The sequence below is a fragment of the Pseudoalteromonas sp. Z1A2 genome (genome assembly GCF_011378755.1).
Classification (GTDB): domain Bacteria; phylum Pseudomonadota; class Gammaproteobacteria; order Enterobacterales; family Alteromonadaceae; genus Pseudoalteromonas; species Pseudoalteromonas distincta.
Genome location: NZ_WTKX01000032.1, coordinates 1 through 44,678, shown reverse-complemented (window position 1 = coordinate 44,678; position 44,678 = coordinate 1). Strand labels below are relative to the sequence as shown.

Sequence of the window (44,678 nt, the reverse complement as noted above, 5' to 3'; positions counted from 1 at the left end):
GTGTAATAAAAAACCAAGAAGCGTTTAAGCTCCAAGAAAGTTAAATACGACCTTGAAGCTTAAAATGAGAGATGGTATCTACAGGTGTTGCGCTTGGCCTTATTTAAAAGCCAAAGCACGATATGAAATCGCACCTATGCTTTTGTTAAGAGCGGTGTTTGCAATGATGTAGGTGAGGTTTTATACCTCGCTTAAAAATACATTTTTTACCACAGGAAAGTGAATTACTGTTCAATGTAGCGCTTAAAAGTAATGAGGCAATTAACCCTGTTATTCGCCTCATTGCATGATGCAAATAAATAACATAGACTGAAGCTAATTACCTTTAGGACTAAAGACTATGTGGATATGGCAACAGCAAAACTGGCCAAACTTTACGTGGGATGCTGCAGCGCTTGCTCCTTTACTAAGGGATCTTTCATATAATCAAGGTTTATTAGTAGGGCGTATGGGCGTGCAAAGTGCTCAACAAAAGCAGCAAGCCCTTGATACTTTACTTGCAAATATTATTCACTCCAGTGCGATTGAGGGTGAAAAGCTTAATGCATTTTCGGTTCGCTCTTCTCTTGCTAAAAAGCTCAATATTAATGAGCAGCCTTACCCAACAACAGTGCAAAGCGATAATCTTGCAGAGATTATGCTTGATGCAATAAATAACACACACTCACCGCTTAATTTAGAACGAGTGCTTAATTGGCATCGCTTATTATTTGCAGGTGAGCAAAGCTTATTTACTAAAATTGAGGGCGGGCAATTGCGTGGTGGCGAGCCAATGCAAGTGGTATCGGGGCGCTTAGATAAACCGGTATTACATTTTACGGCGCCTCCTAAAGAGCGAGTAAATAAAGAGCTTTCGCTATTTTTTAATTGGTTTAACAAAACGCAAAACGAACCTCAAATAGACCCTTTTATTCGGGCAGCTATAGCACACTTATGGTTTGTAACAATACATCCACTTGAGGATGGTAATGGGCGTATTACACGCCTTATAACCGACCTGGCATTAGCGCAAGAACATGCTGAGTCAATTCGGTTTTACGCTATGTCGGTGGCTATTTTAGAAGACAGAAAAAGCTACTACGAGGTGCTTGAAGCCACTCAACGTGGAGAGCTTTGTATTACCCAATGGGTTAAATGGTTTTTATGTATGCTTAATAATGCGATACACCATACGCTTAATAATATTGAGCAAACAATTTTTAAAACCAATTACTGGGCAAGTAAAGATCAAACAAAGCTAGGTGAGCAGCAAGTAAAAGTGCTTAATAAGTTACTTGATGGCCAATTTGAACAGGGTATTAGTGCGAGTCAGTATCAAAAGGTAGCTAAGGTTAGCCGTGCAACCGCAACACGCCATTTATCGGACTTGCAAACGCTTGGATTTTTAACAAAAACCGCCGCAGGTGGGCGTAGTACACGTTACAAAATTGCCTAATGAGGTAATTACACATATTATTCGCCTCATTGTGTGAGGCGAATAGGTGTTTGAATTGTTGTAGGTGAGGTTTTATACCTCGCTCAATGTTTTTATAAGAACAAAGCGCGATGTAAAATCGCACCTACGGTTTTGTTCAGTGCAGTGGTTTAATTATTGTAGGTGAGGTTTTATCTATGAATCTTTGTTTAGCTCTGTAATCGCTTTAATACTAAATGCGTGCATAGTTGTGTAGTGTTGCTTTTTAATGATTGTTTTAACGATACTTTGGTCAATATTTAAGTAATCGTGAACAAGAGCATTTCGTAAGCCTATAATTTTACGCCATGACAGTAGTTCTGCCTCGCTCAAAAAGCCCAAATTAGTAAGTTCGCTAAATGTTTGATAGGCGTTGCTACTGGTACTACTTTTGTGCTGCTTTAGCCAATGCTTTGATAAACCAATACACACCTCGGTCATTAACTGTAGTAATCGCTCTGCAGCTCGGTAGTCTCTACTATTAAGTGAATCGATTTGACTGAGTTCGTCGAGTTCTTGCATATATTCGTCAATATGGCGTGTTACTTCACTTAAATAAAGTGTAATTCCGGTATCAGTCATGTTTACTCGCTATGGTTTCAAATTCGAACTGGCTATATATACGCTGCTGCTCTTTCATCGCTCTAACACTATTATTGCTTATAATTATTTTTCCATATTCAATAACGTTGAAAGCTAAATAACTTGGAATAATATTTATATCAACAATCGAAATAAGTTGTTCGTTAAGATTAAGTGCATTACTTATTTCAAGCTCAAGCTCTTTTGGCCTAAGGCGCTTATCGAACGATTCCAGATCAAAGTTTTTAAATGCTATGGCTAAGTCAATGTCACTATGAGGCTGAGCTGTCCCTTTTGCATGGGAGCCATATAGCCAAACTACATCAATGTCGGTGTTTTGATGTAAATACTCAATTATTTTTTGTATAACTTCATTTGCCACGAAAAAGTAACCATTGATAAAAACAGTAATAATAACCTATCAGTTTTATAGTGAACATTAAAACTGATATTTGTTTTATTTAATTTAAAAGCTTCGCTTTTCGCGCGAGCAAGCAGTGCGCCTACAGGTGTTTAGGCGGGCTTTGTAGCGTTGATTGGGAGTTATGATCCGTTACTAAAGAGCTAAGCGCGATGTAAAATCGCATCTACGGGTTTGTTGAGTGTGGTGTTTGAGTTGTTGTAGGTGAGGTTTTATACCTCGCTTAATGTTTTTATAAAGCCAAAGCGCGATGTAAATTCCAGCCTACAATTTAAAAGCCTCGGTTTCCTCTTATTCCAACCGCGTTACTTTCACTTTTATTTTACCGGCATTAGCGCCATAAAAGCGGCTTAAGTCGTTGGCAAATGGGCAAAACTCGCCTGATTTATCTATTTTAATGTCGGCGCCGTTGGCTATTTCAAAAAGGTGGTCGTCGTTTTTATTAATAGCACCAATGAGTGAAAACCATTGTGCGCGAGGGAATCGTCTAAATGGTTCAAGTACGGCCATCGGGATTTCTTTTACGCCAAGTTGTACGTTATCGCGGTTCCAGCCTAATGGCGTGCACTTTATGCCATCGTCAAACCAGTATTGATTTGGGTATGGGGTAAAACGGTACGTAGCGCCTTGCTCTAGCATGAGGCCGGTTGCGTTGTATTGCTCTGAGGCAAATACCATTACATCTTGGCTTTGGTTAATGCTCAGCACATTCATGTTTTGATTAGCCAGTTCTATATGTTGGCTTAAACCAATAAAGCTAAGTGTGGTGTTGTCGTTGTAGCTAATTTTGTAATGCAGTTTTTTTAGCGATTCTGGGCGGTAACTGGTTAGCTTATTAATGCGTTCGGCTACGCTGTAGTGCACTAAAGGCTCAAGGTTGCTGGCTTCGTCATCAATTAATACATAGCACTGCCTATCTACTAATTTAAAAAATGGGTTAAACCAAAAGTAATTTTGTTGGTGACTTAATGCGAGCGGATCGGGCGTTACGGTTACGTCATCTTGTGCTACTAAGTTGCTATCGGGGAGCAGGGTTTCGTAATCTATATCGTGGCTAGTGAGTAACGATATATTAAGCGGTTGTTCTATTAACCACTCAAGTGCGTAGCGCAAGCAAATATCGGCTAGGCCATCGCGGTAGTAACCGCCGCCAATGTCTGAATGCGCACCTGCAAACCATAGCTCGGTAATATTGCTTTGATGGTTCATGAGTGTGGGTTCAAAGGCGCGGCGTTTTTCATCAAGGGCTACGCAGTGCAGCGCGTGAGTAATGTTGTTGGCAATGGTGTGGTTTTCAAAAATAACGTGCTCTGCGCCGCGTGTAGCTTTACTTACTTTTGATAAGCCAATAGAGGCGACGGTATCAAACACACATACGTAAACATTATCAGCAATTAAAGGCTCTAGAATTTTGGCAAAACGCCTAGCAAGTGCACCGCCTCGGCTAAAACCCGTTAGCAGTATGGCATCGCCTATTAGGTAGTGAGCTTTAAAGTCGCTTAATGCTTGATTTAAGATACTGGCTACGTCGTCACCACGAGGTGCAAGGGTTTGGTTTAAAATGCGTTTAAGGCGGCTGCCTTTAGTGCCAATACCTTGATAATAAAAACTGAGTTGGTTAGCAAAAGGAGTAATGGGGGAGTCTTCTAATTTACCGCCAAGCAGTAAATGCAATTTTAGAATGTTGGTAATATTAGAGTCTTCTTTAAAATGCTCTGAGCTAAATTGCTCTGCATCACGGGGCTCGTTTCCTGTGCCGTCAAAGTTAAAAATTAGCGTTTTACCCGTCATAACCCAATTTCCTTAGTTGTTTTAAATACTCTACACAGACAATGTTAAATATTAAAGACAATATTTGGGTTAGTAACAAATACGCCAACTAATTTGTTGGCGTATTAAAAGTGCGGGTTATAGGTTATTAAAAGTATAGTGATTTAGCTGCGTGCCCTCTGCGGGTTTTAATGCGGGGTTTAACTTAATTAATTGCTCGTAAACCTCAGGATAAAACGTTTTTAAACGTGCTGCGCGAGAAAGGTGATTCGGTTCAATTTTTTCAACAAGCTGCAGGGCTAAAGGAATCATTGGGCTTAACTCCCCTTTGGTGTAGCTTTGCTCAAGCGCTAGGTCGAGTATATCTACGCCTAATTTTTCTGAATCAGCGGGTATTTTATTATCAATTAGAAATTGTACTACCTCGACAGAAGACGATGCAGCTTGTACATAAACGTCGCGCCCATACGTATCGGTAATCGAAAAATCAAAACCAGCTTGTTTAAGCTTTTGCCATTGACTAAGAGGAAAACGACTTAATCTTGCTAAATCACTCGGTGGCTTAGGTTCAACTCGGCTTTGCCAGATCGCTATAAAGTCATGAGGCTCTAATAGTAGGAATGAAAAAAGTGTATCGGTTTCTGTTTGAGTTAATGGTGTACTAAGGCTGTACTCATAAGCTTTTTGGTAATCTTTTTTAGACAAATATTCGCTGAACGCGTTATGACTTCTATCGTTTGAAAGCTGATTGTTTAGTATACTCCACCAGTAATTAACTAATACGGGGTCTTGTTCTTGTAAAACATATTCGAAGTTATTACCGTGCTCTTTTTTTACCTCTAGCACCGTATTATATGCTCGCATAGTAGAGTGTAATTGTTCAGTAGCGCTTAACTGCTGCTGTAATAGTTCACAGTTTTGTCTTTTATTATCTAGCTCTTTCTTTTGTTGCTTCAAATCTACTAAAAAACGTGCAACATCAGAATTATCGGGCTCACTCACTTGGGGCAATGTGGCGTTGTCTATTTTACCAATAGGGCTAAAGTAAGCATATTGCTCAGGGTTTTCCTGCCCATTAATATAGGCGCCTTGCTGGTAAATAAAATCACTTACAAAAGAAACGCCTTTGCCATTTAGGCCGTCATTAGCATTGCCGCTATGAGCTTTATAGCCCTGCTCTGTGAGGTAGTCCAACATTTGAGTATGCTTTGCATCTAAAGGGGCTGGCGTTAAGTTACCACTTCTAGGCAGGTTTACTATTGCAACATCTAAACCAGTAAATAAGCCAGGCCGATTGGTTGGTGTTACGCCTAGTTGTTGTAGTGCTTTTACAAGCGGTAAATTAAACTGGCTTACGGCAATATCAGCCATGTTATATAAAACAGAATTTTCTTCGTACAGCGGCATAGCATCCAGTGCCGGCACCTGCTTCATAAGCGCAAAAATATACTCATTAGGAATGTTGTTTTTAATTGCAGTAGCTAACTCATTAACTGTAAATTGGTTAGTTGAAATTGCCTGCTCAAACTCTTTTGGCGTAAATTTATTTGCATTAAGCACAAACAATGTCGCCGGGGAAATAACTTCACTGCCCTCAAGTTTAATAAACGTTTTAGAGTAAGTGGTAAATGTATCAGTGTTGTTTAATAAAGCATAAAGGGTTTCTTTTTGTACATTTTCATCAAGGGGTACACTCAGAGTCAGTCCTGAAGGGCTATGTTTATTATCTCCAAGCTGTTGAATCATTTCTTTTACTTTATCATTGGTGAAGCCTTTAATTGCCTCAATGCCTTGCCAATTAGCTAATTCGTCTAAAGAGCTAGTAATACTAAGCTGCTGCTTTTGCTCAGCAACTATGGCATCTCTTAAAAAGGCAATATATTGACGCTTATAGATTCCTGATAGGGTTGCATACTTTAAAAGCGTGGGGACCGACGTCCCTTTTTTAAGCTCACTCACAAAAAATGAAACAAGCGATTGGTTTAAATTATTTATTTTTATATGTTGTTGCTGTGATTGATCTCTACAAAGGCGAATATCTTTTTTTAGATCTGTGACTATTCTTAGCGGTGTGCCTTCTACGGGCTGCTTTTTATTAACTAAATTAGGCTCAGTGGCATTTGGTGCAGCCACGTTGGTCTGCTCTACAGCGGCTGTGTTAGGCTGGGTTTTAAATAGATATACTGCCAAAGCCGCTATAATTATAAGTCCGAGAAGTCGCTTTTTCATAACCGCCAATCCTTTGATGTTATTAAAATATTCTCACATCGTACTACTCTAGGTACGCAAAGTGCAAAAAAGCTTTAAGAGATAATACTTATTAACTCTTAAAGCTTTTTTGTGGTTTTGTGAGCGTACTTAATTTTTTAGTGCAACTTCATTTTAGGGCGCACTACACGCAGCACTTTTTCGCTTATCCATAATGCAAAGGTTTTTGCGCTACCGTGTATGGCGCGTTGGTGCATACGGTATAAAGATATATACATAAAGCGGGCAATTTTACCTTCAATAAAAAAGGTATTGCTGGTTAGGTTGCCCATTAAGTTACCCACAGTGCTGTAGCTTGATAAATTAACAAGTGAGCCATGGTCGCTGTATTTAAAGCCGCGTAGTGGTTGCTGCTTTAGCGTTGCGATTAGATTTTTTTCGACGCACTGCGCCATTTGATGCGCCGATTGTGCGCGTGGTGGTACTTGCTTACCGTCGGCTTGGGTAAATGCGCAGCAATCGCCTAATACAAAAATGCTTTCGTCTACGGTGCTTTGTAAAAACTCGTTTACTTGAATTTGGTTGCTGCGCGTCAGCTCAAAAATACCTAAGTCTTTAATAAAATCAGGTGCTTTTACGCCTGCTGCCCACACCATAATATCGGCATCAATGTGTTCTTCGTCTTTGGTGATAAAGCCTTGTGCGGTGCCTTCTTTTACTTGTGTTTGCTCGCGCACGTTTACGCCAAGTTTTAATAGCTCACGTTTTGCACTTACGGCAATACGCTCAGGTAATGCTGGTAAAATACGTGGTCCGGCTTCTATTAAATGAATATGCAAACGCTTAGACGACATATTTGTTAAGCCATAAAGTTTTAATAGTTCAGACACATGATAAAGCTCAGCTGAGAGTTCAACACCGGTAGCACCGCCGCCTACAATGGCAATATTAAGTGATTGCTGTTGGTTATCGTCTTGGTGAAGGCGTGTAAAGCTGTCGAGTAATGAATGCTGAAAGCGCTCTGCTTGTTGGTTTGAGTCTAAAAAGTAGCAGTGATCTTTTATACCTGGGGTATTAAAGTCGTTACTTACGCTGCCAATGGCAATCACTAGGTGGTCGTAGCGCACGGTGCGCTCGGGTAAAATTGTGTGGCCTAGCTCATCTAAAAGTGGTGCAAGGGTAACTGTTTTATTGCTTTGATCTATATTGCAAAAAGTACCAAGTTGAAAGTTATAGTGGTGTTTTGCAGCATGGGCTGAATACACAACGCCATCTAAATCGGGGTCAATAGAGCCTGTCGCTACTTCGTGCAGTAACGGCTTCCATATGTGGGTACGGTTTTTGTCTATTAGTAGAATTTCAGCTTGTTTTTTCTTTCCTAATTTATGACCTAATTGCGTTGCGAGTTCTAATCCGCCAGCACCACCGCCAATAACGACGATTTTAGGTGTAGTAATATTCATAACGTTGCCCTCAAAAATAATATACCCAAGTGATCTGTATTTTTATTAGTTTTTTAAGATAACTTGGGTATCAATAAATTATTTTGGCAACAAGCAGTTACTACTCATTTTATAGTGCTCTAGTTTGCGCTTAAATAAAGGTGATGTCAGCAATAAATAATGTTATTTGTTGTATACTGAGTTGCAAATATTTCATCTACACCGCATTTTTATAAGCATGACTATTGTTTAGCCATCAAAAGGACATTTATGACCACGCCACTAATTCAATCACTTGAGCAGCACTTTGGTTTTAGCCAATTTAGAACAGGGCAACAACAAACTATAGAGCAGCTTTTAAATGGTCAATCGTCGTTGGCTATATTTCCGACCGGTTCGGGTAAATCGTTGTGCTATCAATTAACTGCGTTGCATTTACCAAATTTAACGTTAGTGGTTTCGCCTTTACTAGCATTGATGAAAGATCAAATTAGCTTTTTAAATAGCAAAGGTATTTACGCGGCAAGCCTTGATTCGAGCCAAGATCAAATGCAAAGCAGCACCGTAATGAATGATGTGCGAAATGGTAAAATTAAAGTACTAATGGTGTCGGTTGAGCGCTTTAAAAACGAGCGTTTTAGAGAGTTTATAAGCCAGGTGGCGCTTTCGATGTTAGTGGTAGACGAAGCGCACTGTATATCTGAATGGGGCCATAACTTTAGACCCGACTACCTTAAACTACCGCGTTACCGCGAAGAGCTTAATATTCCTTTAGTATTGCTGCTTACGGCAACGGCGACTAAAAAAGTTAAACGCGATATGGCAGAGCGATTTGCTATATCGCCTGAGTGTATTGTGCAAACGGGCTTTTATCGCGCCAATTTAGATTTAAGTGTGTTGAGCGTTAAAACCGCCGATAAAAATACCGAGCTTACCAACATTGTGCGCGCGCAAAATGGCCCTGGTATTGTGTATGTAACGCTACAGCAAAGCGCCGAGCAAGTTGCTAATGTGCTAAGTGCACAAGGTGTGCACGCGGTGGCGTATCATGCGGGGCTTGAAGATACGCTACGCTGGCAAATTCAAGATGATTTTATGGCGGGTAAAATTAACATAGTGGTGGCAACCATAGCCTTTGGTATGGGCGTTGATAAGTCGGATATTCGCTTTGTTATACATTACGATTTACCAAAATCGATAGAAAACTACAGCCAAGAAATTGGCAGAGCAGGGCGCGATGGCAATCCATCAAACTGCTACACCCTTGCCAATTTAGATGGGCTAAATACGGTTGAAAACTTTGTATATGGCGACACCCCAGAGCTTAGCGGTATTGAATACGTAATTAACGATATTCGCCAAAGCCACCAGCAATGGGAAATGCAAGAATACAGCTTATCGAGTGAAAGTAATATTAGGCAACTGGCACTTAAAACCTTACTTGTACAGCTTGAAATGCAAGGCGCTATAACGCCGCAATATGCTTACTACGCCGATTTTAAATATAAATTTTTGGTTGATAAAAATGAGCTACTAAGCCAATTTGACGAGCAACGCCAAGCGTTTTTAACGCAAATATTTAGCCATACCGATTTTAAAAAAATATGGGGCACGCTAAATTTTGACTCCCTTACGCAAGCTGCGCAGGTTGATCGAAAACGCGTAGTGGCAGCCCTTGATTACCTAGCCGAAAAAAAACTAATAACGCTCGAAACCAAACGTATTACCCAAGTATACAAAGTGCATAGCGAGGTTATAAATAACCCAGAACTTGCCCAGCAACTACACGACTACTTTAGTGATAAAGAACAAGCCGAAATTAAACGTATTGCTGCACTGGTACGCTTTTTTGAGCTACAAAGTTGCTTAAGCTATAACTTAGCGCGCTATTTTGACGATCAAAATGCACCACAGCAATGTGGGCATTGTAGTGTGTGTAGAGGCCATGCGGTTAAGCTTGAATACTCTATAGAGCCTGCCTATATTGAGGAGCAGCTTATTTATCAAAAGGTAGATGAGTTTTTAGCGCATATGGCAGACAAAGGTAATCATAATGTGGGTATTGAAACCCAATGCCGCTTTTTAGCGGGGATGAGTGTGCCATTATTTGCGCGTAATAAAGTGCGCCAATTGAGTGGTTTTGCACTGTGCGAGCAAATGCGTTACAGCGATATTAAAGCAAAACTACTAGCGCGTTAAATTAGTTACTGTATCCTAGTGGCTTATTCAAAAAAGTAAGCCACTATGCCTCATATTGTTATTCCCGTTGAAAATATTTCTACTACCCCAGAGCCTGTTACGTGTGCTAACTGCCAAGCCTGTTGTTGCCAATTAGAAGTGCGCATAGTAACCGACACCGGCGTGCCATTTAACTACATTGAATACGATAAATGGGGCAGCGAAGTAATGAAACGCGCTGACGACGGTTGGTGCCAAGCACTCGACCGCAATACACTTATGTGCTCTATTTACGAAAACCGCCCATTAGTTTGCCGCGAGTTTGAAATGGCCTCAGACGAGTGTATTACCGAGCGCGATTTAGCGGGTATATAGTCCGCTATTATTAAAGTACATAAACAACAAAGGGGCTTAAAAGCCCCTTTGTTTATTACTTACTATAAAAATTAAACTTTAAAGTAGCTAATATACTTTTTAAGCGTGTTTGAAAGGTCAGCTAATGCAACAGCTTCTTGTGCGTTACGGTTAAGCGACATGCTGGTTTCTTTAGACATACTGGCAATTTCTTCAACGCCGGTACTAATTTGCGCCACGGTGGCTACTTGGTTTGATGTTGATTCAACAATTTCAAGCACGTTACTTAATGAGTCGTTAGCTTGTTGCTGTATTTGATGCAGTAACTCGTTTGCCTCATGGGTAAGCGTTAGGCCATTTTCTACTTGCGGTACTGTGGTTTCCATAGCTGTTACCGACGCTTGTGTGTTTTCTTGTACTTGCAAAATCATCTTTTCAATGTCGCCTGTTGCATCACCAGTACGCTGGGCAAGTTGCCTTACCTCGTCAGCAACAACAGCAAACCCTCGGCCTGTTTCGCCAGCTCTTGCAGCTTCTATTGCCGCATTTAGTGCAAGCAAGTTTGTTTGATCAGAAATACTGCGGATCACACTTAAAATATCGCCAATGTGTTTTACATGTTCTTGCAAAACATTTACTTGGGTAACGGTGGCTTTTACGGTTACTGAAATTTGCTCAATTTCCGCCGCTACTTTTTGCACTGCAATACTACCTTGCTGCGATAATTGTGCGGTTATTTTTGAGTTATCTTCTGTTTGTTTAACAGAGCCTGCAACAGCATGAATACTTTGGCTCATTTCTTCTAGGCTACTTACTGCCGAGTTTGTATAAGTTACTTGTGCGTCAGCGGCACTAAGTGCTTGCTGCGAACCAGACGCTACGCTTGCAGAGTGAGTAGAAAGCTCTTCAGATGAGTTAATAATGCTATCTACAATGGTTTTTAATTTAGATTGCATAACCCCTACAGAAGCCATCATGCTATTTGGGCAACACGACTGCACATCACCTCTTAAATCGCCTTGGGCAATAAGGGCAATTACTTCGGCGGCTTCTTGTGGTTCGCCACCTACTGACTTTCTGATCAGTTGGCTAATAACATACGCAACGCTTGCACCTATTAAAATTGCAAGCGCGGTGAGCGAAATGATCCAAATTTCAAATGAACTGGCAATATCGAGAGTATCAATAGTGGTGGTTTGATTTGCTTGCTCTTGCAGATTTATAAATTGGTTTATAACATTTAGCCACTGGGTAAACGCAGGGCGCGCATCGGTTAATAAAATGCGTTTAGCTTCGTTTAGGTTTCCTGCATTTTTAGCGTTTATTACACCTTGAATAAAAGGCTGAGTACGCTGCTCTATTTGATTTATTTTATTAATTAAAGCGCGCTCTTCACTATTCATATTACCCATTAGCTTAGCCATAGCGCGGCTTGACGTTTGGTAAAATGCGTTTAGCTCTTGTATGTTATTTAACACGGTACTTAAACTGCTTTGCTCGGTAATTAGTACTACGTCGCGCACGGCTATTGCTCTGTCGTGTACGCTGCCTCTGAAGTTAATTGCGTAACGTTGCTTTACCGAATTTACGTCGGTCATGTGGGTAATATTACTATTAATAAGGCTAACGCGCGAAATTCCAATAATGGTTAAAATAATCATCATTGATAAAATTACGCCAAAGCCGGTCGTTAAACGCATGTTTATGGTCATGGTTGATCCCAAGTGTGAGTCAATACGCGCAAGAGCAGCTTGTATTATTAGTGAAAATACTTAAACAATAGCAGCATTATGCCTTATTAATTAAAGTTTTATTAGCAATAAGGTAGGTGATTGTTAATTTAGTTTACAAGTGTAACTTTGGCGGGGCATATTTTACAGGCATTAAAAAAGGGGCTAAATGCCCCTAGTGTTATATAAAATATTATATAAAGGTTTAGTCGTACTTTGCTTCTAGCTCATTAGCTGTATGAAACTTCTCATGGCTTTGTAATTGCTCGTCGTATTTAACGAGGTTTTTAAAGTGCGCTAATTGACCTGAGTTTTTAACTATTTCAACAATAAACGACATCATAAAGTCAGCGCCCGTTAGGGTATCGCCCACTAAATAACGTTTACCTTCTAGGCGGTCGTTAAAGTAGCTAATTACTTTGGCTGTTTCAGCGTCGGCATAGCCTTCTAAAAACTGCGTTTTAGCGCCGTCTTTTAGTACAAACATTTTAAGTAAAAGCGGTAAAATTGCTGAGCTTTCTGCAAAGTGCAGCCATTGCTGGTAGTCAACATATTCAGCGGTATCTACTTTTGGAGCAAATTTACCGTTGCCGTATTTAGAAATAAGGTAGTCGGTAATAGCGCCTGATTCAGCAATAATTAAACCGCCATCTTCAATTACCGGTGACTTGCCAAGTTGATGAATATGCTTTAGTTCGTCAGGTGCTAGGAATGTGTCTTTATTACGCTGATAAGCCACAATTTCGTAGTCAACATCTAGCTCTTCTAAAAGCCAAATTATACGTTTAGAGCGGGATTTATTTAAATGGTGTAGTTTAATCATGTCAGTCCTTTTGTGGCTTGTAAGGGCTTTGCCTTACAAGCCGTATAAAATTAAAGTGGGTTATTAATTTTAACCACAGTTTTACCAAAGTTTTTACCGGATATCATATCGTTGAACGCGTCTACTGTATTTTCGATGCCTTCTACCATGTGCTCCCGGTATTGAATTTTTCCGTCTTGTAGCCATTTTTGCATGTCTTGTGCAAACTCGTCGTAACGGTCGCCGTAATCATCAAAAATGATAAAGCCTTGCATTTTAATACGCTTAGTAAGCAATTGACCCATTAGCATACCTAAACGGTCTGGGCCTTCTGGTAAGCTAGTTGCGTTATATTGCGATACTAAACCACACAATGGTACGCGCGCTGCTGTATTTAGTAATGGTAATACGGCGTCGAATACTTTACCGCCCACATTTTCGTAGTAAACATCAATGCCGTTATCACACGCTTTTTCTAGTTGGTCTGCAAAGTCATCAGCTTTGTGGTCAATACAGGCATCAAACCCTAGTTTTTCAACGGCGTGTGCACATTTTTCGCTACCACCAGCAACACCGACTACTTTACAGCCTTTAATTTTAGCTATTTGACCAACCGTTGCACCTACTGGCCCTGTTGCTGCTGCAACAACTACGGTTTCGCCTTCTTTAGGCAGGCCAATATCAAGTAAACCCATGTAAGCAGTAAAGCCAGGCATACCCATAATACCTAATGCGTATGAAGGGTTTGCAGGCTCTTTACCTAATTGCATTAAGCCTTCACCATCGGTAATGGCGTAGTCTTGCCAACCTGTGTAGGCAAGTACCCATTCGCCTTCGTTAAACTTATCGTTTTTAGACTCTTCTACTTGGCACACAGTTGCGCCAACCATTACATCGCCAATATTAACTGGATCTGCGTACGACTTAGCATCACTCATACGACCACGCATATACGGGTCTAATGATAGGTAAATAGTGCGTAGTAAAACTTCGCCATCTTTTAATGCAGGAAGTTCTACCGTTTTAAGTTCAAAGTTTTTTTCGTTCGGGGCGCCATTAGGGCGTGATGCTAAAGTAAGTTGACGACTAGTTGCAGACATAAAAATCTCCTCTTAAAGTGAATGTACTTAGCGAATGTTTATGCGTTAAATTAATATCTAACCTAAACAATAATGCGCGCTAAGCAGTGTAAATATATATTTTTACCTCAATACATTAGCTTTGGGCGAGGTACTGGTAATTCAAGCTTTGCAGAGTATTTATTCTAAATGGTTTATTTTAGCTTGCTAAAAATATGGCTATTGTAAAACACCCCGTTTTTATAAATGGCCTGTTTAAGCACAGCCTCTTGCTCAAAACCACTTTTAATAAGTGCTTTCATTGAGCCGGTATTACCAGCAAACACGGCAACAAAAAATTCTGTTTAAGTGTGAGCTTGCAAACGCTTCATTGCATATAAGTTCAATAGCGCGAGTAATAATACCTTGCCCCCAATAGGCTTTATTAAGCCAATAACCAATTTCGCCACTGTGGTTGTATTCAAATTCGCCGGGAGTTACACCAATACAGCCCGCAAATTGCCCATTTACCTCAATGGCTTTAACTGTTGCATCAATTACGCCGTTTTTTGAGCCTTGGTTTATCCACCAATCAGCATCGGCTTGCGTATACGGAAACGGAATTTTTGACGATAAATAACGCGTTACCTGTTCATCATTTAAGGTATTAATAATAAAAGGCGCGTCTTGGGCTTTAAACTCTCTGAGGGTGATCATATTTTTTCATAAATTTTTAGTATGCACACTAACTTAACAATCATTTAAGAGTTAAACAATCAGAACCTAAATTAAACGGTTTACGGCTATTACTTTGTTTTAAAGTCCTCTAATATAAGCAAAATATTACACCTATTTTAGATGCCATTATGCACCCTCACATTAAAGCGCTTTATAACAGCGCCCAAAAACCAAGCCGTTTAATTATTGGTTTAATGAGCGGTACCTCGTTGGACGGGCTTGATGTTGCACTGTGTAAAGTAACGGGCGCGGGCTTAAATACTCACATTGAGGTTTTAAATTTTACCACCGTTGACTACAACGACGATTATAAAACTAAAATAAAGCAGGTATTTGCCAAACGAGAGTGCGATTTAGAGCTTGTTACTTTATTGCACCCGTGGGTAGGTAAACTCCATGGCGATATGGTTAATCAGTGCTTACATACTTGGCAAATAAACCCGGCAAGTATTGATGTAATAGCAAGTCACGGGCAAACCATTTACCACTGCCCGCATTCGCAGCATAACCACAAAAGCTTTACTAATGGCACCTTACAAATTGGCGATAGTGACCAGATAGCCGTTACTACGGGTATTACTACCATTGGTGATTTTAGGCAAAAACACATAGCCGCAGGAGGCGAGGGCGCACCGCTTGCTGTGTATGGCGATTATTTGTATTTTTCGAGCGCTGCTGAGAGTCGGGTTTTGCTAAATATGGGCGGCATAGCTAACTTAACGTTTTTACCCAAAAATGGTGATGCAAACGGTGTGTTTAGCTCCGACATTGGCCCCGGTAATACCATTATGGATGCCTACGTACAGCAACATTTTAAAGATATGCATTATGACGATGGCGCAAAAATAGCAAAAGCAGGCAAGGTAAATACACCATTATTAAATGCATTATGTAATAACGCATTTTTTAAACTCCCAATGCCTAAAACTACAGGGCCAGAGGTATTTAACTTAGCGTATTTAAACGCCGCACAGCAGCTTACAAATACACACCATTTAAGTCATGAAGATGTAATGGCCACCTTAAATACCTTTACTGCAACAGCTATAGCAAATGCATTAAACGAGTGTGCAGAGCGCGAACAAAATTGTGTGGTGTATGCAAGTGGTGGGGGTATTCATAATCCATTAGTAATGGCGCAACTTACAGCGCTTTGCCCACGTATTAAGGCTTTTAAAAATACCGACGATTTAGGTATAAATCCCGATGCAAAAGAGGCTGTGTTATTTGCTATTTTAGCAAACGAATGCCTAGCAGGAGAGCAGCAACACCTAAGTAACACCGCACAAGGTATTGCGGGAGTTACTATGGGTAAAGTAAGTTTTGCAGACTAATAACTTGTCGCATCGCGTAATTTAAGTGCAGTCAGCACTAAAACAGCGATAAAAACGTAGAACCCATACTCGCAAAGTAGCTACGAACGCCCTGTGACTTGGTATGTTCAGTTTTTATTTGCTCAGGAATATAGCCTTGCTCAAACGCTTTAATGTACACATCGAGTTGCTGGCTTTCTTTTAAGGTCGTATTTTTTCCGTGCAGCATCATTTGCACTACAAAACACTGGCTTTGTGTAATGTTACTTAAAGTTAGGTTTACAGTACCAGATTCAAGGTCTGCATTGCTCAGCGTTTTTTCAGTAAAATACTGCGCCCCACGCGCACTGGGCTGCGTTGCACTTAGTGAAATAACATCGCTCTCATTTGCGCCATCAGGCAACACACATTGCAGCGTGATGTTATGCGCAGCATTGGCTTTTAGCGATAGCTTTTCATATTCCATAGCGTGGCTCATCGCCGCAGACATAGAATCATCAAATGATTGCAGTGCAAATGTTAGTTGCACTAAGGGTGTACTCATCTTACTTAATCTTCTTGAGTCTATTCATTTATCGGATAGAGATTATCGCGGATCAAAGTTACAGATTTATGACTAATTGCATTATTTAGTACAATTATTGAGTAGTTTGATCAAAGAGGATTTTTGTTGAAATTTTATAATGCTAGAAGGTGATTCCAGGTGATATTTCTAAAGGTACGTTCTTAAATGCGTTAAGTAATTTAGATATTCATTTACACCAAAATTTCATTGATGGCTTGAATGTATTAAAAATTATAAATTCAATAACAATTAGTGAGCCTATTGCGCATTCATTATATTTTTAAGTTTTTATTATGACAAAAAAGCAGTTACCTAATTAGCATCTGTTTTTATATTTAAAAACCACAGTGCTAAGCGCTGTGGTCTTTAATTTTTAACGAGGAATATTTAATTAAGCTTGAGGTTTAATTAAGTACTTTTCGCCTGTTGCTTGTTTAGAATAAGCGGCAATTGACTGTAAGTGTAATACCTCAGCTAATGACACTTCGTGCGTGTAGTTGCTCGCAAATGTAGTGGTGATTTCATCAGCAACGCGTTTGCGCATTTTCATTACTGTATCTGTGCCTAATTTACCTAAAGCATTAAATAACAAGAACCCGCTTACAGCCCAAGCAAAGCCAAAGTTACGGTTAAGTGTAATAGGGCCGCGGTCTAGTGCGCCATAAATGTACACTTGTTTAAATGTATCAGAGCCATAAATTGTGTGCTCTTTTATATCGCGCGCAGCTGCAACTTCCATACAGTTAAGAATATCACTTGTTAGTTGGCCGCCACCAATAGGGTCAAACGCTATAGTTGCACCGGTTTCGATTATTGCAGCTGTTAGGTCAGCAAGAAAAGTGTCGCTGCTTGAGTTAACAATATATTTTGCACCCATATCGCGCAGTAATTTTTCTTGTTCTGGTTTACGAACAATATTTATTAAATCAACGCCATCAGCAATACAAATACGGTTTAGCATTTGGCCAAGGTTAGAAGCTGCAGCCGCGTGAATAATAGCTTTATGACCTTCAGCGCGCATGGTTTCTACCATTGCTAGTGCGGTAAGTGGGTTAACAAAAGATGATGCACCTTCTTTGGCGGTAGTCCCTTCTTTTAGCTCTAGGCAACTTTGTACGTTGGCACATATAAATTGACGATACGTACCGCCGCCAATTACTGCAACAGTTTTTCCCATTAATGCTTGTGCGGCTGGTGATGAGCCTGCTGCTACTACGGTGCCTGCGCCTTCATTACCTACTTGTGTTGCTTTACCAACACGTGTTTTAAGTGATGGCATAAATTGAGCTGGAACATCAGCAGTAATTACTGGGTTTTCATCAGTACCCGATTGTTTTGCAGTAGACATATCAGCTGCGCTGAATAAAACGCCTAAGTCTGATGGGTTTAATGGTGCAGCTTCAATACGAATAACTACTTCATCGGCATTTGGCTTTGGCATCTCGATGTTTTTTAAGGCAAGTGTGAGTTTATTGTCTTCGCTGATAGTTGAAGTAAGTTGGATATTTTTATCTGTCATAATACTGTTCCTATAAATTGAGAATGGGTAGCGTATAGCGTAATTATTTGCTTTGAGCTGCCTGTATTTGTGCTGTTACCTTTTGCATAAACTCAGGCATATTTGCTTGGCGATCTGCCTCTATTTGCTGTGCAATAGTCGATTGACTCATTTTTACTTGCCATTCTTTCATACCTGGGATTTCGGCCAGTACATCCCAATTAAGCTCTTTTGGCGTGAATGCGTTAACCACTGTATTTACGTAGTAAACGTAAATATCTGCCATGCTAAATTGTTCGCCTGCTATCCACGGCGAAAAATGCGTTAATTCACAAAGGGCGTTTACACCGCGCGTTAATAGCTTGCGAATGTCGTCTTTTACGTGTTCAGGTGCGGGGGAGCCTGTAAATACATACGGAATTAAGCGTCTGCTTGGCAATTCAAAGTAAAGCTCACTTATTTTCATAATTTGGCGAACAAAAGCACGCTCGGCTGAATCTTCAGGGTATAGCATGTTGCTTGGGTAGGTTTCTTCAAGGTAGTCGCAAATAACGCTCGATTCTGCAATATTTAGCCCATCAGCGGTGGTAATAGCCGGTACTTTTCCCATAGGGTTTATAGCTAAAAACTGCTCGTCGTTGTTGTATATAAGGTGCTCATTAAATGGCAGCTCTTTGTGTAAAAGTACATGCTTAACCAAGTTGTAATAGTTACTAGCTGCGAAGCCGTGCAAAGTAATCATAATGTAGCCTTTGGTTTTAAGCTTTAACTATTGGCGTTAAATAAATTAAAGCGTGTAGATAAGTTAAGATTATTATTACTTGTTTTAATTTGCTTATATATAGGGGAAAATGCGAATCACTTTTGTCTTTAAGACAATAAAGCATTTTATTTAATGGAGAGGCAACTTGGATCAACTAAAAGCCATACGGTATTTTATCAAAGTGGTTGAAACGGGCAGTTTTACCAAAGCCGCAAAAGCTTTTGATGTGCCGCCTTCGTCGTTGTCACGGCGAGTTGCTGATTTAGAAAAAAGCCTAGGTGCGACGCTTTTAAAGCGCTCGACCCGCATAGTTAAATTGACCGAAGTTGGGCAAATTTACTATAACGATGTTCAGCAAATATTAAATCAGCTAGAGCAAAGCCACGAAACTGTACGCAGTTATCAAACAACACCAATGGGGCGATTATGTATAAGCTCAATGGTAAGTTTTGGTGACAAAATATTACTGCCACTGCTAGATGAATTTAGCGCGCTATACCCCGAAATTATATTAGATGTTAGCTTAAGTGATGAGCTGTCGACACTCGGGCGTGACGACGTTGATATTGCTATTCGCGGTGGCTATGCGCCAAATGAACGCGTGCTAGCAATAAAACTAATGGATAACGGCTTTATTCCTGTTGCGTCACCCTGCTATTTACAAAAATACGGTATGCCCACTAATGTTATGGAATTAAAGGGCCACAGTGGCCTTTATTTTAAAACGCCAGCGGGGCCAACGCCTTGGTTATGTAAAGTAGATGATCAATGGCACGACGTTTCTGGGCCTGCGGTCGCTATTTCAAATAACGGATCGTGGCTAGCTAAAAAAGCATGTAATGGCGAGGGCATTTTAATGTCAACTCGATGGGCGCTCGACTCATACCTTGAATCTGGCCAGTTGCAAGAGCTTAAGTTTGAGCATGAATTAGCGATAAGTCAAAATGCGACTATGGCGGTTTATTTGTTGTATCAAAAGCAGCGTTATTTAGTACCAAAAGTAAAAGCGGCGGTCGACTTTTTAGTACAAAGAATAAAAGAAACAGGTGAAGGTAATAAGCAAACAAAATAGCCCTTAAGAGTAAGGTGGGTAGATTAATTGAGTGTCGGATGGCGCTGCGCTTATCCGACCTACGCTTATCCGATTTATTTTTACCAGATATATATTTATGTTTGTTTAACTTATTAATAAATTATTTGTATAAATAATAGGTAAAAAATGCGCCTTTAGGCTAAAGCTTTTAACTAAGTGCCCGATAAATTACTTAATAGGGTTTAGCGATTAAGGATAATCATGGTTAATAATGCACTTGGCAGCCACGCTAATTTAAGCACTTTACTTGCCCAATCAGTTAATAACGCTAACCAAACCTCTGTGAGTCCTTCACTACTAACCGGTAGCGACCTTCAAGCTATTAATGATTTACAAACTAACGCCCCCAAAATATCCGATGAATTATTAAGCCAGCTAAATAACGAAACTATTGACGAAGCACTAGCCAGTAATCAAAAAGTAGAGGACGTTTTAAAGCAGCAACTTACCTCGTTATTTACAATTTCAAGCACGCCGAGCACGCTTAACTATAAACTCTCCGATGAAGAACTCGCCCTGCGCACCGTAATAAGCTCTCAGCATGAGGGGTTATTAAAAAACGAAAATAGCACCCAATTAATTGAGCGATTAAATACGTCGGTTAAAAATATTCAGGGTGCTTATGCTAATACCAGCGATATTTTATCGAGTTTAGGTCAGCTTGGGCATGAGCAAAAAACGTTTTTAGCCTCAAGCCAGCAACGTGTTGAGCGTTCACTTAATCCATACATGGAAAGCCTTAATCGCACAAAATACGAGGATGACGATAACTACCTGTTTGAGCTCTCGGTAAAAACTAAAGAGGGTGATGTTATAAACATTACCTTTAACTCATCGCAAGGTTATGACGAAAAAACAGGTGAAGCGATAGATGGCTTTGGCATAAGTTACGAAGTTAATGGTAATTTATCTGAGGCTGAACATGGCGCTTTAACGCAGGTTATGGCGGGTGTTGGCGAAATGGCCGATGAATTTTTTAAAGTGAGTGAAAATTCATTCAACCCTCTTATAGTGCCAAACCAAACAGACATGAGCTTAGATTTTTTAGCGGGCTTTAATAGTGAGCAGTTAGCCGGTTTTAATGTGTCGTTTTCAACAACGCAAAATGATGCGCTTGATACTGCCCAGAATACGCTTGATTTAAGTTATTCCATTGATGAAGCATCAAATCAGCAAGCACTTGTGTTTAAAGCAGTAGGTGGGAAAAACGACATTGATTTTGCACTCGATATGTCAACCATTGGCGCTAAAGACACGCAGCAAATGCAGCAGTATTTAGCGTCGCTAGATCAAAGCCTAGAAGATAGTCGGGTTAATAGTAGTGAGGACGATAAAAAATCGGCATTTGGCCGCAAAGGCGACGAGGCAATGCAGCAAGGCTTTGCATTGTTTAAAGGCGCTTTTGCGAGTATGTCGTCGGCGGCTGAGCGTTATAGCAATTTGGAGTCACTTGCAGAACAGCACTTTAATGACGGGCGCACCATGGTTGCCGATTTAGTTGATAACATGATTACAAACGATGCCCGTTACCAAGGACTTGGTAATAAAGCCCCAAATACATTGGGTGCGAGTATTTCTAAGCTCGCTGATTTTGATGCCACTTTTTCATATGCGCTGGATAACGGCGACTATCAGCCTAAAAGTACTATTGAGCTAAGCCAAGTAACTGAACAAAGCCAATTAGGGGATCTTAGCGGTGTAACGCAAAGTAAAAATGTAAGCAGCCACTTTGATTATCAATACAGTCGCCCTGATTACTACAACAAAGAAGAGAGTTATAACGTAAACACCGCCGTTAAAAATAAAGAACTTGTGGGGCTCGATCAGTCTCACGAGGTTGATGTTGATACAAAAATGTTTGAGTTTAATCCGCAAACCAATCAATACGAGCTGCAAATGGCGATGCAAGAACAAACCGTTAGTAAAAGCAACATTCGCTTAATTGACGATATTTGGCTTGAAGAAAACGAAAACAGCTACAACATGAATAAAAAAGAGCGTGTTGAGAGTGACGAAAAGCAAGACGAGTTTAAAAAAACAAGCAGCCATTCTCATAATAAACTAGTTACCCTAATTGGTGATTTAGACAAGCTAGCTGAGAATAAAGACGTAAGGCGAGAATATTTAACTAACTTATCGCAAGTTAACTTTTTTATGGATAAAAAGTAACGGTTTTGAGTTGTTCACTCCACACTCAATATTGGGTATAGTCGTTTAATACCTAAATTAATACCTAAATTAAGAGCAACCTTATGTTTAAACAATTAATTTTACTGTGCGCTTTAAGCATGCCGCTTGTAAGCTATGCTACAGCGCCATTTTCGGGCGAGATAAGTACGCAAGCACTGCTAAGCGACTACGACAAGTTTAACGAGCAATACAAAGCGTATACACCAACAGCACAAGATATAGCCCTAATGCAAAAGCTAGAAGGCAAAGAGCTTATTGTATTATTTGGAACGTGGTGCCACGACAGTGAGCGCGAAGTGCCAAAACTCATTAAGTTAATTGATGCATCGAAAGTACAACTTGCAAGCATTGACTATGTGGCCGTAGGTTACAACAAGCAAGACGATGCAGGCATTGCACAGGCTCACGACTTACAATACACACCAACGTTTATTGTTAAACAAAATGGCAAAGAGTTGGTACGCGTAATTGAAAAGCCAACGGGTACGTTAGCGCAAGACTTAACTCAGGGTTTGTAAGTTCAGCTTGCTCGTATTTGGTTTACCGATTTAACTAATAGGTTTATGAGGTAGCTGCTGGACTCATATAACTAGTCTCCTGGTACTTTAATGTGTAAGGCCAAAATTTACCCCTACCCCTTTGGCTGAGCCAAAATAGGAATTCAGCTATGGTTTGTATATCAATTAAAACAAATAAAAAACGAATTAATCTACAAGCTCGTTGTGGTATGTCTTAATATGTCTAAGGATCTACGTAAAAATTTGATTGCTGCGATTCTTAGTCCTTTAATTGCATTACCAGTCCTTGGTTTTTGTTATTTTTATGCGGGTATCGAAAACTATACTTCTGTGAGTTCATTAATTTCAGGTGTTGGTTTTGGTGTATCAATAGGGGTGGGAAGTTTATTTTATTTTTATCCATTAATGTTCATTTACGGATTACCTATTAGCTTATTACTCCAAAAGTTAAATTTATTTAAATTACCGGTAGTTTTAATCTTAAGCATACTTCCAGTTTTTTTACTCAGTCTATTTAGTGAATTTAATCGTGAAACATTGGTTCTTCATTTATTAGTACTTTCAATGGGTTCAACTAGTTGGCTTATATATAATAAATTAAGGTAACACCACAATAAGCGATTAATGTTACACAACCGTTTTCTTACTCGACTTACAGCTCAGATCAAACATTATTCACTAAACAAGCTTTTTTCGAACGCTTGCGCAGCGTGTGAAGACGGTCTGTCTTTATAATGCAGTTGATAAAGTGGCCGAGAAAGTTGCTCGTTATTTTTTTGGCTCAGGCGTGTTAATTTACCTAGCTGCACTAAATCCTCAGTGACTACATTTGGCAATAAAGCGACTCCCATACCTTGAGCAACAGCCCTTGCTATGGCTTCGTTGCTGCCCAATTGCATACTGCGCTCTGCTATTACGCCATGTTGGGCTAATAACTTTACCGACATTTCTAAAGTACCCGAGCCCGGCTCGCGCAGTAGCCAAAACTGTTTGTTTAACCATGCTTTTAAGTTTTTAGCGGGCTTAAAGTTACTGGGTATAACAACACTCATTAAATCGTTTTGCCAGTGTTTGCTTATTATATGCGGCTCGGTAGGTGTGCCTTCAACCAGTGCTAAATCGATAGTGCATTCTAGTAAGGCAAGCTCAATTTGCGCGGTATTGGCAACTTGTACTTCTACTTTTATATCTGGGTACTGCGCGCAAAATTTAGCTAAATAGGGCGGTAGCCAATAGCTGGCAATGGTTGTACTAGTGCCTATAACGAGCGTGCCACGCTTAAGCCCTGTGCGTGATTTAATATCTTCAATGGCGGCTTTTTCAATGGCAAAAATGCTACGTGCATGATCATACAAGGCTTGGCCGCCCTCGCTTAAGGTAAGTTTTTTGCCTTTAGATGCACGCTCTATAAGTTGAATATTTAATTGGTGCTCAAGCTCTTTTAGCGCTTTAGATACAGCCGGTTGGCTTATAAAAAGCGCCTCGGCTGCGCCTGAAAAACTACCAAGCTTTGCTACCGTATAAAACACCCGTAGTGCGTGCAAGTTCATTGTGCCTCTCAAATCACATAACCTTAAGTTATCGAATCATGATTTTAATGTATTGGAGTTATATTTTGCGCTTTCTTAAAATGAAGTCAACAGTTTAAAGTTGTTCAATTGAGAGAATATTATGCTTAGCGCTATTAAAAATTTGGGTATTAATACTAAGCAATACGGCGATACGCGCTGGTGGTTAGGTATGCTGCTGGTGGTTGTTTTGGCGGGAGCATCTGTTGCATTAAGTAAGTTACCCATAATGCAAAGTGCGCAATTTAGCTCTTTAACTATTGGTATAGTGCTTGGCATTATTGTGGGTAACAGTGTGTTTTCGCGTATTGCTACGCAAACCGATATAGGTGTTGATTACGCTAAAAGTATATTGCTTAAAGCGGGGGTTGTGTTGTTTGGGTTTAGAATTACCTTTGCGCAAGTAGCGGGTGTAGGCTGGGAAGGCTTATTAATCGATGTTGTAATGCTGTTAGGCACATTTATTTTGGCAGTGCAGCTAGGTAAGCGCGTATTTAAGCTTGATGAACAAACAACCATATTAATTGGCGCGGGTAGTTCTATTTGTGGTGCCGCTGCGGTTATGGCAACTGAGCCTGTAATAAAAGCGCAGGCGCATAAAGTATCGGTAGCTGTAGCAACGGTGGTGGTGTTTGGCACGTTAAGCATGTTTGCCTACCCAATCATGTTTGATTACATGGGGCTGAGTGAACACGCTTACGGTATTTTTGTAGGCTCAACTATTCATGAAGTAGCGCAAGTGGTTGCAGCGGGCACAGCTGTAAGCGCCAATGCTGCAGATACCGCCGTTATAGAAAAAATGCTAAGGGTGATGATGCTTGCACCATTTTTAGTGGGCTTATCGTTTTGGCAAAGTAAAAAGCATGCAAATATAAACGCGCCTGGCGGCGAGCAAAAAGCGGGTATTACAATCCCTTGGTTTGCGGTGTTATTTATTGTGGCAAGTGGTGTACATTCGTTATCGGTTATACCTCAGGGGGCTTCAAACGCCATTGTATGGTTTGATAATATATTACTTACCATCGCGATGGTGGCTTTAGGTTTGCGCACACATGTTGGCGCTATTCGCCAAGCAGGTATAAAGCCGCTTTTATTAGCAGGCTGTTTATTTTTGTTTTTAACCTTGGGTGGTTACGCTATTAATATAGGCATTGCTGAGCTGTTTTAAACGTTACTTGGTAAAGGTTGATTGGCGGCTTAAATTGGCCAATCAACTTCATTTAAGTTATCGAGTTGTGTACTTGCATTTTTATTACCTTGCCATTTATTAGTGTAAACAGTGTGCGGGTCAAACTGTAACGTTTGTTTTTCAATATTAAAGTGCCTACCACCACGCGGATCTACGCCTACACCTGCTATATATTGCCAATTACCCCAATTAGCGGCTACATCGTAATCAATCAATTGTTGTTCAAAATATGCTGCGCCATAGCGCCAATCAAGGCCAAGCTCGTTCACTAAGCAGCTGGCTGCAATTTGCCTTGCTCTATTTGATATATAACCCGTAGCGTTAAGCTCATTCATAATGGCATTGACTAATGGGTAGGGTGTTGCGCCATTACACCACGTAGCAAAGCGGTTTGGCATAAATGTAGTAAGGGGTTTTGTTTGCTTTTGGCCTTTAAAGCTAAACAGGCTTTTACCTGCCTTAAGTGCATGCCATTTAAAATACTCTCGCCATAGCAATTCAAATTTAATCCAGTAAGTAGACTCGTTTGTTATTTGACTATGTTCGTACGCCTCAACTGCTTTATAAACTTGCCGCGCACTTACACAACCTAAAGCAAGCCAGATACTAAATTTTGTGGTGTTATTAAAGCCATCAAGCTCGTTTCGAGTTATTTTATAAGTACTTGGTAGTAAACCTGAAAAGTATTGCTTTAAATGTGTTTGCGCACTTTTAAACCCGCCATGCATTACGCCATTATTTGCTATACGCTCTAAAGGTTTTTTAGCGCACAAGGTTATTGGCTGAGGGAGCAAACCGTTTGGTAATGTTGAAAGTGAAATGGGGCTAGTGGCGGCCTCTACCTTTTTACGAAACGGGGTAAAGTGTTTAGGTAATTCGCTTAAATCAAACGGTAGGTCACTTTGTTTAAAGAGCGTGTCTTGCTGCGCTCCTGTAAATTTAGTATTAGGGCAATGTGCTTTGAGTAAGTTTATTTGGCGTTGCTCGTACAGGCCAAATTGCTCGCTGTATACAACTTCATCAATATTTTGCTCATTAATACGCGCTTTCAAAAGCGATACAGGTTCGCCTTCAAGTACATGCAGTGTTTGCCCGCGCTCAATAAGTGCTTGTTGGAGTTCATACAAGCTTTGCATTAAAAACTGCTGTTTATGCACGCCATACGGCTTTTGTTGATAGTTATTATTTTTAAACCAGTGCGGGTTTATAACAAATACAATATCGAGCGCGCATTGCTCAGTAGCAAGTTCGCTTAAAATAGGGTTGTCATCTATTCGTAAATCGTTTTGTAGCCAATATAAAATGCGTTTGCTCATAGGTTTACTCAGGTTTTTGTAATCATTAACTTTACGAAGCAAAAGCGGGTAGGGATTAGTTTTGAGGTGTTTAAGAGGGTTTTAAAAAGAGGCGGCAAATAATACCGCCTCCTTGAATGTTAAATAGCCGATTTTTGTTTTGCTATCCAATCGTCTATTACGTCTTCTAATACTTCCATAGGCAGCGAGCCTTGACCGATTACGGTGTCGTGAAAGCTGCGAATATCGAACTTAGCACCTAGTTCTTTTTCCGCTTTTGCACGCAGTTCGCGTATTTTTATCTCGCCCATTTTGTACGAAAGCGCTTGGCCTGGCCATGATATATAACGATCTATTTGATCCTCCACCGCACTTTGTGGCAAAGCAGTGTGATCTGCCAAGTAGTCAATAGCTTTTTGGCGGCTCCAACCAAAGGCATGAATACCGGTATCAACAACAAGTCTTACTGCACGCCACATTTCGTAGCCTAAACGACCAAAGTCGCTGTACGGGCTTTGATAAAAGCCGGCTTCTTTACCTAAGCGCTCTGTGTATAGTGCCCAACCTTCGCCAAATGCAGAGTGGCTAAGTGTGCGTCTAAATTCGGGTACATTTAACTCCATAGCAATAGCGTTTTGTAAATGATGCCCTGGTATTGCCTCATGTAAGCTAAGTGCTTCTAAATTATATAAAGGCTGTAGTTTAGGTGTTGAGGCTAAAAAATAAGTGCCAGGGGAGCGGTTATCAGCAGGTGGCATATAAAACGCGCCGCGACTCGCTGAGCCTTTAATAGTAAAGGTATTTCGCGGTAAATGATTAAAGTAGGTTGGTAATTTGCCATACATTTTTTGCGTTATAAAAGCGGTTTTTTCTAGCAGGTCTTGCGCGTCTGTTGCGTAAAATTGCTCATCGGTCGCTAAAAATTCTAAAAACTCAGCATAAGTGCCATCAAAACCTACTTTATCAATAATGCTTTGCATCTGCGCTTTAATACGCGCGACTTCTTTTAAGCCAAGCTCATGAATTTTCTTTGGTGTGGCATTGGTTGTGGTGTAGTAATTAACTGTGTATTTGTAATACTCAAGCCCGCCTTTAACGCTTGCAATACCCGGCTGTGCTCTACAGTTAGGCATGTAATCGTTTTCAAAAAAGTCGTAAAAGTGCTGATAAGCAGGGACTACTTTTGAGCTGATTAAGGCCTTTGCTTTATTTTGGTATGTGGCTTTTTGCTCTGCTGTAAACGTGTTTGGTATACGTGTAAAGGGCTCGTAAAGGGCACTGTTTTCAGGTTGCTTAACAATATGCGCGCTAATGCTTTGGCTGTAATTTTCAAAGGTTTTGCAGTAATGAGTAAAGCCTGTTTTTATACCTTCTTTCATTAAATCAATATTTTGCTGATTAAATCGAGGGTAGTCGGCAAGGCTGATTAAAAATGCGTTGTAATCGTCGGGTGTTAAAAATGCCATGTTAGCCGGTGCTTCGGCAAAATAAGTATGCCAGCCACTTAAAAAATTAACCGGAAAATACTTATCTTGATAAAGGTAGCTTTGCTGCTCGGTTTCTCGCTCATATTTAAATAAGCGGTAGTTCATTAGCTGCTCGTTGTTGAGCGTTTTTGGATCAATGCTGGCTAAGCTTTTTAGCACGCTGTTGTTATAAGCTTGGCGCTTTGCAATGGCTTGCTCGCTCCAATTTGGCAATGTACCGTTTGGCTTCCAGCCGTCTGGGTCGGTACGAAAAAATATTTTTTCAGCTTTGGCGTTTTGCCAATGGTTATCAATAATGGTTTTTAAATCAGTGTTAGTGTCGGCTAAGCTTGGTAGCGATGCAACCGCTAAGCATATAGCTAGAATACTTTTTTTAAACATAGTCATCCGTTATTGGCGAGTTAGTTATTATTTATCGCGCTTTTTTATTTTAATTTGTGCTCAATATAGTACCAAGTTAACTTAATCAATGCGCTTACTTTTATAACTTGTAACTCTTGGTTTTACTTTTTGATTGAACAAATTTCACTGCGTAACTGATTGGCGTACTAGTTTATTGTTTTATCAGCGTTTAGAATGATTAAAACTTATTATAAAAAATGATCGTCATGTTTAATAAAGTAATTACCTTAATTGATGAAGCAAACAACCAAGACCCTAATACTGAGCAGCACAATGGACAAAGCTTTCCTAAAGAAAGTTTATACGCCTTGCGCATGAGCGAAATGTTAACTCGTTTTAAACCAGATGCCGATGAACTCATGCAAATTGCAGTGCGTGCACAGCATATTCAGCGTTGGAAGTCGCCACGTAGTGATTTTGAAATGAACAAACAGGGCTATCATCAGTGGCGCAGTGCACTTTATATATTTCATGCTAGCAGCGTGGTTGCGCTCATGAAGCAAGCTGGTTACGGTGAAGCTGAGCAAAACCGAGTGTACGATGCGGTCGCTAAAAAAAATATTAAACGTAACCCAGACAGCCAATTAGTAGAAGATGTAGCAAGCCTTGTATTTATTGAGCATTATATGCTTGGATTTGCCAATGCAAAACCAGATTACAATGAAGAAAAATGGATTGGTATTATTCGCCGTACATGGCAAAAAATGTCAGATGAAGCGCATGAGTTTGTACTTGCAGGTAATATTACATTGCCCGGCCCGCTTGTTGGGCTTATTCATAAAGCACTTGAGTAAAAGAAAATAAATAAAAAGGAATTTTAAATGTATTGTCCTCGTAGTAATACGCCACTTGAACCTTTACTTGTTGGCGGGATTACTGTTTTTACGTCAGCGCAAGGCGGCGTATTTTTTGATAACAGCCAAATTTTTAAGTTTAGCTCGCCACAGTTAAAGCATGGTCAGGTTTTACTTAAGTATTTGAGTAATTATACCGAAGGTGAGGGCGAAGTCTCATCGCGAGTAAATTGCCCTAAATGCCCAAGTATTGTGATGATGCGCCGGTATTTTTCGCCACTCAAAGTGGTTGAAATAGACGAATGCCCAGGTTGTGCAGGCATATGGCTTGATAGCGGCGAGCTGGCAAAAATACACGAAAACCATTTAACCCCCCGAGAGCGAAAGCTGTTAGCCCACGAAATGGCAACCAATCATGGGTTTATAACTATTAAGCCGCCAAAATCAAAGTATTACCCCAAAGCGCCTAAAAATGTTCAAGACACGACAGTTGAACGGCTGGTGCAATTAGCATTACTTAATTTTCAGTAATAAAAAACGGCGTACTAAAAAGTACGCCGTTTTTTTGTAATAAATTAACGCTTATGCAGTTTATTTATTACGGTTTTCTTTAGCAAATGCACGTATTTTACGTTTTTGCGAAAGCGTTACTTTATTAGTACGCCCTGCAAATGGGTTATCACCTTCTCTAAATTCAATTTTGATTGGGGTGCCCATAATTTTCAGTGCTTTACGGTAGTAGTTCATCAGGTAGCGTTTGTAGCTATCTGGTAAATCGTGAACTTGGTTACCATGAATTACAATACGTGGCGGGTTATAACCACCGGCATGCGCATATTTAAGCTTAACACGACGACCACGAACAAGTGGCGGCTGGTGATCGGCTTGAGCCATGTCCATAATACGGCGAAGCATTGCGGTGCTAATACGCTTAGTTGCTGACTCGTACGCTTCATCAACCGATTCAAATAAATGACCAACACCTGTACCGTGAAGTGCAGATATAAAGTGTAAGCGTGCAAAGTCAATAAAGCCTAAACGGCGATCAAGCTCTGTTTTAATACGATCTTTAACGTAGTCGTCAAGGCCATCCCATTTATTAACGGCAATAACCAGCGAACGACCTGAGTTAAGCGCAAAACCTAATAAGCTTAAGTCTTGATCAGAAATACCATCGCGCGCATCCACAACAAGTAAAACCACGTTACAATCTTCGATTGCTTGTAGTGTTTTAATTACTGAGAACTTTTCAACTACGTCACTTACTTTTTTACGCTTACGAACACCGGCTGTGTCAATTAAGACATACTCTTTGTCGTTACGCGTCATTGGAATATAAATAGAATCGCGCGTTGTACCTGGCATATCATATACAATTACACGATCTTCACCCAATATACGGTTTGTAAGTGTTGACTTACCAACGTTAGGGCGACCAATAATAGCAAGCTTTACAGGTTTGTCTGCAAACGCTTGATGATCGGTATCATCACCTTCGCCTTCTTCGTAAAGGTCGATTAGTTCTTCGTCATCACCTGTTACTTCTTCATCTTGAGCAGCTAGTTCAGCAATAAGCGGCTGAAGTGTCTGTTCAAGTAATAGGGTAATACCACGGCCATGTGCAGCTGCAATATGATGTATTTCACCTAATGATAATTGGTAAAATTCAGCACAGTTTGAATCTGCATCAATGCCGTCGGTTTTATTGGCAACAACAAAGCACTTTTTCTCTTGTTTACGCAAGTGATTAGCAATGGCTTGGTCAGCTACGGTCATACCTACACGAGCATCTACTAAAAACAGAACAATGTCGGCTTCTTCAATGGCTAGCAGAGATTGATCTGCCATTTCGATTTCGATGCCTTCTTCTGAGCCATCAATACCGCCCGTGTCTACCACGATAAATTCATAGCCATCGTAACTAGCTTGGCCATATTTTCTATCTCGTGTTAAACCTGGAAAATCGGCTACGAGTGCATCACGAGTACGTGTTAAACGGTTAAATAATGTGGACTTGCCCACATTGGGTCGCCCAACTAGAGCGATCACGGGAAGCATAAACTACCTCTTTAAAAAACAACAAAAGGCTTCGCAGTGCGAAGCCTTAAAAAAACCATATGACTATTAGTAACTTAGTTTGGTATTTTTACCATACTAACTTCACCATCACGGGTGTATAAAATTAGCTTATCGTCGGCAACAACTGGCTCAACAAAAAAGCCTGAGCTGTCAAAGTCTTCTCGAGATACTAGCTCGCCAGTTTCTTTATTTAGCCAATGTAGGTTACCTTCTTGGTCGCCTAAAGCTAAGTGGCTACCTGCAACTGCAGGGCCTGTTAGGTACCAACCACGTAGAGCGGGTTGGCTCCAACGTTCAATACCTGAATTTTTATCTAATGCGTAAATAACACCATCGCTATCTACTAAATAAATTGTTTGTGCATCCATCGCAATTTCGCGGTAGCTGCTGTACTCACGTTTCCACACTACGTTGCCAGAGCGAATATCTACAGCAGCTAAGTTGCCGTTGTAAGCTATAGCGTAAGCGTATGGACCGCTAATAAGTGGTTGAGTGTCTACGTCAACTAGGCGTTCAAATTCTGATGCGCCTTTAGCAACCGCAATTTCTGCGTTCCATGCTGAGTAACCACTGTCTGAAATTAAAACGCTTAGCTTGCCTGTTTCAAGGCCTACTAATACACCACCGTTAGCAACAGTTGGCGAGCTTTGTCCGCGTAATGTTAGTGGTGGAACTTCTTGTTCAAAACTCCAACGCTCTTCGCCCGTATCTGGGTGAAGGGCTAACAATTTACCAGAGCCTAAATTTACAAATATTAAGCCATCGCCTGCTGTCGGTTTAGACAGTGATTCGCCTGGTACATTCTTACGCCAAACTTCTTCACCGGTTTCGCGATCTAGGGCAATAATAAAGCCGTGTTCAGAACCTATATAAATTTTACCATAGGCTTGCAAAATACCACCTGATAATTTTGCATTACCGTTGTCAGCCCATGGCCAAAACGATAAATCTTGGCGTACATCGGTTTCCCACTTGGTATCGCCGTTAGTAAGCGAAAGCGCTTCTACTTGGCCTTCGCGGCTAGCAACATATACAGTATCTTTGTAAACAGCTGGTGTTAAACGAGAAAAGTAATGCTCTACGCCATCACCTACAGATTCTTGCCAAACAACGTCAGTTTCAAATTGGTTTACAATTTCAGGAAGTACTAGTTCATCTTCATCATCACTTGATGAACAACCCATCAGTGTTGCCATACATAGGGCAAGGGCTGCTGTTGTAAATTTTTTCATGCCTAAAACCTTATGCCGCTGGGCTAGTTACTGCTAGGTCATCTAACTTAATTTGTAATAGTGGGTTACTTGTTAATCCACCCGCATCTATTGCTGCTTGGTATGCAGTACGTGCTTGATCTTTGTTACCTTGCTGTGTGTAAATGTCGCCTTTAAGCTCGGCAACGTTTGCATTGAATGCTTCAGGTAATGGTGCATTTAATGTAGTTAATGCATCGTCATAGTTAGTTTGTGCAATTTGAATTCGCGCTAAACGTGTAATCGCAATTGCTTTTAATTCTGTATTTTCAGTATTAGACACTATCCAGCTTAGCTTTTCGCTTGCTACATCTAATTTTTTTGCTTCTACAGCGTCTTTTGCAGCAACAAATGCAGCAAGTGTTGCGTAGTTTGTATCTTTATTTTCGCTAATAAACGCATCAGCTGAAGATAATACATCATCACTTTCAACAAGCGCTGTATATGAATCTGATGCTTTTTCAGCTGTAGTAATTTGGTTTTGGTTATATGCTTTCCAGCCATATAAGCCACCAAGGCCAACAAGTATGCCTAGTGTAAGTGAAATGCCGTTTTCACGGAAAAAGCGTTTAATGGCTTCTGCTTGTTGTTCTTCTGTTGAATAAATATCCATTCTTACCTCTAATGTTCGCTTAGCCGTTAATAAGCTCAGCTAATAGCGCTTTAGCTTGTTCTAATTCTAATGTGACTTGTTCTTTACGCTCGCGTAAATACTTGATGGTCACAACGCCTTTTTCTAATTCATCTTCACCAATAATCACTGCAACAAGTGCATCGCTTTTATCAGCACGTTTTAATTGTTTTTTAAAGTTGCCGCCGCCCGCATGCACCATAACGCGTAAACCCGGTACGTCTTTACGTAGTTGCGCTGCAATTGCAGGAGCTTGAATGCTTGCTTTGTCGCCCATTGCTGCTAAATATACATCAGCATTACGACGAATGTCACCTACACACTCAAGCGCTTGTAGTAATAACACTAAGCGCTCTAGACCCATTGCAAAACCAACTGCTGGCGTTGCTTTACCGCCAAGCTGTTCAACTAAGCCGTCGTAACGACCACCAGCACATACTGTGCCTTGTGCGCCTAAGCTGTCGGTTACCCATTCAAATACGGTACGGTTGTAGTAGTCTAAACCACGTACTAACTTTTCATTAACCGTATATGAGACGCCAGCAGCGTCTAAACGTTCACATAAATTTTCAAAATGTTCTTTTGATTCAGCGTCTAAGTTTTCAGATAGTTTAGGCGCATCAGTTAAAATTGCTTGTACGTCTGGGTTTTTGCTATCAAGTACGCGTAGTGGGTTTGAATACATACGTCGTTTTGAGTCTTCATCAAGCACATCAATGTGTTGCTCAAGGTAGGCTACTAACGCATCACGGTAATCTGCACGCGCTTCGTTAGAGCCTAAAGAATTTAGCTCTAAACGAACGTGGTCAGTAATACCAAAGGCTTCCCATAATTGCGCTGTTAATAAAATAACTTCTGCGTCTATGTCGGCTGTGGCAATACCAAATGTTTCTAAACCAAATTGGTGAAACTGACGGTAACGACCTTTTTGCGGACGCTCGTGACGAAACATTGGACCCATGTACCAAAGGCGTTGTTCTTGGTTATATAGTAAGCCATTTTGGTTGCCAGCACGTACGCATACTGCGGTGCCTTCTGGGCGAAGTGTTAATAAGTCGCCATTGCGATCGGCAAAGGTGTACATTTCTTTTTCTACTATATCGGTAACTTCACCAATAGAGCGTTTAAATAAGTCGGTTGATTCTACAATAGGAAAACGAATTTCTTGATAACCGAACGATGCTACTGTCTCGCGTAAAATGCTTTCTACTTTCTGCCAAACTTGTGTATCGCCCGGCAGACAATCGTTCATACCGCGAACTGCCTGAATTTGTTTTGCCACTGATAAATCCTAAATGCTGTTTATGTGTAATAAAAAATGCTTACACAACAAGAATGCTAAAAATTGACCTGTTATTATAGCGTTTTGGTCATAAAGGTAAACGCCAAACAGCGTGGTTTGGCGCTTTATACGGTATTTATTCGACTATTTTAATATCGATAGGTGTTTGCTGCTCTTTTTGAGCAATAAAGTCGCGCACGTAGCCTTCGAGCTGGTCAACAATGTTGTTGTTGTCAATACGCGCTTTTTGGCGTTCGCCATTAATGTATAAACCTGAGCGACGGTTTGCACCGGCAAGGCCAATATCACTAACAAGTGCTTCACCTGGGCCGTTTACAACACAACCAATTACCGAAACCGATACAGGCTCAATAATATCTTCAAGGCGCTCTTCTAGCTGGTTCATGGTGCTTACTACATCAAACTCTTGACGAGAACAGCTTGGGCAGGCAATAAAGTTAATACCGCGCGAACGTATGCGCAGCGATTTTAAAATATCAAAACCTACTTTAATTTCTTGAACAGGGTCAGCTGCAAGCGACACTCGCAGTGTATCGCCAATACCTTCGGCAAGTAGCATACCTAAACCTACGGCTGATTTAACCGAGCCTGAGCGCATGCCGCCCGCTTCGGTAATACCTAAATGCAGTGGTTGGTCTATTTCTTTAGCGAGCAAGCGATAGGCGCCTACCGCTAAAAATACGTCTGATGCTTTTACCGATATTTTAAATTGGTCAAAATCAAGGCGGCGTAATATATCTACATGGCGCATTGCTGATTCTAATAAGGCTTCAGGTGTAGGCTCGCCGTATTTTTCTTGTAAGTCGCGCTCAAGTGAGCCGCCATTTACACCAATACGAATAGGAATGTTATGCTCGCGAGCAGAATCGACCACAGCTCTGATACGCTCTTCACTACCTATATTACCTGGGTTTATGCGCAAACAATCTACGCCGTATTTTGCCACTTTTAAGGCTATACGGTAATCAAAGTGAATATCGGCTACTAGCGGAATAGTCACCTGCTCTTTTATACTTTTAAACGCTTCAGCTGCGTCCATAGTTGGTACTGATACACGCACTATGTCAGCACCTGCATCTTGTATTGCCTGAATTTGTGCAACGGTTGCATCAACATCCATGGTGTCGGTGTTGGTCATTGATTGCACAGCAATAGGGGCGCCGTCACCAATAGGGACGTTACCTACATTGATACGGGTGGATTTTCTGCGTTTAATTGGGGATTCTGAAAACATAGCGACTACTCTGCTAGTGGTAATGTAAATTTGGCTAAACGGTTTTTAGGAAATGCAGAAACATCTACAGGTTCGCCGTTTAAAGTAATGTCTACAGCGTCATGCTTACCAAGCACAACTGAAAAAGGAGGCGTTCCGCTTACGGTCATAATGTAGCCTGCTTTTTTAACGCCGAATGCTATTTTTTCGCCTTCGCCATCGTAAATTTCAACCCAACTTTCGCCGTTAAAGTTCATAACAATTGTACTGCTAGCATCTTCTTGGCTTTCGTTGTTAGATGTAATAGGAGCCGTTTCTGTAACGGCTTCTGAGCTTGTTGATGTTTCAAGCGTATCTTTTGATTCTAATAGTGATTCGTCGTTAATTTCGGCTTGTCGCTGTTGCTGTAAAATACTGGGTTGAGCTGCTTGTCGTTCACTCATTATTGAGTTGGCAACGTTTATTTTACTGGTTTGCTCTTCAATGGGGGTGGCGTTTTGCCAAAACCATAAAGCAGATGAGCCAATAACAATCGCTAAAATTAAATAACTAAAAAACATTAAACGGCTGTCGCTTGCTTCTTTTTCTGTTCGGCGCGAAAAGCTTTGCATATTAGCGGGCTTGGTCGGCTCTGGTGGGGCCGGCATCATTGCTAATATAGGTGCGCTATCGACTTTTAATTCACGGCAATAATTTTTTATATAACCTTTAACAAAAGTGATAGGGCCTAGTAACGCAAATTCATCATTTTCAAGGCGTTTAATTTGAAGTTCAGACAGCTTTAACGGTGCAGCGATAGTTGCGATACTAACGTTTGCTTGCTCTCTATGATTTTTTAGTATTTGGCCTACAGTTGGCTGTTCGCTCTGTGTTTGCGTATTTTCTTCATTCATAATGTGTATGAGTCTGGATCCACTAGTAAAAGTCTGTGCCCTGGTTTTAATGCTATATCAGGACTTAATTTATTCCATCGCATTAATTCATCAATTAATACATGCCGCTGGGTAGCTATATCGTAAAGGGAATCACCAGCTTTAATTTCGTAATAAATATTAGGATCGTTTAGGTATATTTTACTTCCATTCATTACCCGATCCGACTCTTTTAAACCATTCCATTGCAGGAGTTTTTGTAGTTTAACATTGTATCGCACCGAAATGCTAAATAGGTTTTCGCCAACAGCAATTACATGAAATGGCACGCGTAAAGGCGATACTTTAGGATTAAGCATTGGAAGCTCAGTTTTTTGCACTGCTTCGTAGCTTTTAAATTCAATATCAGCATTATTTTGATAGTTGCTGTTTTCAAAAACGGTTGTGTTTTTAGTCGCTTCGTAGAATACCACGTCGCTACTGTTTTTTTGATTTGTAACTGCAGGTGCAGAATTACTGTAGTTACTAGTTTGCTGCGAATTAAACTGGCCTGTTTTAGGTGCGCCAAACGAGATTATTGTTACCTCGTCATCGGCTTTAGCCGGTTGTTTTGTCGCTATAACTTCTTTTTTAGGTTCTAAAACGGGCTGTGCTTTTTCAGGCGCTGCTACTATAGAATCTGCAGAGTCGTGCTCAGTAGTAAGTGCAAACATAACAGCCGATGTATCGGTAGGATTGCTTGGCGCGACGACTTTAGGAGCTTCTTCTTTTTGGGTCGTTACTTGTTTTGCTATTACGGTTGCCTCGTCGGCTTGCGTACTGAGCGTATTTGGCAATGCTTGAGCTTGCTCTTCTCTTGCTATAACTGGATTTACATCTTGGTTATTTGCTGTTGCGAGCTTTTTATCTGTTTTTTGCTCGTTGTTTGTTACCAAGCTTGTTGAACCGTCCTCTGAGGAACGCTTCTTTCTTATAACTTTTATTTTTGGTTTTGAACTAACGTGCGCACCGCTTGCGTCATTTTTTAGTTCTTTTAACTGCGCTTTACGGTATTTTTCTCGCAGTATTTCAAACTCATTAAAACGTGTTCTTTTCTCTTTTAACGCGTAGGCTTCGTTGCTGGTAGAGTAAGTTTGCAAAATAGTGTTGGAAATTTTTTCAGCTTCTTCAATTCTGCCCATTCGGTTTTTTACAAGATAGCTAAGCATTAATGCGCGAGAAGATACTCGGCCCGAACTTTCATAGCGTTTTAAAAGTTCACTGGCTTTGTACAAGTCACTTTTAGCGTAATACAGTGCGGCTAAGCTAATTAATGTAGATGTTCGCTGAGAGCTGTGATTAAGTGCCTGTTGAAAGTAGCTTTCTGCATTTTCAAAATCATCAAATTCAATAGCACACAAGGCTAAATTTTCGTAGCTTTCGGCAACGCGAATATAACTTGGTACTTCAATAGCTTTTAAAAATTGATCAGTTGCACGATCGTATTCATCAATACCACATAAAAACACACCGTAGTTATTGAGGGTGTTAGGATCGTCTGGCTTGATTTCAAGTGCTTTTTGGTAGGCTTTATCTGCTAGCGGATTTTCGCCCACTTGTTGGTAGTAATAAGCAAGAGAGTAATGTACTTCAGGTAAGTCAGGAGCAAATGCTGCTGCACGTTCTAAATTGTATTTGGCTTGAGAATTATTACCCGTTTTTAAATACTGTAGGGCTAAAGCAATTCGTGTTCGTGCTGCGCCAGTATTATTAACTTTATTTTCGACGACGGGTTTATTACTGCCGTTATAACTACTTTCGCTCACACAGCCACTTAGGGCAAGTGTTGATAGTGTTATAGCAAGTATAGATCGCATTACCTTATCTCTTTATTTTTAGTCCATGTCGCCTATCTTACCTAAAAGCTTTACTCTTGCATCATTTATTTAAAAATAAACAACTTAACAGCCTTATATGGCTTATTCATATAAGGCTGTTACAGATTATGCTTGGTGGATATTAACGGCAATCGCGTTATCGTCACGGATTTTCTTTTTAGCTAAGCGTTTAGTACGGTCAACTACGTCACCGACTAATTGACCGCAAGCTGCGTCAATATCATCACCGCGAGTACGGCGCACAATACAGGTTACACCTGCAGCTTGTAGTACTTTTGAAAAACGGTCGATACGGCTATTACTTGAGCGTGTGTACTCGTTACCCGGGAACGGGTTAAACGGAATAAGGTTTACCTTAGACGGTGTGCCTTTTAACGTTTGTACTAATGCATGCGCTTGGTCAGTGCTGTCGTTAATGCCATTAAGCATAACGTATTCAACAGTTACGTCTTTATTAGCTTTTGAACCGTCGATATAACGACGACATGCCGCTAAAAACTCTTCAATAGGGTACTTTTTATTAACAGGCACTAAAATATCACGCAGTGCGTTATCGGGTGCGTGAAGAGATATAGCCAGTGCTACGTCAATTTTTTCTTTTAGTAAATCAAGAGCAGGTACAACGCCTGACGTACTTAATGTTACGCGGCGCTTAGATAAACCAAAGCCCCAATCGTCCATCATTAGTTCCATTGCTGGCACTACGTTTTTAAGATTAAGTAAAGGCTCGCCCATACCCATCATTACAACATTAGTCACTGGGCGCTTTTCGCTATGACCATCAAGGCCTATATCTTTAGCTACACGCCAAACTTGGCCAATAATTTCAGATACTTTTAAGTTACGGTTAAAGCCTTGTTGAGCAGTAGAACAAAAAGTACATTCAAGCGCACAACCCACTTGTGATGATACACATAACGTAGCGCGCTCTTTTTCAGGGATCCAAACGGCTTCTACTTCTTGGCCGCCTTCAAGAATAAGCGCGTACTTAATAGTGCCGTCGCTTGCTTGTTGGCGAACTGTTATTTCTGGCGCTACAATTTCGCACTCAGCTTTAAGCTTTTCTTTAAGCTTTTTATTTACGTTAGTCATTTCGTCGAAGTTATCTACGCCAAAATGATAAATCCATTTCATCACCTGGTCACTACGAAACGGCTTTTCACCGAACGATGCAAATAGCTCGCGCATTGCATCTCGGTTTAAATCTAATAAGTTAATCTTTTTTTGCTCGGTCATGAAACAACCTCAATCGGTGACGGTGGAGATAAAAATTTACGAGGACGAATTGTACACAATTCACTCACTTTAATCATTAAGTAAAATATCAAAAAATGCACTTATGGATACTTTGCGTAATGACTAAAAAAGGGCCCGAAAGCCCTTTTCATTTTGTTAACGAATTCGAATTAACGAGTACGTGAACAAAGCTCTTCGTCAGCGAAGAAGTACGCGATTTCGCGAGCAGCAGATTCAACAGCATCAGAACCGTGAACAGCGTTTTCGTCGATGCTATCAGCGTAGTCTGCACGTAAAGTGCCAGCTAATGCTTCAGCAGGGTTAGTAGCACCCATGATTTCACGGTTTTTAAGAACAGCGTTTTCGCCTTCAAGAACTGTAACCATTACTGGACCAGATGTCATGAAAGATACTAAAGCGCCAAAGAAAGGACGTTCGCTATGTTCTGCGTAGAAACCTTCAGCTTTCTCTTGTGAAAGGTGAACCATTTTAGCTGCAACGATTTTAAGGCCAGCAGTTTCGAAACGGTTGTAGATAGCGCCAATGTGGTTTTTAGCAACTGCATCAGGTTTTACGATTGAGAAAGTACGCTCTAAAGCCATCTTTATGCTCCAATAATTTTAAGTAAAAGTGTGAATATTAACGGGCGCGAATTATACGCGTTTTAAGTGAAAAATCCTAATTTTATTAAAAACCAGTTTGATTGCTGTTTTATGATCTCGATCAAATTTAAATTATTAGCCATATTTATACTGCTGCGCTTGTGTTTATGTATTTTTCAATAACACCAATTTCACTGGATTAATGCTTAATTTTTCAATCAAATTGGTAAAACTCATGCAACTGGTTTAAACCCAGTTCGATGTATGGAGCGCACATGTTACCCGTTATTTCTTCAATGCCTTTTATTCCTGAATTATTATGCCCCGCAGGCAGTTTAAAAAACATGCGCTACGCGTTTGCTTATGGCGCAGATGCGGTTTATGCGGGGCAGCCTCGTTATAGTTTGCGTGTGCGTAATAATGAGTTTGACCTAGAGACCCTGCAAATAGGCATTAGTGAGGCGCATGGGCAAAATAAAAAGTTTTATGTGGTGTCTAATATTGCGCCGCATAACGCTAAAGTTAAATCGTATTTACGTGATATAGAGCCAGTTATTGCGATGCAGCCCGATGCGCTGATTATGTCGGACCCTGGTTTAATTATGCTTGTTCGTGAAAAATGGCCTGCGATGCCAATTCACTTATCAGTACAGGCAAATGCGGTAAATTACGCGAGTGTACAATTTTGGGCAAAGCAGGGGATCGAACGGGTTATTTTATCAAGAGAGCTGTCGCTCGAAGAAATAACCGAAATACGCACACTCTGCCCAGACACCGAACTTGAAGTATTTGTTCATGGTGCACTGTGTATGGCGTATTCGGGGCGTTGTTTGCTCTCTGGTTACATAAATAAGCGCGATCCAAATCAAGGCACGTGTACTAATGCATGTCGCTGGGATTACGATGTAAAACCTGGTGTTGAGAACGAAACTGGCGAAACGGTACATAAAATTGACCCCAAACAAGTGATTCCTACACTGGGTGAAGGCGCGCCAAGCAACGATGTATTTATTCTAGAGGAACAAGGTCGCCCTGGTGAGTATATGCCTGCGTTTGAGGATGAACACGGCACGTATATTATGAATTCCAAAGATTTACGCGCTGTGCAATACGTAGAGCAGTTAACAAAAATGGGGGTACATAGTTTAAAAATAGAAGGGCGTACTAAGTCATTTTATTATGTAGCGCGCACCGCACAAGTTTATCGTAAAGCAATAGATGATGCGGCTTCTGGTAAACCATTTGATACTAGCTTATTTAAAACATTAGAAAACTTGGCGCATCGTGGTTATACCGAAGGCTTTTTAAAACGCCATGCCCACCAAGATTATCAAAACTATGAATACGGTCACTCTGTATCAACTAAGCAGCAATTTGTGGGTGAAGTACTTGGGCGCTGCGAAAATGGATTAGTTGAAATAGACGTTAAAAATAAATTTTGTACTGGTCACTCTTTAGAGCTTATGACACCACAAGGTAACTTTACTTTTACGCTTGAATATATGGAAAACAAAAGAGGCAAAAGTATTAGCGATGCTAAAGGTTCTGGTCACATTGTAAAAATCCAGCTAGATGAGGGCATTAACTTAGATCACGCTATTTTAATGCGTAATCTAGACGCGCACCAAGATACCCGTAATCCGTTCAAAAAGGTCAGTTAGGATCCACTCTAATAACTGCTCAAAGCTATTTTATTAAATAGAGTGACGCTGAGCAGTTATATCTTCATCTGCTATTTTTTAAATACCATTTATGGAATTTATCTTATCATTAATACTTATTTATAAAATTTTAAAAGCGAATATAATGGATATTCGTACTTAACACGTGTTGTTAAATCGCTCCTCACTGTTACCCCATTACTTTTTAAAGGAATCATTTTTGTATGTGGATAATTTTTGCATTACTCGCAACCGTTTTTTTTGGTGCCCGAGGAGTGTTGTATCAATGGACGTCGCAGAAAAAGATTAACCGTAACTTATTATTATTCGGTGTATTTTTTGTAGGATTTGTTATTAGTGCGCTAGGTACTGTGGTATTTGAACATACATGGTATGGCTGGGCAGAGATTACGGTTGGGCTAGCGTTAGGTTTTGGCTCTTTTGCTGCTAATGGTTTGTTGCATAAGGGGTTTTCGGTTGGTAAAGCCTCTTTAATTAGTATTTTATCAGGATTGACGCCTTTGTTTGTCCTTTTATTTGCTTTTTTATTGTGGCAGGAGACCTTAACAACAATTCAATTAATTGGCTTTTTCATTATTTTTGGTGGCCTTTATATCATTCGTTATTCAAGCGATATTTCGTTGAACAACCTACAAGGTGCGCAATGGGGATTACTCGCTGCACTTGCCTTTGCATTTAATGATTTAATGGGTAAGCAATCAACACTTCTTGAGGCCGATACGTTTGCAACGCTAACGTCTATGTTTGGTTTTGGTAGTTTTCTTTTTGCTGTTAGTTGGTTAGTAAAGCGTAAAAAAATGCTAGCAGAGCAAGGCACTTCTCAAGGGTATTGGTCTGCGAGTAAAACATTTTCATGCGGGTTACTGATTGGATTAACAAACGTGGCAGGTATGGTGGCAATAATATCGGCTTTTGCAATTGGTAATACAGGGCTCGTTTCGGCAATTTCAGGGATGAACATTTTAATTATTTTGCTCTACTCACGCATCATTCTAAAAGAGTCTTTTACCCGCCAAGAAGTGATAGGATTAGCAACAGCATTTTTAGGTGTAATTGTACTTAGGCTTAGTTTTTAAACGTTTAAAGCTTTCCTTTTAAAAGCATACATTGCTACTTTTCGTTGAAGTGTTGCAATGTATGCTCTATTAATAGTCGTACCCGATAAGATACTTGTTTTCTGTCGCGATAAAGCATAGAAAATGGCTGCCCTTCACTTTGCCAGTCAGGAAGAATACGTTTAAGCTTTGTGGCTTCAATAAGAGGCAATGCTATATAATCAGGAATGTAGCTAATGCCTACACCAGACTCAACGGCTTGTTTCATCATTTGAATTTCATCAACTTCTAACCGGACATGCGTGTTTGGATTAAAACTGTATTCTTCACTCGTTTGCTGATTTTTTAACTGCCACGGAACTAACCCAACGCACGTAACTTTTGGGTGTTCTTCTAATTGCTCCGGATGAGTGATGGGATGATGAGCATAGTTTGGGTGAGCACACAGCAGGTTATGAGTAAGCTTAAGTTCTCTAATAACCCAGTTATCAATGGCTGGGTTTCTTATTCTAAACGCGATATCAATCCCTTCTTTTTCAATATCAATAAGATTATTTGAAAAGCGTAAATCTAGTTGAATATCGGGATACTGCAGTAAAAAATCACAAAAAATAGGACTTAAAAAATGTTTACCCATGTAAATGGGGGCACAGATCCTAATTTTCCCTTTAGGTTGGTCTTTTTCATCACAAAGGGCTTGCTCAATACACTCTACTTCGTCAAATAACTTGCGGTAGCGGTCGTAATATAATTCGCCAGTATGCGTAAGTGTTACCCGATGAGCATCTCGATTTAGTAACGTTAATTGAAGGGCTTGCTCTAATAAACGTATTCTACGGCTTAAGGTTGATAGTGACATACCAAGGTTTATGGATGCTTTTTTAAAGCTACCTAGTTTTACTATGGTGCAAAAGTAACGTAAATCATCAAGAGAATAACTAGCTGCCATCAAAACCACTTATCATATTAAGACTTAATTATTGATTATGTTGTTTAATACTAACAGCGGCGCCTTAATATTTCATTAGAGATTAAAGGGGGGAGAACTGAAATTAGGCAATCAAATTTTATATAACTTTGATTTCATGACCTTAAAATAAAAGCACTGGTAAATAACGTAACTTAATCTGTTCAGCAAATTAATTAAAAGTAGTTTTAAGTCATATTTGTTAAAGCCATTGTAAATAGATTTACATTGAGTGCTTTATTTAATTAAGTGAATTAATAAGTCGTCTTTTTAGGTGAGTACCTATAGAACAATTCGAGGCTCTACACAATAATAGAGCCTCATTTTTATAATTTAGATGTGTGATTCAAGAGATCGTTTCAATATACTATGACGCTATGAACAAAGAAATTAAACAACGTTTAAAGTGGATTGCATATTCTCATGCATCGCGATCACCTAATACTATCTAAGCTGATCACCTAATACCATCCATCAAGATCACTCAATACCATCGATGC

Annotated in this window: 37 protein-coding genes and 1 pseudogene; 13 read left to right on the top strand and 25 right to left on the bottom strand. The window is 40.3% G+C overall.

Annotated features, from left to right (window positions below):
- Positions 1 to 340: 340 nt before the first annotated feature.
- Entirely contained in the window at positions 341 to 1,435 is a 1,095-nt protein-coding gene (locus GQR47_RS17840) for a Fic family protein (protein ID WP_024597437.1), read from the top strand.
- A 174-nt stretch (positions 1,436 to 1,609) separates the two neighbouring features.
- On the opposite strand, the gene GQR47_RS17835 is transcribed toward GQR47_RS17840, so the two are convergent.
- From GQR47_RS17835 to GQR47_RS17815, 5 genes are all read right to left on the bottom strand, one after another.
- Complete coding sequence (locus tag GQR47_RS17835) at positions 1,610 to 2,035, bottom strand: DUF86 domain-containing protein (RefSeq protein WP_002962076.1); 426 nt, start codon at positions 2,033 to 2,035, stop codon at positions 1,610 to 1,612.
- On the bottom strand, positions 2,028 to 2,417 hold the full coding sequence (locus GQR47_RS17830) for a nucleotidyltransferase domain-containing protein (RefSeq protein WP_002962075.1): 390 nt from the start codon (positions 2,415 to 2,417) through the stop codon (positions 2,028 to 2,030). Before GQR47_RS17830 ends, GQR47_RS17835 begins: the two co-directional genes overlap by 8 nt.
- 330 nt (positions 2,418 to 2,747) lie before the next feature.
- Entirely contained in the window at positions 2,748 to 4,247 is a 1,500-nt protein-coding gene (locus tag GQR47_RS17825) for a DUF2235 domain-containing protein (RefSeq protein WP_165724229.1), read from the bottom strand.
- Between the two features lie 117 nt (positions 4,248 to 4,364).
- Positions 4,365 to 6,455, bottom strand: coding sequence for a hypothetical protein (locus tag GQR47_RS17820; RefSeq protein WP_024603441.1), 2,091 nt, complete (start codon positions 6,453 to 6,455; stop codon positions 4,365 to 4,367).
- Between the two features lie 137 nt (positions 6,456 to 6,592).
- Positions 6,593 to 7,897, bottom strand: coding sequence for an NAD(P)/FAD-dependent oxidoreductase (locus GQR47_RS17815; RefSeq protein ID WP_002962796.1), 1,305 nt, complete (start codon positions 7,895 to 7,897; stop codon positions 6,593 to 6,595).
- A gap of 249 nt (positions 7,898 to 8,146) precedes the next feature.
- On the opposite strand from GQR47_RS17815, the gene GQR47_RS17810 reads away from it, so the two are divergent.
- A complete protein-coding gene (locus GQR47_RS17810; RefSeq protein ID WP_165724227.1) occupies positions 8,147 to 10,075 on the top strand; it encodes a RecQ family ATP-dependent DNA helicase in 1,929 nt (642 codons plus the stop codon).
- Positions 10,076 to 10,120: 45 nt separating this feature from the next.
- Positions 10,121 to 10,429: a YkgJ family cysteine cluster protein gene (locus tag GQR47_RS17805; RefSeq protein ID WP_002962790.1), complete on the top strand. Its 309-nt coding sequence runs from the start codon at positions 10,121 to 10,123 to the stop codon at positions 10,427 to 10,429.
- A 71-nt stretch (positions 10,430 to 10,500) separates the two neighbouring features.
- Here the strand turns inward: GQR47_RS17805 and GQR47_RS17800 are convergent, their stop codons facing one another.
- The 4 genes and pseudogenes from GQR47_RS17800 to GQR47_RS17785 form a co-directional block, all read right to left on the bottom strand.
- Complete coding sequence (locus GQR47_RS17800; RefSeq protein ID WP_024596456.1) at positions 10,501 to 12,120, bottom strand: methyl-accepting chemotaxis protein; 1,620 nt, start codon at positions 12,118 to 12,120, stop codon at positions 10,501 to 10,503.
- Positions 12,121 to 12,343: 223 nt separating this feature from the next.
- The gene (locus GQR47_RS17795) at positions 12,344 to 12,961 is read right to left on the bottom strand and encodes a glutathione S-transferase (protein ID WP_002962787.1); all 618 of its coding nucleotides are present in this window, start codon (positions 12,959 to 12,961) and stop codon (positions 12,344 to 12,346) included.
- Positions 12,962 to 13,011: 50 nt separating this feature from the next.
- The gene (locus GQR47_RS17790) at positions 13,012 to 14,040 is read right to left on the bottom strand and encodes an NADP-dependent oxidoreductase (protein ID WP_024596455.1); all 1,029 of its coding nucleotides are present in this window, start codon (positions 14,038 to 14,040) and stop codon (positions 13,012 to 13,014) included.
- A 173-nt stretch (positions 14,041 to 14,213) separates the two neighbouring features.
- A pseudogene (locus tag GQR47_RS17785) lies at positions 14,214 to 14,715 on the bottom strand (GNAT family protein).
- A 149-nt stretch (positions 14,716 to 14,864) separates the two neighbouring features.
- Here GQR47_RS17785 and GQR47_RS17780 point away from each other — a divergent pair.
- Complete coding sequence (locus GQR47_RS17780; protein WP_024603443.1) at positions 14,865 to 16,070, top strand: anhydro-N-acetylmuramic acid kinase; 1,206 nt, start codon at positions 14,865 to 14,867, stop codon at positions 16,068 to 16,070.
- Between the two features lie 37 nt (positions 16,071 to 16,107).
- Here the strand turns inward: GQR47_RS17780 and GQR47_RS17775 are convergent, their stop codons facing one another.
- From GQR47_RS17775 to GQR47_RS17765, 3 genes are all read right to left on the bottom strand, one after another.
- Complete coding sequence (locus GQR47_RS17775; RefSeq protein ID WP_010554987.1) at positions 16,108 to 16,593, bottom strand: hypothetical protein; 486 nt, start codon at positions 16,591 to 16,593, stop codon at positions 16,108 to 16,110.
- 412 nt (positions 16,594 to 17,005) lie between these two features.
- Positions 17,006 to 18,133: a zinc-binding dehydrogenase gene (locus GQR47_RS17770; RefSeq protein WP_165724226.1), complete on the bottom strand. Its 1,128-nt coding sequence runs from the start codon at positions 18,131 to 18,133 to the stop codon at positions 17,006 to 17,008.
- A gap of 43 nt (positions 18,134 to 18,176) precedes the next feature.
- Positions 18,177 to 18,854 (bottom strand): glutathione S-transferase family protein, encoded by a 678-nt coding sequence (locus tag GQR47_RS17765; RefSeq protein ID WP_024596119.1) that lies wholly within the window; start codon positions 18,852 to 18,854, stop codon positions 18,177 to 18,179.
- Between the two features lie 166 nt (positions 18,855 to 19,020).
- Here GQR47_RS17765 and GQR47_RS17760 point away from each other — a divergent pair, with 166 nt between their 5' ends.
- From GQR47_RS17760 to GQR47_RS17745, 4 genes are all read left to right on the top strand, one after another.
- Positions 19,021 to 19,947, top strand: a complete 927-nt coding sequence (locus GQR47_RS17760) for a LysR family transcriptional regulator (protein WP_024596118.1) — start codon at positions 19,021 to 19,023, stop codon at positions 19,945 to 19,947.
- A 222-nt stretch (positions 19,948 to 20,169) separates the two neighbouring features.
- A complete protein-coding gene (locus tag GQR47_RS17755; protein WP_024596117.1) occupies positions 20,170 to 22,137 on the top strand; it encodes a hypothetical protein in 1,968 nt (655 codons plus the stop codon).
- Between the two features lie 83 nt (positions 22,138 to 22,220).
- Positions 22,221 to 22,676 (top strand): thioredoxin family protein, encoded by a 456-nt coding sequence (locus GQR47_RS17750; protein ID WP_024596116.1) that lies wholly within the window; start codon positions 22,221 to 22,223, stop codon positions 22,674 to 22,676.
- 219 nt (positions 22,677 to 22,895) lie between these two features.
- Positions 22,896 to 23,282 carry a hypothetical protein gene (locus GQR47_RS17745; RefSeq protein WP_139015396.1) on the top strand — a complete coding sequence of 129 codons (387 nt, stop codon included), beginning with the start codon at positions 22,896 to 22,898 and terminating at the stop codon, positions 23,280 to 23,282.
- 65 nt (positions 23,283 to 23,347) lie between these two features.
- On the opposite strand, the gene GQR47_RS17740 is transcribed toward GQR47_RS17745, so the two are convergent.
- Entirely contained in the window at positions 23,348 to 24,226 is an 879-nt protein-coding gene (locus GQR47_RS17740; RefSeq protein WP_165724224.1) for a LysR family transcriptional regulator, read from the bottom strand.
- Positions 24,227 to 24,347: 121 nt separating this feature from the next.
- Here GQR47_RS17740 and GQR47_RS17735 point away from each other — a divergent pair, with 121 nt between their 5' ends.
- Positions 24,348 to 25,412, top strand: coding sequence for a YeiH family protein (locus tag GQR47_RS17735; RefSeq protein WP_165724222.1), 1,065 nt, complete (start codon positions 24,348 to 24,350; stop codon positions 25,410 to 25,412).
- A 29-nt stretch (positions 25,413 to 25,441) separates the two neighbouring features.
- On the opposite strand, the gene GQR47_RS17730 is transcribed toward GQR47_RS17735, so the two are convergent.
- Positions 25,442 to 26,749 carry a DASH family cryptochrome gene (locus GQR47_RS17730; protein WP_024594687.1) on the bottom strand — a complete coding sequence of 436 codons (1,308 nt, stop codon included), beginning with the start codon at positions 26,747 to 26,749 and terminating at the stop codon, positions 25,442 to 25,444.
- Between the two features lie 119 nt (positions 26,750 to 26,868).
- Positions 26,869 to 28,596, bottom strand: a complete 1,728-nt coding sequence (locus GQR47_RS17725; protein WP_024603382.1) for a DUF885 domain-containing protein — start codon at positions 28,594 to 28,596, stop codon at positions 26,869 to 26,871.
- A 227-nt stretch (positions 28,597 to 28,823) separates the two neighbouring features.
- Between GQR47_RS17725 and GQR47_RS17720 the strand changes: the two genes are divergently transcribed.
- Positions 28,824 to 29,411 carry a DUF4202 domain-containing protein gene (locus tag GQR47_RS17720; protein WP_024595261.1) on the top strand — a complete coding sequence of 196 codons (588 nt, stop codon included), beginning with the start codon at positions 28,824 to 28,826 and terminating at the stop codon, positions 29,409 to 29,411.
- A gap of 27 nt (positions 29,412 to 29,438) precedes the next feature.
- A complete protein-coding gene (locus tag GQR47_RS17715) occupies positions 29,439 to 29,942 on the top strand; it encodes a zf-TFIIB domain-containing protein (protein ID WP_024595260.1) in 504 nt (167 codons plus the stop codon).
- A 60-nt stretch (positions 29,943 to 30,002) separates the two neighbouring features.
- Here the strand turns inward: GQR47_RS17715 and der are convergent, their stop codons facing one another.
- The 9 genes from der to ndk form a co-directional block, all read right to left on the bottom strand.
- Positions 30,003 to 31,469 carry a ribosome biogenesis GTPase Der gene (der, locus tag GQR47_RS17710; protein WP_024597862.1) on the bottom strand — a complete coding sequence of 489 codons (1,467 nt, stop codon included), beginning with the start codon at positions 31,467 to 31,469 and terminating at the stop codon, positions 30,003 to 30,005.
- Positions 31,470 to 31,543: 74 nt separating this feature from the next.
- The gene (bamB, locus tag GQR47_RS17705) at positions 31,544 to 32,722 is read right to left on the bottom strand and encodes an outer membrane protein assembly factor BamB (protein ID WP_024594675.1); all 1,179 of its coding nucleotides are present in this window, start codon (positions 32,720 to 32,722) and stop codon (positions 31,544 to 31,546) included.
- A gap of 10 nt (positions 32,723 to 32,732) precedes the next feature.
- Entirely contained in the window at positions 32,733 to 33,353 is a 621-nt protein-coding gene (locus tag GQR47_RS17700) for a tetratricopeptide repeat protein (RefSeq protein ID WP_024594674.1), read from the bottom strand.
- A 19-nt stretch (positions 33,354 to 33,372) separates the two neighbouring features.
- Complete coding sequence (hisS, locus tag GQR47_RS17695) at positions 33,373 to 34,653, bottom strand: histidine--tRNA ligase (protein WP_008168943.1); 1,281 nt, start codon at positions 34,651 to 34,653, stop codon at positions 33,373 to 33,375.
- Positions 34,654 to 34,789: 136 nt separating this feature from the next.
- Entirely contained in the window at positions 34,790 to 35,908 is a 1,119-nt protein-coding gene (gene ispG, locus GQR47_RS17690; RefSeq protein WP_002961295.1) for a flavodoxin-dependent (E)-4-hydroxy-3-methylbut-2-enyl-diphosphate synthase, read from the bottom strand.
- Positions 35,909 to 35,913: 5 nt separating this feature from the next.
- Positions 35,914 to 36,780 (bottom strand): RodZ domain-containing protein, encoded by an 867-nt coding sequence (locus tag GQR47_RS17685; RefSeq protein WP_024594898.1) that lies wholly within the window; start codon positions 36,778 to 36,780, stop codon positions 35,914 to 35,916.
- Complete coding sequence (gene pilW, locus GQR47_RS17680; RefSeq protein ID WP_165724221.1) at positions 36,777 to 38,615, bottom strand: type IV pilus biogenesis/stability protein PilW; 1,839 nt, start codon at positions 38,613 to 38,615, stop codon at positions 36,777 to 36,779. The genes GQR47_RS17685 and pilW overlap by 4 nt, the downstream gene beginning before the upstream one ends.
- 126 nt (positions 38,616 to 38,741) lie before the next feature.
- Complete coding sequence (locus tag GQR47_RS17675; RefSeq protein ID WP_002961289.1) at positions 38,742 to 39,872, bottom strand: bifunctional tRNA (adenosine(37)-C2)-methyltransferase TrmG/ribosomal RNA large subunit methyltransferase RlmN; 1,131 nt, start codon at positions 39,870 to 39,872, stop codon at positions 38,742 to 38,744.
- A 170-nt stretch (positions 39,873 to 40,042) separates the two neighbouring features.
- Complete coding sequence (gene ndk, locus GQR47_RS17670) at positions 40,043 to 40,474, bottom strand: nucleoside-diphosphate kinase (RefSeq protein ID WP_002961288.1); 432 nt, start codon at positions 40,472 to 40,474, stop codon at positions 40,043 to 40,045.
- Positions 40,475 to 40,749: 275 nt separating this feature from the next.
- Between ndk and yegQ the strand changes: the two genes are divergently transcribed.
- Both yegQ and GQR47_RS17660 read left to right on the top strand, forming a co-directional pair.
- On the top strand, positions 40,750 to 42,135 hold the full coding sequence (gene yegQ, locus GQR47_RS17665; protein WP_024594758.1) for a tRNA 5-hydroxyuridine modification protein YegQ: 1,386 nt from the start codon (positions 40,750 to 40,752) through the stop codon (positions 42,133 to 42,135).
- Between the two features lie 224 nt (positions 42,136 to 42,359).
- Positions 42,360 to 43,232 carry an EamA family transporter gene (locus tag GQR47_RS17660; RefSeq protein WP_024594757.1) on the top strand — a complete coding sequence of 291 codons (873 nt, stop codon included), beginning with the start codon at positions 42,360 to 42,362 and terminating at the stop codon, positions 43,230 to 43,232.
- 34 nt (positions 43,233 to 43,266) lie between these two features.
- On the opposite strand, the gene GQR47_RS17655 is transcribed toward GQR47_RS17660, so the two are convergent.
- A complete protein-coding gene (locus GQR47_RS17655) occupies positions 43,267 to 44,160 on the bottom strand; it encodes a LysR family transcriptional regulator (protein ID WP_024594756.1) in 894 nt (297 codons plus the stop codon).
- Positions 44,161 to 44,678 lie beyond the last annotated feature (518 nt).

Bases quoted from the DNA above. Each gene is read 5' to 3' on its own strand.
- GQR47_RS17800 (WP_024596456.1), bottom strand. From the start codon at position 12,120: ATGACCATAAACATGCGTTTAACGACCGGCTTTGGCGTAATTTTATCA.
- GQR47_RS17750 (WP_024596116.1), top strand. From the start codon at position 22,221: ATGTTTAAACAATTAATTTTACTGTGCGCTTTAAGCATGCCGCTTGTA.
- GQR47_RS17675 (WP_002961289.1), bottom strand. From the start codon at position 39,872: ATGACCGAGCAAAAAAAGATTAACTTATTAGATTTAAACCGAGATGCA.
- GQR47_RS17815 (WP_002962796.1), bottom strand. From the start codon at position 7,897: ATGAATATTACTACACCTAAAATCGTCGTTATTGGCGGTGGTGCTGGC.
- GQR47_RS17745 (WP_139015396.1), top strand. From the start codon at position 22,896: ATGTCTAAGGATCTACGTAAAAATTTGATTGCTGCGATTCTTAGTCCT.
- GQR47_RS17735 (WP_165724222.1), top strand. From the start codon at position 24,348: ATGCTTAGCGCTATTAAAAATTTGGGTATTAATACTAAGCAATACGGC.
- GQR47_RS17755 (WP_024596117.1), top strand. From the start codon at position 20,170: ATGGTTAATAATGCACTTGGCAGCCACGCTAATTTAAGCACTTTACTT.
- GQR47_RS17770 (WP_165724226.1), bottom strand. From the start codon at position 18,133: ATGACAGATAAAAATATCCAACTTACTTCAACTATCAGCGAAGACAAT.
- GQR47_RS17795 (WP_002962787.1), bottom strand. From the start codon at position 12,961: ATGATTAAACTACACCATTTAAATAAATCCCGCTCTAAACGTATAATT.
- GQR47_RS17820 (WP_024603441.1), bottom strand. From the start codon at position 6,455: ATGAAAAAGCGACTTCTCGGACTTATAATTATAGCGGCTTTGGCAGTA.
- GQR47_RS17780 (WP_024603443.1), top strand. From the start codon at position 14,865: ATGCACCCTCACATTAAAGCGCTTTATAACAGCGCCCAAAAACCAAGC.
- GQR47_RS17655 (WP_024594756.1), bottom strand. From the start codon at position 44,160: ATGGCAGCTAGTTATTCTCTTGATGATTTACGTTACTTTTGCACCATA.
- GQR47_RS17725 (WP_024603382.1), bottom strand. From the start codon at position 28,596: ATGTTTAAAAAAAGTATTCTAGCTATATGCTTAGCGGTTGCATCGCTA.
- GQR47_RS17685 (WP_024594898.1), bottom strand. From the start codon at position 36,780: ATGAATGAAGAAAATACGCAAACACAGAGCGAACAGCCAACTGTAGGC.
- bamB (WP_024594675.1), bottom strand. From the start codon at position 32,722: ATGAAAAAATTTACAACAGCAGCCCTTGCCCTATGTATGGCAACACTG.
- GQR47_RS17805 (WP_002962790.1), top strand. From the start codon at position 10,121: ATGCCTCATATTGTTATTCCCGTTGAAAATATTTCTACTACCCCAGAG.
- GQR47_RS17740 (WP_165724224.1), bottom strand. From the start codon at position 24,226: ATGAACTTGCACGCACTACGGGTGTTTTATACGGTAGCAAAGCTTGGT.
- GQR47_RS17765 (WP_024596119.1), bottom strand. From the start codon at position 18,854: ATGATTACTTTGCACGGCTTCGCAGCTAGTAACTATTACAACTTGGTT.
- GQR47_RS17720 (WP_024595261.1), top strand. From the start codon at position 28,824: ATGTTTAATAAAGTAATTACCTTAATTGATGAAGCAAACAACCAAGAC.
- GQR47_RS17825 (WP_165724229.1), bottom strand. From the start codon at position 4,247: ATGACGGGTAAAACGCTAATTTTTAACTTTGACGGCACAGGAAACGAG.
- der (WP_024597862.1), bottom strand. From the start codon at position 31,469: ATGCTTCCCGTGATCGCTCTAGTTGGGCGACCCAATGTGGGCAAGTCC.
- GQR47_RS17700 (WP_024594674.1), bottom strand. From the start codon at position 33,353: ATGGATATTTATTCAACAGAAGAACAACAAGCAGAAGCCATTAAACGC.
- pilW (WP_165724221.1), bottom strand. From the start codon at position 38,615: ATGCGATCTATACTTGCTATAACACTATCAACACTTGCCCTAAGTGGC.
- GQR47_RS17775 (WP_010554987.1), bottom strand. From the start codon at position 16,593: ATGAGTACACCCTTAGTGCAACTAACATTTGCACTGCAATCATTTGAT.
- ispG (WP_002961295.1), bottom strand. From the start codon at position 35,908: ATGTTTTCAGAATCCCCAATTAAACGCAGAAAATCCACCCGTATCAAT.
- GQR47_RS17835 (WP_002962076.1), bottom strand. From the start codon at position 2,035: ATGACTGATACCGGAATTACACTTTATTTAAGTGAAGTAACACGCCAT.
- GQR47_RS17730 (WP_024594687.1), bottom strand. From the start codon at position 26,749: ATGAGCAAACGCATTTTATATTGGCTACAAAACGATTTACGAATAGAT.
- GQR47_RS17840 (WP_024597437.1), top strand. From the start codon at position 341: ATGTGGATATGGCAACAGCAAAACTGGCCAAACTTTACGTGGGATGCT.
- GQR47_RS17660 (WP_024594757.1), top strand. From the start codon at position 42,360: ATGTGGATAATTTTTGCATTACTCGCAACCGTTTTTTTTGGTGCCCGA.
- GQR47_RS17810 (WP_165724227.1), top strand. From the start codon at position 8,147: ATGACCACGCCACTAATTCAATCACTTGAGCAGCACTTTGGTTTTAGC.
- GQR47_RS17790 (WP_024596455.1), bottom strand. From the start codon at position 14,040: ATGTCTGCAACTAGTCGTCAACTTACTTTAGCATCACGCCCTAATGGC.
- GQR47_RS17715 (WP_024595260.1), top strand. From the start codon at position 29,439: ATGTATTGTCCTCGTAGTAATACGCCACTTGAACCTTTACTTGTTGGC.
- yegQ (WP_024594758.1), top strand. From the start codon at position 40,750: ATGTTACCCGTTATTTCTTCAATGCCTTTTATTCCTGAATTATTATGC.
- ndk (WP_002961288.1), bottom strand. From the start codon at position 40,474: ATGGCTTTAGAGCGTACTTTCTCAATCGTAAAACCTGATGCAGTTGCT.